Annotated in this window: 53 protein-coding genes; 22 read left to right on the top strand and 31 right to left on the bottom strand. The window is 33.1% G+C overall.

Annotation, left to right across the window (positions count from 1 at the left end):
• Positions 1 to 320: 320 nt before the first annotated feature.
• The gene (locus tag K5781_RS09160; protein WP_297443245.1) at positions 321 to 1,976 is read right to left on the bottom strand and encodes a collagen-like protein; all 1,656 of its coding nucleotides are present in this window, start codon (positions 1,974 to 1,976) and stop codon (positions 321 to 323) included.
• 101 nt (positions 1,977 to 2,077) lie between these two features.
• On the opposite strand from K5781_RS09160, the gene K5781_RS09155 reads away from it, so the two are divergent.
• Entirely contained in the window at positions 2,078 to 3,211 is a 1,134-nt protein-coding gene (locus tag K5781_RS09155) for a tetratricopeptide repeat protein (RefSeq protein WP_297443241.1), read from the top strand.
• Here K5781_RS09155 and K5781_RS09150 read toward each other — a convergent pair whose 3' ends face one another.
• The gene (locus K5781_RS09150) at positions 3,212 to 4,009 is read right to left on the bottom strand and encodes a rhodanese-like domain-containing protein (RefSeq protein ID WP_366848215.1); all 798 of its coding nucleotides are present in this window, start codon (positions 4,007 to 4,009) and stop codon (positions 3,212 to 3,214) included.
• The gene (locus K5781_RS09145) at positions 4,006 to 5,817 is read right to left on the bottom strand and encodes a nitrite/sulfite reductase (protein ID WP_366848220.1); all 1,812 of its coding nucleotides are present in this window, start codon (positions 5,815 to 5,817) and stop codon (positions 4,006 to 4,008) included. Before K5781_RS09145 ends, K5781_RS09150 begins: the two co-directional genes overlap by 4 nt.
• 182 nt (positions 5,818 to 5,999) lie before the next feature.
• On the opposite strand from K5781_RS09145, the gene K5781_RS09140 reads away from it, so the two are divergent.
• On the top strand, positions 6,000 to 6,818 hold the full coding sequence (locus tag K5781_RS09140) for a sulfide-dependent adenosine diphosphate thiazole synthase (protein WP_297443232.1): 819 nt from the start codon (positions 6,000 to 6,002) through the stop codon (positions 6,816 to 6,818).
• A 22-nt stretch (positions 6,819 to 6,840) separates the two neighbouring features.
• Positions 6,841 to 7,614 carry a DUF6775 family putative metallopeptidase gene (locus K5781_RS09135; RefSeq protein WP_297443229.1) on the top strand — a complete coding sequence of 258 codons (774 nt, stop codon included), beginning with the start codon at positions 6,841 to 6,843 and terminating at the stop codon, positions 7,612 to 7,614.
• Here K5781_RS09135 and K5781_RS09130 read toward each other — a convergent pair.
• The 3 genes from K5781_RS09130 to K5781_RS09120 are packed head-to-tail and all read right to left on the bottom strand — an operon-like array spanning position 7,605 to position 9,298.
• Positions 7,605 to 8,507, bottom strand: a complete 903-nt coding sequence (locus K5781_RS09130; protein ID WP_297443226.1) for a lactate dehydrogenase — start codon at positions 8,505 to 8,507, stop codon at positions 7,605 to 7,607. The genes K5781_RS09135 and K5781_RS09130 overlap by 10 nt on opposite strands.
• A gap of 15 nt (positions 8,508 to 8,522) precedes the next feature.
• Positions 8,523 to 8,954, bottom strand: coding sequence for a universal stress protein (locus K5781_RS09125; protein WP_297443223.1), 432 nt, complete (start codon positions 8,952 to 8,954; stop codon positions 8,523 to 8,525).
• Between the two features lie 2 nt (positions 8,955 to 8,956).
• Positions 8,957 to 9,298 carry a hypothetical protein gene (locus tag K5781_RS09120; protein ID WP_297443220.1) on the bottom strand — a complete coding sequence of 114 codons (342 nt, stop codon included), beginning with the start codon at positions 9,296 to 9,298 and terminating at the stop codon, positions 8,957 to 8,959.
• Positions 9,299 to 9,409: 111 nt separating this feature from the next.
• Between K5781_RS09120 and K5781_RS09115 the strand changes: the two genes are divergently transcribed.
• Positions 9,410 to 10,264: a CBS domain-containing protein gene (locus K5781_RS09115; RefSeq protein ID WP_297443217.1), complete on the top strand. Its 855-nt coding sequence runs from the start codon at positions 9,410 to 9,412 to the stop codon at positions 10,262 to 10,264.
• A gap of 2 nt (positions 10,265 to 10,266) precedes the next feature.
• Here the strand turns inward: K5781_RS09115 and K5781_RS09110 are convergent, their stop codons facing one another.
• Both K5781_RS09110 and K5781_RS09105 read right to left on the bottom strand, forming a co-directional pair.
• Positions 10,267 to 10,692 (bottom strand): universal stress protein, encoded by a 426-nt coding sequence (locus K5781_RS09110; RefSeq protein WP_297443214.1) that lies wholly within the window; start codon positions 10,690 to 10,692, stop codon positions 10,267 to 10,269.
• A complete protein-coding gene (locus tag K5781_RS09105; RefSeq protein ID WP_297443211.1) occupies positions 10,689 to 11,120 on the bottom strand; it encodes a universal stress protein in 432 nt (143 codons plus the stop codon). The genes K5781_RS09110 and K5781_RS09105 overlap by 4 nt, the downstream gene beginning before the upstream one ends.
• Before the next feature lie 111 nt (positions 11,121 to 11,231).
• On the opposite strand from K5781_RS09105, the gene K5781_RS09100 reads away from it, so the two are divergent.
• From K5781_RS09100 to K5781_RS09085, 4 genes are read left to right on the top strand one after another with little or no spacing between them, the layout of a single operon-like run.
• Complete coding sequence (locus K5781_RS09100) at positions 11,232 to 11,669, top strand: CBS domain-containing protein (protein WP_297443208.1); 438 nt, start codon at positions 11,232 to 11,234, stop codon at positions 11,667 to 11,669.
• Between the two features lie 47 nt (positions 11,670 to 11,716).
• Positions 11,717 to 12,715, top strand: a complete 999-nt coding sequence (trxB, locus tag K5781_RS09095; RefSeq protein WP_297443205.1) for a thioredoxin-disulfide reductase — start codon at positions 11,717 to 11,719, stop codon at positions 12,713 to 12,715.
• The gene (locus K5781_RS09090) at positions 12,712 to 12,927 is read left to right on the top strand and encodes a hypothetical protein (RefSeq protein WP_297443203.1); all 216 of its coding nucleotides are present in this window, start codon (positions 12,712 to 12,714) and stop codon (positions 12,925 to 12,927) included. The genes trxB and K5781_RS09090 overlap by 4 nt, the downstream gene beginning before the upstream one ends.
• A 33-nt stretch (positions 12,928 to 12,960) precedes the next feature.
• A complete protein-coding gene (locus K5781_RS09085; protein WP_297443248.1) occupies positions 12,961 to 13,434 on the top strand; it encodes a hypothetical protein in 474 nt (157 codons plus the stop codon).
• Between the two features lie 3 nt (positions 13,435 to 13,437).
• On the opposite strand, the gene K5781_RS09080 is transcribed toward K5781_RS09085, so the two are convergent.
• From K5781_RS09080 to K5781_RS09070, 3 genes are all read right to left on the bottom strand, one after another.
• Positions 13,438 to 14,430 carry a cysteine synthase family protein gene (locus K5781_RS09080; protein ID WP_297443200.1) on the bottom strand — a complete coding sequence of 331 codons (993 nt, stop codon included), beginning with the start codon at positions 14,428 to 14,430 and terminating at the stop codon, positions 13,438 to 13,440.
• 8 nt (positions 14,431 to 14,438) lie between these two features.
• The gene (locus tag K5781_RS09075; RefSeq protein WP_297443197.1) at positions 14,439 to 14,675 is read right to left on the bottom strand and encodes a sulfurtransferase TusA family protein; all 237 of its coding nucleotides are present in this window, start codon (positions 14,673 to 14,675) and stop codon (positions 14,439 to 14,441) included.
• 119 nt (positions 14,676 to 14,794) lie between these two features.
• On the bottom strand, positions 14,795 to 15,262 hold the full coding sequence (locus tag K5781_RS09070; protein ID WP_297443194.1) for a pyridoxamine 5'-phosphate oxidase family protein: 468 nt from the start codon (positions 15,260 to 15,262) through the stop codon (positions 14,795 to 14,797).
• A 148-nt stretch (positions 15,263 to 15,410) separates the two neighbouring features.
• On the opposite strand from K5781_RS09070, the gene K5781_RS09065 reads away from it, so the two are divergent.
• Entirely contained in the window at positions 15,411 to 15,746 is a 336-nt protein-coding gene (locus tag K5781_RS09065) for a hypothetical protein (RefSeq protein WP_297443190.1), read from the top strand.
• A gap of 15 nt (positions 15,747 to 15,761) precedes the next feature.
• Here K5781_RS09065 and K5781_RS09060 read toward each other — a convergent pair whose 3' ends face one another.
• Positions 15,762 to 16,154, bottom strand: a complete 393-nt coding sequence (locus K5781_RS09060) for a hypothetical protein (RefSeq protein ID WP_297443188.1) — start codon at positions 16,152 to 16,154, stop codon at positions 15,762 to 15,764.
• Complete coding sequence (locus K5781_RS09055; protein WP_297443186.1) at positions 16,151 to 16,339, bottom strand: hypothetical protein; 189 nt, start codon at positions 16,337 to 16,339, stop codon at positions 16,151 to 16,153. Before K5781_RS09055 ends, K5781_RS09060 begins: the two co-directional genes overlap by 4 nt.
• Positions 16,340 to 16,412: 73 nt before the next feature.
• On the opposite strand from K5781_RS09055, the gene K5781_RS09050 reads away from it, so the two are divergent.
• Positions 16,413 to 16,559: a hypothetical protein gene (locus tag K5781_RS09050; protein ID WP_297443183.1), complete on the top strand. Its 147-nt coding sequence runs from the start codon at positions 16,413 to 16,415 to the stop codon at positions 16,557 to 16,559.
• A gap of 21 nt (positions 16,560 to 16,580) precedes the next feature.
• On the opposite strand, the gene K5781_RS09045 is transcribed toward K5781_RS09050, so the two are convergent.
• From K5781_RS09045 to K5781_RS09025, 5 genes are all read right to left on the bottom strand, one after another.
• On the bottom strand, positions 16,581 to 17,381 hold the full coding sequence (locus K5781_RS09045) for a transcriptional regulator (RefSeq protein ID WP_297443181.1): 801 nt from the start codon (positions 17,379 to 17,381) through the stop codon (positions 16,581 to 16,583).
• Between the two features lie 68 nt (positions 17,382 to 17,449).
• Positions 17,450 to 17,992 (bottom strand): hemerythrin domain-containing protein, encoded by a 543-nt coding sequence (locus K5781_RS09040; protein WP_297443179.1) that lies wholly within the window; start codon positions 17,990 to 17,992, stop codon positions 17,450 to 17,452.
• Between the two features lie 14 nt (positions 17,993 to 18,006).
• Positions 18,007 to 18,231 carry a hypothetical protein gene (locus tag K5781_RS09035; RefSeq protein WP_297443176.1) on the bottom strand — a complete coding sequence of 75 codons (225 nt, stop codon included), beginning with the start codon at positions 18,229 to 18,231 and terminating at the stop codon, positions 18,007 to 18,009.
• 66 nt (positions 18,232 to 18,297) lie between these two features.
• The gene (locus tag K5781_RS09030) at positions 18,298 to 19,632 is read right to left on the bottom strand and encodes a multicopper oxidase domain-containing protein (protein WP_297443173.1); all 1,335 of its coding nucleotides are present in this window, start codon (positions 19,630 to 19,632) and stop codon (positions 18,298 to 18,300) included.
• Between the two features lie 660 nt (positions 19,633 to 20,292).
• A complete protein-coding gene (locus K5781_RS09025; protein WP_297443170.1) occupies positions 20,293 to 20,430 on the bottom strand; it encodes a hypothetical protein in 138 nt (45 codons plus the stop codon).
• 134 nt (positions 20,431 to 20,564) lie between these two features.
• On the opposite strand from K5781_RS09025, the gene K5781_RS09020 reads away from it, so the two are divergent.
• A complete protein-coding gene (locus K5781_RS09020) occupies positions 20,565 to 21,098 on the top strand; it encodes a hypothetical protein (RefSeq protein WP_297443167.1) in 534 nt (177 codons plus the stop codon).
• Here the strand turns inward: K5781_RS09020 and K5781_RS09015 are convergent, their stop codons facing one another.
• Positions 21,099 to 22,448, bottom strand: a complete 1,350-nt coding sequence (locus K5781_RS09015) for a multicopper oxidase domain-containing protein (RefSeq protein ID WP_297443163.1) — start codon at positions 22,446 to 22,448, stop codon at positions 21,099 to 21,101. It lies immediately after the preceding gene.
• A gap of 373 nt (positions 22,449 to 22,821) precedes the next feature.
• Between K5781_RS09015 and K5781_RS09010 the strand changes: the two genes are divergently transcribed.
• Both K5781_RS09010 and K5781_RS09005 read left to right on the top strand, forming a co-directional pair.
• Positions 22,822 to 23,196, top strand: a complete 375-nt coding sequence (locus tag K5781_RS09010) for a hypothetical protein (protein ID WP_297443160.1) — start codon at positions 22,822 to 22,824, stop codon at positions 23,194 to 23,196.
• Positions 23,197 to 23,597: 401 nt separating this feature from the next.
• Positions 23,598 to 24,347, top strand: coding sequence for a hypothetical protein (locus K5781_RS09005; protein ID WP_297443157.1), 750 nt, complete (start codon positions 23,598 to 23,600; stop codon positions 24,345 to 24,347).
• Here the strand turns inward: K5781_RS09005 and K5781_RS09000 are convergent.
• The 4 genes from K5781_RS09000 to K5781_RS08985 form a co-directional block, all read right to left on the bottom strand.
• Positions 24,313 to 25,017: a hypothetical protein gene (locus K5781_RS09000; protein WP_297443154.1), complete on the bottom strand. Its 705-nt coding sequence runs from the start codon at positions 25,015 to 25,017 to the stop codon at positions 24,313 to 24,315. The genes K5781_RS09005 and K5781_RS09000 overlap by 35 nt on opposite strands.
• 119 nt (positions 25,018 to 25,136) lie before the next feature.
• On the bottom strand, positions 25,137 to 26,069 hold the full coding sequence (locus K5781_RS08995) for a hypothetical protein (protein WP_297443151.1): 933 nt from the start codon (positions 26,067 to 26,069) through the stop codon (positions 25,137 to 25,139).
• A 28-nt stretch (positions 26,070 to 26,097) separates the two neighbouring features.
• Complete coding sequence (locus K5781_RS08990; RefSeq protein WP_297443147.1) at positions 26,098 to 26,313, bottom strand: hypothetical protein; 216 nt, start codon at positions 26,311 to 26,313, stop codon at positions 26,098 to 26,100.
• Positions 26,294 to 26,479, bottom strand: a complete 186-nt coding sequence (locus K5781_RS08985) for a hypothetical protein (RefSeq protein WP_297443144.1) — start codon at positions 26,477 to 26,479, stop codon at positions 26,294 to 26,296. The genes K5781_RS08990 and K5781_RS08985 overlap by 20 nt, the downstream gene beginning before the upstream one ends.
• A gap of 44 nt (positions 26,480 to 26,523) precedes the next feature.
• On the opposite strand from K5781_RS08985, the gene K5781_RS08980 reads away from it, so the two are divergent.
• The gene (locus tag K5781_RS08980) at positions 26,524 to 27,231 is read left to right on the top strand and encodes a hypothetical protein (RefSeq protein WP_297443140.1); all 708 of its coding nucleotides are present in this window, start codon (positions 26,524 to 26,526) and stop codon (positions 27,229 to 27,231) included.
• A 5-nt stretch (positions 27,232 to 27,236) separates the two neighbouring features.
• Here the strand turns inward: K5781_RS08980 and K5781_RS08975 are convergent, their stop codons facing one another.
• The 3 genes from K5781_RS08975 to serB all read right to left on the bottom strand — a co-directional run bounded on the left by K5781_RS08975 (position 27,237) and on the right by serB (position 29,829).
• Complete coding sequence (locus tag K5781_RS08975) at positions 27,237 to 28,313, bottom strand: site-specific integrase (RefSeq protein ID WP_297443137.1); 1,077 nt, start codon at positions 28,311 to 28,313, stop codon at positions 27,237 to 27,239.
• A gap of 105 nt (positions 28,314 to 28,418) precedes the next feature.
• The gene (cofE, locus tag K5781_RS08970) at positions 28,419 to 29,144 is read right to left on the bottom strand and encodes a coenzyme F420-0:L-glutamate ligase (protein ID WP_297443134.1); all 726 of its coding nucleotides are present in this window, start codon (positions 29,142 to 29,144) and stop codon (positions 28,419 to 28,421) included.
• A 34-nt stretch (positions 29,145 to 29,178) separates the two neighbouring features.
• Positions 29,179 to 29,829: a phosphoserine phosphatase SerB gene (gene serB, locus K5781_RS08965; RefSeq protein ID WP_297443131.1), complete on the bottom strand. Its 651-nt coding sequence runs from the start codon at positions 29,827 to 29,829 to the stop codon at positions 29,179 to 29,181.
• Positions 29,830 to 29,932: 103 nt separating this feature from the next.
• Between serB and K5781_RS08960 the strand changes: the two genes are divergently transcribed.
• From K5781_RS08960 to egtB, 3 genes are read left to right on the top strand one after another with little or no spacing between them, the layout of a single operon-like run.
• The gene (locus K5781_RS08960) at positions 29,933 to 30,220 is read left to right on the top strand and encodes a hypothetical protein (protein WP_297443129.1); all 288 of its coding nucleotides are present in this window, start codon (positions 29,933 to 29,935) and stop codon (positions 30,218 to 30,220) included.
• 54 nt (positions 30,221 to 30,274) lie between these two features.
• On the top strand, positions 30,275 to 31,717 hold the full coding sequence (gene proS / locus K5781_RS08955; protein WP_297443126.1) for a proline--tRNA ligase: 1,443 nt from the start codon (positions 30,275 to 30,277) through the stop codon (positions 31,715 to 31,717).
• A gap of 48 nt (positions 31,718 to 31,765) precedes the next feature.
• Positions 31,766 to 33,076 carry an ergothioneine biosynthesis protein EgtB gene (egtB, locus tag K5781_RS08950; RefSeq protein ID WP_297443123.1) on the top strand — a complete coding sequence of 437 codons (1,311 nt, stop codon included), beginning with the start codon at positions 31,766 to 31,768 and terminating at the stop codon, positions 33,074 to 33,076.
• On the opposite strand, the gene egtD is transcribed toward egtB, so the two are convergent.
• A complete protein-coding gene (gene egtD, locus K5781_RS08945) occupies positions 33,073 to 34,095 on the bottom strand; it encodes an L-histidine N(alpha)-methyltransferase (protein WP_297443120.1) in 1,023 nt (340 codons plus the stop codon). The genes egtB and egtD overlap by 4 nt on opposite strands.
• A gap of 94 nt (positions 34,096 to 34,189) precedes the next feature.
• On the opposite strand from egtD, the gene K5781_RS08940 reads away from it, so the two are divergent.
• Positions 34,190 to 35,155, top strand: coding sequence for an ABC transporter ATP-binding protein (locus tag K5781_RS08940; RefSeq protein WP_297443118.1), 966 nt, complete (start codon positions 34,190 to 34,192; stop codon positions 35,153 to 35,155).
• On the opposite strand, the gene K5781_RS08935 is transcribed toward K5781_RS08940, so the two are convergent.
• Positions 35,152 to 38,676, bottom strand: coding sequence for a chromosome segregation SMC family protein (locus K5781_RS08935; RefSeq protein ID WP_297443115.1), 3,525 nt, complete (start codon positions 38,674 to 38,676; stop codon positions 35,152 to 35,154). The genes K5781_RS08940 and K5781_RS08935 overlap by 4 nt on opposite strands.
• Positions 38,677 to 38,857: 181 nt before the next feature.
• On the opposite strand from K5781_RS08935, the gene K5781_RS08930 reads away from it, so the two are divergent.
• Positions 38,858 to 39,595 carry a carbon-nitrogen hydrolase family protein gene (locus K5781_RS08930; protein ID WP_297443112.1) on the top strand — a complete coding sequence of 246 codons (738 nt, stop codon included), beginning with the start codon at positions 38,858 to 38,860 and terminating at the stop codon, positions 39,593 to 39,595.
• Here K5781_RS08930 and K5781_RS08925 read toward each other — a convergent pair whose 3' ends face one another.
• A complete protein-coding gene (locus K5781_RS08925) occupies positions 39,596 to 40,690 on the bottom strand; it encodes an inositol-3-phosphate synthase (protein WP_297443109.1) in 1,095 nt (364 codons plus the stop codon). It lies immediately after the preceding gene.
• 103 nt (positions 40,691 to 40,793) lie between these two features.
• On the opposite strand from K5781_RS08925, the gene K5781_RS08920 reads away from it, so the two are divergent.
• The 3 genes from K5781_RS08920 to K5781_RS08910 are packed head-to-tail and all read left to right on the top strand — an operon-like array spanning position 40,794 to position 43,158.
• Positions 40,794 to 41,741 carry a deoxyhypusine synthase gene (locus tag K5781_RS08920; RefSeq protein ID WP_297443106.1) on the top strand — a complete coding sequence of 316 codons (948 nt, stop codon included), beginning with the start codon at positions 40,794 to 40,796 and terminating at the stop codon, positions 41,739 to 41,741.
• A 37-nt stretch (positions 41,742 to 41,778) separates the two neighbouring features.
• Positions 41,779 to 42,492, top strand: a complete 714-nt coding sequence (locus K5781_RS08915; protein WP_297443103.1) for a PAC2 family protein — start codon at positions 41,779 to 41,781, stop codon at positions 42,490 to 42,492.
• 45 nt (positions 42,493 to 42,537) lie between these two features.
• Positions 42,538 to 43,158, top strand: a complete 621-nt coding sequence (locus K5781_RS08910) for a LysE family transporter (protein ID WP_297443100.1) — start codon at positions 42,538 to 42,540, stop codon at positions 43,156 to 43,158.
• Here K5781_RS08910 and K5781_RS08905 read toward each other — a convergent pair.
• Both K5781_RS08905 and K5781_RS08900 read right to left on the bottom strand, forming a co-directional pair.
• Entirely contained in the window at positions 43,155 to 43,283 is a 129-nt protein-coding gene (locus tag K5781_RS08905) for a hypothetical protein (protein ID WP_297443097.1), read from the bottom strand. The genes K5781_RS08910 and K5781_RS08905 overlap by 4 nt on opposite strands.
• Positions 43,284 to 43,374: 91 nt before the next feature.
• Positions 43,375 to 43,653 (bottom strand): DNA-binding protein, encoded by a 279-nt coding sequence (locus K5781_RS08900; RefSeq protein WP_366848217.1) that lies wholly within the window; start codon positions 43,651 to 43,653, stop codon positions 43,375 to 43,377.
• Between the last annotated feature and the right edge of the window lie 93 nt (positions 43,654 to 43,746).

Genomic DNA, 43,746 nt, shown 5'->3' with positions numbered 1-43,746 from the left:
GCTCCAAAGAGAAAAACTGCAACTAAAAAAGCAGCTCCAAAGAGAAAGGCAGCAAGAAGACGATAATCTCTTCAACATACTAACAATCGTCAAGCAGGCGAATTGTTTTCATTTTTCTAAATTCTTTAGTGGAAACTAGATATTTTAAAAAACATTTTAGTCACCATGTGAAAAATATTGAAACAGTTTAGCTTCAAATAAAAATAGAAAAAATCTTTGTGTTGAAGTTGATAAAAAGATTAAAAAATGAAAAACATCACAAGATCTAAAATCAGAAATAATTTACGATGAAAAAATTTTAAAAATAAATGTATTATTTATCAATAAAGATAACTCATCAATTTGATTTGTTCTTCAGTGGTGATAATGTCTTTGCTTGTAAGTATTTCCAACAAATCTTTTAGAAGTGCTTTTTGTTCGGATGAGACTCCACCTGCAGGGCCTTTTTCACCTGGTGGACCAGGAGGACCTCTAGGACCAGGAGGACCTACAGGGCCTTGACCGCCTACAGGGCCTTGCTCGCCAATAGAACCAATTGGACCAGTTGGACCTCGTTCTCCTTGTGGGCCTTGGATTCCTTGTGGGCCTTGTGGGCCTTTTTCACCAGAAGGACCAGTTGTTCCTCGTTCTCCTTGTGAGCCTTGTGGGCCTTGTGGGCCTTTGTCGCCGGGAGCGCCAAGTGGACCAGTTTGTCCTTTTTCACCAATTGGACCATTAGGGCCTTTTTCACCTTTTTCACCTTGTGGGCCAGGTACTCCAGTTAATCCTTTAGAGCCAGCTGGACCTTGTGGGCCTTGTGGGCCTTTTTCACCAATTGGACCTTCTGTTCCTTTGTTTCCTTTTTCACCAATTGGACCGGGAGGGCCAATAGGGCCTTTGTCGCCAATTGGACCATTAGAACCAGTTAATCCTTTATCACCATGGGGACCGGGAGGGCCAATAGGGCCTTTGTCGCCGGGTGGACCATTAGGGCCTTTGTCGCCAATTGGACCGGGACCTCCTTGAATGCCTTTTTCACCTTGAACACCAGATAATCCAGTAGGTCCTTTTTCACCGGGGGGACCAGTCGGACCAGTTAATCCTTTATCACCAGGAACACCTTGCGGACCTTTGTCGCCTTTTTCACCAGGGACACCTCTTAATCCACCTGCACCTTTTTCACCAACAGGTCCTGTCGGACCTTTTTCACCTTTGTCGCCAATTGGACCTTTTAATCCACTAGGGCCTTTGTCGCCAATTGGACCAGTTGCACCTTTTTCACCTTTGTCGCCGGGTGGACCTGAAATTCCTTTGTCACCTTTATCACCTTTATCGCCAGTAATCCCTTTATCGCCAGTTAATCCTCTATCTCCAGAAATTCCTTTGTCACCTTGTGGACCTTTGTCACCAGTAGAACCTTTGTCGCCGGGTGGACCTTGTGGACCTTCAGGGCCTTTAGTTCCAGGTGGACCTTGTGGACCAGGAGGACCAGAGGGGCCTTTGTCGCCGGGTGGACCTTGTGGACCAGTAGAACCTTTGTCGCCGGGTGGACCGCTAGGACCAGATGTAGAAATCTTGGGGTTAGAACGTTTAGGTGAAGGGCCATCAGAAATTGTTTTTGGATTAGAAACAGATTCAGTTTTTGGTTCAGATATTGTTTCAGATGTGGAAGATTTTGTCAATGGAATATCAAATACAGTATGTAAGGAAGAAAACAAGTCAGTGACAACAATCCAAACTTTGTCAAGATTAGTAATAGATGTAGGAAGAGGGTTTGTAGTAGAACCTAGAGTTTCAGAAAATATTCCATCTTTTACTCTAAGATGAAAATTTCCTCGCCACAAAGATGAAAATTGTTTTGTCCGAATTTGCTCATCAGTCGGTTTATTATCAACAATAGCAATTTGAGCCTCATATACACCAGATTGCTTGAATGGTGCCTGTCCTTGAATCTCTAATCGTGGCTGAGATGACACAATCGTTTGTGTATATTTCAAGTATTTCTGTATTTAGATCGCATGAATCTATTAGAAATTTAGGATTAGTAGTAGGCTCAATTAAGGTTGGTATTTATCTAGATAAAACAGATAATTGAGCTGTGAAGAAACCATTTGGTAGAAAATCAAAGGAAAATAAGAAGACGGCAGAAGAATCAAAATCCACCGAAACCATCCCACAAGAACGTAGTCTAGTAGATATTGATTATAATCGTAAAAAATTATTCAAAAAAGGAGTCAACCTCATGGCAGATGAGAAATTAGAAGATGCCATAGAAATTTTTGAGCAAGCATTACGAATTGATCCAGATAATGTTGAAACATTAATGAAATTAGGATATGCGAGATTCCACTTAGATGAATATCCAGAAGCCCTAAAAGTGTATGATAAAATTTTAGATATAGATGTAACAAACCCAGAAGCTTGGAATCTTAAGGGATTGGTGCATTATGAACAAAAAAATTATGCAAAAGCACTTGATGCATCACAGAAAGCAATAGAATCAGATCCAACATATGGAATGGCATGGTACAATCAAGCTTGTTTCTTATCATTGTTAAATCAAGTTCCCGAAGCACTAGAATCACTAAAACGTTCAATCGAAATTGATGTCAAAAATGCAAGAAAGTCAATTAGAGATAAAGATTTCATGAATGTAAGAATTGAAGAAGGGTTCAAAAGAATTGAAGAAGTAGTAGTGTTGGAATCAATTAGGCAAGGATACCATACATTAGGTGCTATTGTTTGGACAACATTTCTAGACAAAGTTGATGCAGAAACAGCATTAAAGAAATTGTTAGAGAAAGGACTAATTGTTCAAAATGAAAAACGAGATGGCTTAAGTAAAATCCCAGTTTATGATCTTGCAGACAACATTGCAGAAAAGATTGGTAAAGAAAAGAAAGGATTGTTTGGAATTACCAAAAAAACATTGCCAAAACCAGTGAAGAATTTAAAACAGTTAAGTCAAGCAATACAATCAGTTAAAGAAGCAATTGATGAGGAAGATGTTGATAAAACGATTGAAATTTTTGAAGAATTCATTGACCCAAAAAAATCAGGTGAACAAATGATAGAAAATTTCTTTGATGAACATAGAGAAATCAGATTATGGAAAATCAGATTAAAAGATAGAGGAGTAGATTATCTAATAGACAACAAAGAAAAAATGATCATTTTGTTTGACAACATAGAAGGAACAGTCACAAAAAAGCTCAGAAGTGAAATTTCCTAATTATTCGGCAGATAAATCCCAATAACTAGCATCTTCTTGTTTTTCAGTAGGTTTCTGAAGGTTTTTCCATTCTTTAAAAGAACGAACGTATAGCTTTGCGTTGGGCAACCCAGCAGATTTCAATGCATAGTATGCCAGACCAGAAAGAGTACCCACACTACCACAGTAAGTAATAATTTCAGAATTACCAGTAATGCCTCGATTTTCCAATAATCTTTTCATATCTTCTTTTGAGCGTAAAATTTTATCATTTGATGCCAGAGTACGGTAAGGAAGGCTGATAGCTCCTGGAATATGCTGTTCAAGAAAATTAAGTCGTTCCCTATTGTCAATCAAAATTACATCATCTCTAGATTTTGCAGATTCTAAGTAATCAGATGTTGCTAATATATCAGATTGCAAATTCACAGAATGTTCCTTGGCCTGAATTTCAGGAACATTTGAATCATTTTCCAGTCCAAGAGATTTCCAATTACTATAAGTTGTTTCAAGTAAAGTAACATTTGAATGACCAAGATATTCCAACGTCCATGCAACTCGAGATGCTAATGCACCAAAAGTATCATCATATACAACCACAGGAGTTTCATCGTCAATACCCATTGAATTTACAAGTTTGACTACTCTTTCAGGACTATCATCAGATAGTAAATTTGCAAGGGGTAAATTTACAGCAGAAGGAATATGATCTTGTTTGTAATCTCCCTCCCTTCTAACATCAATGACTCTAATGCTTTTGTCTCTAATTTCTGAACGTAAAGAATCTACATCAGTTGTTATTTTATCGGTGCCGGTCAAGCAGCACATTCACCCTTTCCAGTTTTTGTATGATAGCTTGTATCACTTCCATAATCCAAGTAAAAGTCAGGATCTTCTTCAATAGTAGGAGGAATTGTCAAAGGCTCAATAATTTTTTTAATATCTCCAATGGATTTGATATTAGAGTCCTCATTACCATTAACAACTCTATGAATCCATGTTTTCAAAGTATCATCAGGTTTTTTATTTTCCTTGAAAATATCAATTATCTTTAAGATAACAGGAATAACTCTTTTTGCAGGAACTCGAAGTAAGGTTTGTCCCAACATGGTATCACCATCAGAACGACCACCAATAGACATTTGATAATTAGCATACATGTCTTTTCCAACACGACCTCCACCACCAAAGAAACCTAATGTTGCAATACCATGTTGTCCACATGAATTAGGACATCCACTAATTTTGATTGAAGCATCACTAAGATCATCATCTTCATCAAGTTTTAGTTCAAGGAATTTTCTTTGGATTTCTTTTGCAAGTCTGTGAGAATTAGTCAATGCAAGATTACATGAAGTTGTTCCAGAACAACCAATTGGAGCAGTCATAGTTAAAGCACCAGATTTTGCTAATCCCACTTCTAACAGTTTTGAATATAGGCGTGGAAGATCATCTTCATGAACGTAACGTAAAGCAACATTTTGATTAAAACCAGATCTGGCTTTGCCTTCTGAAGAAAAATTGCGAATCACATCAGCTAATGAATTTAGTTGACTGGACGTAATATCACCAGCTTCCAACGTAATGAATACAGAGCGATAATCAGGTTGTGTTTGTTTAACAGTATTTGTTTTTAGCCATCTAGCATAGCCATCAGGAATTGTATCAGAACCACTTTCATCAGAAATTCGTATTGGTCGTTTAACTTCGTTTGTAGTATGATCAACATCCAATTGAGTAATTACGGATTGAGTAGCTCTAACAATAGCTCGTTCTTTGAAAACAAGGTTTTGAAATTTTTCCCAGCCCATATCATTAACAAGATAACGCATTCTATTTCTTGCAAGATTTTTTCTGTCACCTAATCTATCAAAAATTCGCATTACCGCAATAGAGGTATAAAGTAAATCTTCTTCAGGAGTAAAGTCTTCAAGTTGATGTCCTACATATGATTTGTTACCTAATCCACCACCTAAGAAAATTTTGAAACCTTTTTGTGTAGTGCCATCAATATTTCTAATCTGAGGAATTAGTCCTACATCGACAATTCTAACCATTCCATGTTTTTCACAACATGTAAAATTAAATTTGAATTTTCTAGGCAAATTTTGGGCCATAGGGTTTCGTAAAAAGAATCTTGCAGTTGCAAGTGCGTAAGGAGTGGAATCAAATTTTTCATCAGGACATACACCAGATAAAGGACTACACATCACATTTCTAACAGAATTACCACATGCTTCTCTAGATGTTAATCCAACTTCAGCTAAACCACGGAATATTTCAGATACATCTTCAAGAATTACCCAATGAAGTTGGAGATTTTCACGAGTAGAAAAATGAGCACTACCTATAGAATATTGTTCACTTAGTTGGGAAATTTTTTCAATTTGGTTGGGATAAATTTCTCCTGCAGGGAGTTTTATTCTAACCATTGCATAATCCCCAGTCATTCGTGTACCATATGCACCATGTTGAAGTCTAAATCTTCTAAAACTATCTTCATCATATTTTCCTTGACGGAATAACTTTACAGTTTTAGCAAAATTATCAGCTTCTTCAATTCTAGCCCAATTAATTTTGGATTTTACAGGATCAGAAATAGATTGTTTTAGATTAGACAAATACAAAGAAATTCCTTTTAGTTTGGATATAAATTTTTGATATATGGAGTTTTTAGGAGAAATAATTTCTTCAGAGTACAAAATTTTCCTATATCCATTAAGAGAATAAAATAAGGAAAATTAGTATCACCTAATTTTTTAAAAAAGATTAGGCAAAGTATTAATTATTCACAAAATTCATGTTTTTCATGCAAGAAGCAGCTGTTGCAGAGAAATCAGAGAAAATTTTTACCGATGTACGTGAAGTTGAGATTACTCGTGCAATTGCAAATGAATTTCATGATGTATTAATTGACAGAGCAGAGTCAGACGTGATCATAATTGGTGCAGGACCTGCAGGATTAACAGCAAGTAGAGAGTTGTCAAATATGGGATACAAAGTCCTAGTCATTGAACAAAATAACTATCTTGGAGGAGGTTATTGGTTAGGAGGATACATGATGAATCCAGTTACAGTTAGAGAACCAGCCCAAAAAATTTGGGATGAATTAGGAGTTCCATATAAAAAAGTACAAGACGGATTATACATGACACCAGGACCACATGCAGTTTCAAAATTGATTGCAGGAGCATGTGATGCAGGAGTAAAATTTCTTCAATTAACAAAATTTGATGATTTGGTACTAAAGAATGGAAGAGTTGCAGGAATTGTGGTCAATTGGATGCCAGTTTCAGCATTGCCACGAAATATCACATGTGTTGATCCAGTTGCTTTTGAAGCTAAAGTGATTATAGATGCATCTGGTCATGATTCTGTAGCAGTAAAAAGATTGGTAGATAGAGGACTTGCAGAATGGAAAGGAATGGAACCAATGTTTGTAAATGACGGAGAAGAACATGTAGTTCACAAAACAGGTGAAATTTATCCAGGTTTGATTGCAGCCGGAATGTCAGTAACTGAAACCCACGGGTTAGCTAGAATGGGACCAACATTTGGTTCAATGCTATTTTCAGGTAAAAGAGCAGCTGAGATTGCAGCATCTAAAATCAAAGAGTTAGAAAGATAAACAATACCAATAATGTTATTTTGTGAAAATTTCTAAAATTATTCTATATGATGAACCTACAGTACCTCAAATTCAATTAAAAAAATTAGAGAGAATCATCACAGATACATTTCCAGTAAAAACAGAGATAAGAAAAAATTTCTTTGCACAACACGATCAAACAATATATGAAAAAATTGCAAGTTGCAGGATTTTTGATTTAAAAAAACCGTTTAAAACACACCTACCTTCAACATATGAAACCCAAATGGAAATTCAAAACAAAGACATGTCAAACAAAAAAGAAATGATTCTGTACGACGGATTTGAACTTCAGAAAGTCATCAAAGAGTTTATTCCTGTAGACGAAAATCAAGATGATATTTTTCAAATAATTTTTACAAACAAGTTAACATGTACATTTGATGAAGGAGATTATAGATACCATGCAAGAACATGGATTGGTCCAAATCCGGTAATCATATCCACTACAGGGATGATTGAAGCTCCTGCAAAACCAAAAAAATACTATCTTGATTTGATGACTAATTTTAATGAAGAAAAAACTGAAGAAATTAAAGAAAAATACAAAGGAGTATTTTTAGATTATAATGATTCAAGGATATCGGAAATTAGTGAAGGATATGTTTTACAATCCATTATGTATTATGAAACAGGAGATACATTTTGTGAAGATAAAGAATGCAGACTATACAATGCACACTGGCAAAAGGAACTGATTCATTCACAGGTAGAAAACAAAAAATTTTGTTCCAAACATCAAATCAAATTCAAGGAATTAACATCTCAAGTATGAATTGATTGGATAAGAGTTCTAATCTTTGCAGACGATTTTTTTAGAGAAGAGGATTCAGTGTCATCAAGTTTGATTTTCTGTATTTCAGATATTCCATTTTGATCAATTTTTACTGGAACACCCATGGCAACATCGCTTTCACCATATTCACCATTAAGAACAACAGAAACGGGGATTTCAAGATTGTTTTTCTGCAAAATAGAATTAATGACGTCAAAGGTATTTTTGGCAATTCCAAATTGAGATCTGCTTTTATAATTTCGTAACTTTTTCCAATAATTTCGAACATTTTCTGTAATTACATCACGTGTATCAATCATAGAGAAAAGAGGATTACCGCCAACTTTTACTCCAGAAAAAACAGGTACCATCGAATCACCATGCTCACCTAAGACAATTGCATTTGAGATTGAAGATTGGGGAACAGATAATGTTTCAGATATGTAATAGCGGAATCTACTAGAATCTAAGCTAGATGCAATGCCAATCACCTTGAATCTATCAAAATTAGTTTCTTTTTGGAAGAAATATGTTAAAACATCAAGAGGGTTTGAAACAATTAGAACTATTGCAGAAGGGCAATACTTCTTAATTTGTTGTGCAATTTCTTTAATCATTTTTACTTGTGCATCTATATTTTCAGTTCGGGCTTTTTTGTACATACTAACACTTGCAGCAATCACTACAACATTAGAACCAGATAATCGGGAATAATCATCAGTTCCACTGATAGAGAATTTAGAGTTTGCAGGGATAGCACTTGCAATATCTAATGCTTCACCAATTGCCTTTTTCCTATCTCTATTTACAAGCAAAACATCATCTAGTCCATGAGATACACAAAGAAATGCAATTGAAGAGCCAACTCTTCCGCTACCAACAATGGAGATCAAAATGCAATATTTCCTCTATTTGACTATCAGTACAGGGCATTTAGTTTTTTGGGAAACACCATTAGCAACACTTCCTAAAAGTAATTTATCAAAACCAGTTCGGCCATGAGAACCAATTACAATCAAATCATGTTTACGAGATTTTGCAAAATTTACAATATCATTTACAACAGATTTGGATGCAATTATTTGTGATTTGATAGAAACGTTGTTTTTCTTTGCAGACATTTCTAATTTTTCAAGATATTTTTTAGAAACTTTTTTCTGTTTTTTAATTAGTTCTGCATCTGCACGGGCATCATAGTATTTGTGATGCCAGGCATCACCTTCAATACAAGTTAGTAAAGTAACTTTAGAATTATAATTTTTAGCAATATCCAATGCGACTTTAAATGCCCTAGTAGATTGATTTGAAAGATCAAATGGAACAAGAATATTTTGAAACAAGGTTAAATCTCCCTCTTACGAATACTTTCTCGTTGACGCTTATCATCATGTTTGGATAATTCACCTTCTAGTTTTCTACATAAATTATCGGCAATTTTTAAAATGTCCCAATCAGAATCAGTATAGATTAACTGGTTTTTAGATGTTAGAACAGTAGCAGTAACATCATAATGTGTTCTAGTACCCTCAGTATTTTGAGATTTTACAGAAATTTTTGCTTCAATAATATCAGGCAATACTTGTTTAACTTTTTCCAAAGAACCAGAAAATTTTGATGAGAGAACTTCATTTGCAGGTTCATCAGTAGATAGTCCAATAACATACACGGGAACCAAATTAGTCATAATTCAATAAAATACCACAGAATTAAAAAGTCAGCATAACAATTACCAACTATGATTTTCAAAATTGATATTGTTAATGATATATTTATCAAATAGTTAGAAATGTTTGTAATGAATATCCAAAATCTAGGATTATCAGAATTAATTTCTAATCCAATTACAGTTAGTCCTAACACATCGTTATTGAAAACAAGAGAGATCATACTAGAGAAAAAAGTAAAAAGAGTAATTGTAATTGATAAAAAAAATCCAATAGGAGTAATTACAGAAAAGGATATTGCAAAAAAAATCTATGAACTAGGAACAAAACCAATCAATTCAGTCAAAGCAAAAGATTTCAAACCTAAAAATCTGTATACATTAACTAAAGAAGACTCTGTCAAAGATTGTGCAAAATTAATGAAAAAACACAGAATTAGTTTAGTGATCATACTTGGCAGAAACAAAACACTTCAAGGAATTGTAACAAAGACAGATCTAGTAAAGGCATTTCTAACAAAAAGCTCAGATTCAATCAAAGTTTCAAAGATTATGAAAACAGAGGTTATAACAAGTGCCCCAAGTGATCCAATCTTACACATTGAAAGTTTGCTTATCAAATATGGTATTTCAAGAGTAATTATCAAAAGAAATCAAATTCCAGTAGGCATAGTAACCTTCAGAGATTTTGTTCCTGCTAAAATTCCCCAATGGATTGCAGAATCTGCAGATCCTAAAGAAGTTCAAGAGTATAAATTCAAAAAAGGATTAAAAGAAATGCATTCAAATCAGATGAGTTATCTCTTTCCATTTCATGCCACAGACATCATGTCCACCAAACCAATTACAATCAATGAAAATGATGAAGTTAAGCAGGCAATAACTAAAATGATCAAATATGATATTAGTGGCCTTCCAGTAGTAAAAAATTCAAAATTAGTAGGGATTATTACAAAAACAGATATTGTAAATGCGTTAGCTAGTTGATTTTATTTTACGATCAATACAGAACAAGAAGAAGACTGAGAAATTTTATTTGAAATGCTGCCAAGTAGTAATCTAGAAACAGAACCTAACCCTTTATTTCCAACAATAATTAAATTACATTTTTCTTTTTTTGCAGTTTTTTGAATTTCACTAACGATGTTTCCTTCTTTAAGAAAAGTTTTTGCAGTAATTCCTCTTTTTGCTAATTTTACATTTGCTTTTTTTAATACTTTAGTACCAAATTTTCTTAGAATATCTAAATACTCTTTACGATCAAGCAGATTAATCGGAAGGGATTTTTCTACAACATAAATCAAAATTAAACTAGAATCAAATGTGTTAACCAATTCACAAGCCCGTTCTAATGCCTTTTCAGAATAAACAGAACCATCAAGAGGAACAAGAATTTTCTGAAAATTGTTACTCATTTTACGACAAGTACAGGTTTTTTGGATTTATGTAAAACATAATTAGAAACACTACCTAGGAAAATTTCTTTTGCAGAACTCCTTCCACGAGCTCCAATAACAACCATATCAATTTTATTTTTAGAGTTATTTGCAAACCTTGCAATATCATAACCAGGGTCTCCTGCAATTGCCTTACCTGTAAGTTGAATTCCTTTTTTTGCAGCTCTGATTTTTGCATCACTTAGTAATTTTTTAACTTCAGTCATAGAAGTGAAATCTAAAAACCCTAAAGGATGAATTGCATATATTCCAGGCACAGATTTAACGGCCAATGCAGTAATAGTTCCATGAGACTGTCTTGCAATATGAATAGCCATATCTAACCCACGAATTGAATTTTTAGAGCCATCAAGAGGAACAAGAATTTTCTTTGTTTTAATTGCCATGTAGAACCTGTGTAGTTTTTTAATTTTAAAGAATATAACGATTACCTAGGTTGATTTTCAAAGATGATAATTTAGAAATTATCTCATATAATTGATTTAAGATTCTGTTGTGTGAATAACACATTTGTAAATGATGTAATGAGCAAAAATGTACTTACTTTAGAGAAATCATCTACAATACAAGAAGCTGCAGAACATATGAAGCGATTGAGTGTAGGATGTGTTATAGTGACAGATAATGACAGTCCTATAGGAATTATTACAGAAAGAGATTTTGTAATAAAAGTTGCAGCAGAAGGCAGACCATTATTTACTGAGATTAAAGAAGTGATGTCATCTCCTTTGATCACAATAGATCCAGAAGAAACGATCTGGGAAGCGTCAGAAGCCATGAAAGAAAAATCAATCCACAAACTACCTGTGAAAGAAAATGAAAAAATTGTAGGAATCATCACAACATCAGACATTGTAAGAATTTCAAGTGTTGGTTCAGATTCAGAAATGCGAAGAATTTGTGATCAAATTCTTTTAAGAATGGAAAAAGAGTAATCAAAAGGATATTCACTTAAATTATTGGAATTAAGACTAGTAGCATCATGATGGCAGCAGATGCAGATGCATCAGTTTTAGAGATTAAAGATGATGAACCAAAAATTCCAGACAAAAATAAAACAAAATATGATGTAATTATCATAGGTGCAGGACCATCAGGATACACTGCAGGAATTTATTGTTCAAGAGCAGGTTATGATACATTGATTTTATCAGGCATTTTACCAGGAGGACAGCTGGTAAACACAACAGAAGTTGAAAATTATCCAGGATTTGAAAATGGGATCATGGGTCCAGATTTGATGATTGATATGAGAAAACAATCTCAAAGAATGGGGACTACAATAGTAGATGATGTTGCAGTAGATGTGGATTTTAGACGAAAACCATTCAAAGTTTTAACTGCATCTGAAGAATATGAAGGACGGGCAGTGATTATTGCAACAGGAGCCAATCCTAGAAAATTAGGATTAGAAGGTGAAGAAACGTTTGGAGGTAAAGGAGTATCTTATTGTGCAACATGCGATGGACCATTCTTTAGAAATCAAGAGATTGTTGTTGTTGGTGGAGGAGACTCTGCAATTGAAGAAGCAACATTTCTTACTAAATTTGCAACAAATGTTCATCTTGTTCACAGACGAGGGGAACTACGTGCAAGTAAAATTATGCAAGAAAGAGCATTAAACAATGAGAAAATTAAATTCCATTGGGATTCAGCAGTTATTGAAATTAAAGGAGATCAAAAAATGCAACAAGCAGTTTTAAAAAATCTAAAAACCAATGAAGAAACAACTCTTGATGCAGGAGGATTGTTTGTAGCTATTGGGCATGAGCCAAATACTCAATTGTTTAAAGGTCAAATAGATTTAGACGAAGAAGGATACGTAGTACTAAAAAATAAAACGTATACCAATATAGAAGGAGTTTTTGCAGCAGGTGATGTACATGATCGAAGTTACAGACAAGCAATAACAGCTGCAGCTTTTGGATGTATGGCAGCAATTGATGTTGATAAATATCTCACTGAAAGTGCAGATAAATGAAAAATGCACAATGCAAAAAATGTCTGAATAAATTTCATGAAAAAGAGATTTACACTATTCAACAATTTCAATATAGAAAGGAACCACCATACAAATGGTCAGTGAATTATTTTAAAAAATTAGGAATTACAGAGTGGGATTCTTTTTGTGAAGAATGCATGTCAAAATATTCAGAAGAATCACAAAATACATGGGCAAAGTCAAAAATCTAAACTCTTTATTGTCAGATGAATAAAACAAAAACAATGAGAAATAAACCAGAAAATCTAAAAAAAGAGGCTAAAGAGCACAGTGACAACCTAGCAAAATTAGGCATGGCATTAGGAGAAATTCAATTCAGTTATAGAATTGAAGAAAAAGTAACTAAAGAATATTGGAAACAAAGAATAGAAGATTTTGAAAAATACAACAAGAAAGGTTTAGAGTATTACAATCAAGTTCATGCAATAATGGATTTAGTAAATAAAGAAGAGTCTCAGTTGTTTCTTTTACGAATTAGTAAATGGAGACAATTAAGTACTATATTATTAGAGACAATGGAGAAAATTAAAGACAATCCTTCAATTATAAATTCTAAAGATAAACAACAAAGTCATTGGAGTAGAGAAATTAAAAATCAAATTACAGATCAAAGTAATCAATGCTTACGACATGAGATGGATATGAATACATTGTTCAGAGAATTTTACGATAAACACTTGAAAAAAATTCTTGAATAATTATCAATAAGCCAATTCAGACATGTATTTTGCATCTTTTAAAGAAGTATCAAATTCTTCTTCAGTCATTACATTTTGAGTTGCATATACACTTTTGAATTTCCTACCATCATCAGCAAAAATTCCAACTACGCATGCATCTCCTTCAATAGGATATTTTTTCATGCATGCATATACAGCAGCAGATGAAGGACTTATCAAGAGTTTGTCTTTAGTATAGACTTCTTTTACAACAGAGAATGCTTCGTCATTATCAACAGAAACCCAGTCATCGACAACATTTTCTCGTTTTAAAAACAAATCAGGTTTTGCTGATTCTTCAAAATTCCTCCAACCTTGAATCAAATGGTTTTGTTGAGGTTGACAACCAATTATTTTTACATCAGGATTTTTTTCTTTCAAAAAAGCACCAATACCGGTGATTGTTCCACCAGTACCCACACCAGTAAAGAAATGAGTTACTTTACCTTCAGTTTGTTTCCAAATTTCAGGTCCTGTTCCAACATAATGACCTTTAAAATTTGCTTCATTGGCATATTGATTGGGAGAATAATAGGTATCAGGTCTAGATGAAGCAATGGATGTAGCAAGTGCAATGCTTTGATCAGTTCCAGCACCAACTTTTGGACACAAATCATCACTTGTTTCAAATACTTTAGCACCCAATTTTCGAATAATCTCTTTTGTTTCATTACTTGCTTTTTCAGGAATTACAATTTCGACTTTATAGCCTAAAACATTTGCAATTCCAGTTAACGCAATACCAGTATTGCCAGAAGTAGGTTCAATGATTATGCTTTTTCCTTTTGTCAGAATCCCTTTTTCTTCACCATCTTTAATCATCCAATATGCAGCTCGGTCTTTGACAGAGCCAAATGGATTATGACCTTCTAATTTTGCAAAATATTCTACATTATCATGTGAAAGCGAATCTAATTTCACAAGAGGTGTATTGCCTACACGATTCAAGACATCAGTATCAGTGACAGCAGTCATGATTAGAATTATTTCACCTTTTTAATTTTAAAAGTAATTGTTTCGCCATCTTTAGACAGATCTAGTAATTCGTGGCCATTTCTTGTAACCCATCTCGAAATATCGTCTTCTGCAGCTGGATCATCAGCAGATACAATTATGATTTCACCTACTTGCATTCTTTCAATTTCAATTTTTGTTCGAAATACAGGTTCAGGGCAAAACAATCCTGTTGCATCCAATTTTTTTTCAGTAGATTCAGACATCAGTAACTAAATGCTAAAGAGCGATTTGTCATATTAAAATCTATTTTAACAAGTGAAATTGTAGCTATAACAAATTAGCCTTACCATGCATTATACGCATAAGAGTTGTGAGAAAGGAGTTATTTCTGAAAAAAGTATTCAGAATCCACATCTGAGCCAATTGATAAGTTGGAGTATTCTTCAGGATTTAATGAATAGCAAACACGGGGTTCAAACTGAATTACGTTTACCTCTTTTTCTGAAAGAGATTTGAGCTTAGGAGACGAGTTTGATTTTAAGACTTTGTCTATAATTAAATTTTTTATTTCAGATTTTACAGGTTCATCAGTAATAAAACTAACAATTCCTCTAAACTGATATCCTTTCAGTTCATCTTTGTTAAAAACAGAAACAGTAACCAAAGGATTTACTTGCATGTTTTTGTATGATTTATGTTTGAAAAAATCCAACCAATAAATTACATCTTCATCAACATGAAAGAAAATTCTAGGAGAAACATTAACAAATTTATTGCCACTAATCGTTCCCACTACAAAAATTCCCTGAGTTTCAATAAACTGAATAATAGGGTCAGGGATTTTTACCATAGATTAGGTATTAATTTTAACCGTATTAAATTAGACATCTAAATTTCAAAAATGGTGATAAGACATTATGAAAATTTAGAGATAAATCATTTTTGATGTTACAAATTACCATCAGATATTAATAGAAAACAGACGTAAAATAAAAAAAATGGAATATGAAAATACGTGTAAAAATATATTGAATTTTGATTCAAGTATTCGCTTTTGTGGAATTATAAACGATATCTCAAAAAATCCAGAAGATAAATTTCTAAGCAAGGACGAAATGATGATGTCAATTCATTACACTTTAGACAGATCGGGTAAGAATACAAATCTAGCACATAAGATAGGTAATGAAAAATCAGCTGTAACAGAATATGACAAAGTTACAATGATCACCATCCCGATAAATAAAAATGAACTAATGTTAATCAGCACCGAACCAGAAGCAGATTATTACAAAATAATATCTAAAGCAAAAGAAATTCTCAAGTCGAGTTAAGATTTATTCCAATAACTAAATCTTCTTTATTTTTTGAAATATCTTAAATGCAGTTTTTCCTACTTTGATTTGTTTTAAAACTTTCAAAGTAATTTTCAACATCTTAAATCCAGCAAAAACAGGCATAAAAATAAGTAAAATCATCTCAAGCCAATATTTTTTTAGAAAAGTTTTGGTATTTCGTATTTTGATATAGGCAATCACCAACTCCAATGCCAAAAGACAAACAATTATCCAAAAAATAACATCAAATACGAGTTTGGATTCATATGTAATTTCAAAAAGAGGGGAAGGTAATCCCAAATACGAATGCTCAATATTTATCAGTCCAAAAATATACAATAACATCAATGAAAATGTAACAAAGCTTAATCGTCTTTTAAACGATGGTGAAGACAATAAGATCATGGCAACTTTGGTGTCAAAGCCTTTCTAAGCATGTAAACAATTAGTTTTGAAAAAGGAACAGGTTTTTGTAATTTTATTATCATATCAGATTGAATCACCCTTAATTTTTTTACAAGGTCATCGTCCAATACAATGGTCACTTTTTTTGCCATTTCATTCATAAAAATAATTGGATGATTAGTCATTGTCAGCTACTCAGCTTACACGTAATGTGTTGTTTTTACCACATACTATGTATTATTAGCATTAACAATAACCATGAAAACAAATATCTCAACATGGGACATGATGGTTCATGCTCCTTTCAAAAAGGTCGTCAAATTCGATCTTCTATGCATGGGAATGGGCATAGTGATGGGAATAGGAGCTGGAGCATATCTTGTTGATAGCGGAATTTTAGGCTAACAACACTATTTTTTTATTCTTTTATTCTTTTAGCTTGCTTTCTTTGAATATGTCAGATCCATACCAACAATATCTGAAATAATCAAGACACCATTCATGAAACAGTGGATCATCAGAATAAAACATTTCAGTTATGTCTGGTTCACCTTCATTTCCAGGGAACATTACACATGCTTCTTTTTCATTAAGAACAAGCGTAGTTTGAATTTTTGCAACCATTCTACGTTCAACCAATCCTTTTTCAATTAATTTATCAAATCCCAATTTTTTCAAAAGAGCCTTTCTTCCCTTTGGAACAACTGTAGATTCTGAAAAAATATAATGGAATTTAACACCATTTTTTACTTGCTTTACAAGAGGTTCAATAATGTCAAGAGGCACCTCAGGTATTACCTCATAAATATAATCTTCAGAATTTTTATAGATATTTTTCCATTGTTCTAAGACTTTGGATACTCCTTTGACACGATTACTAATTGCAAGTTGACCACATCTCATATTGAATTTGTTAGGAATATCGCCAAAATCATGATTCTCAAAGTATTTCCTGTTTTGCATAAGAAACACTAAAGACGGAACTTGGGTGCAAATACTTTTTCCAAATGTTGTTAATGCATATGTGCCATCCATTGTTTTTTTTATCAATCCATTTTTTTCAAGACGGGTGAAATTCCTATGAACCTCCTGTCTTGTTGCATCAACTTCCTTAGCACAGGTTGAAGGAGTCAAATTTTTACCCAATAATTTAAACAGAATATTCAGTCTTTGAGGACTGGAAAGCTCCAGTACATAATCTGCAGTCTCATCAATCAGATCAACCATACACTATCAATTTACACATGTACTAAAAAGCTAGTTGAAATTTAGATTTGGCTCAGGCATACAGCAGTTTATTTTTGATACCAAGAACAAGACTCTAAAGAATCAATCTCCAATATCATATCTTCAGCTTTTTTTACGATAGCAAATACAGACTTGTATTCCTCATACATCTCAGATTCTTCTTGTTTTGTCAATACCTGAGCCTCAGCATCATCAAAAAACTTGTTTTCTTTGTGTAGATGATCTTTGAGAAACACACCATATGCTTTGAGATATCTTGAAACAGGTTCTCGTTCATCAGATCCAGTTTTCCATAGTTTAAGATGACGTGAAATCAGTCGTGCCACATTTCTACCAAATTCATGTTCTACTAGAAACCTATGAATTTCATCTTTTAGAGATTCGTGACTTGCAACACAAGGAAAATAGAAATCCTCTTCCCTAGAATGGTGAATGGTATCTACAAATTCTGAAATTACAATAGTAATCTTTGTCAAATCAGAAAAAGGGATGTCAGTCCCTTGTTTTAATTCATCAGAGCATTTGAAGACTATTTTTTCTAGTCGTTTTACCTGATCATGATCTGCACGTAATTGATTTGTAGCACTCATGTAACATCAACCAATTATTTTTCGGATAAGAAATTCATGAGAATTTCAGCAGCACCTGAAGTATCGCATGCTTCCAACCTATCTAGAAGATAAGAATCAGTTTCTATTTCATTAATTTTTTCTCTAAGTTGTCGATATTTTTTAGCATCATCATAGTATTGTAAAATCTGTTCAACAGTATCTAAATCTGTTTTATTGTCCTCAAGTTTCAATTCTAAATCTTCTCTAGATAATAACATCACAAAATATTCTCCAACATATTATTTAAAATCACAATACATCTTTCAACGATGACATCAAGCCAATTATTTCACAGAAACTGTACCAGTCATCCACGGATGTAAGGTACACAAATAATCAATTTCTCCAGGATGTTTGAATGTATAACTCCAAGTATTTCCTGCTTGAATAAATCCTGAATCAAAAGAATCTTCATTATCTGTTACAGTATGCACTACAGAATCAACATTAGTCCAAGTAACTGTAGTGCCAGAGGATATTTCAATTGACGTAGGGGCATAAGATTCTACAATGTCAGGATTCCAAGAATCTTTAGCAATTGTTATTTTGTCAGTGTTGATTTTTTCAGCAGTACTGACTTTGACTTCTCCAAGATTTTCATAGATGATTAATTCAGGAGCCTCCAGTGTTTTAATCAAGTCTTCTTGCCACTTGATCATTGAATAACTTCCTTTGTTATTGCTTGGTGTTTGAATATCCTTTAATGATGAATCATCTTCTAACACCTCAATTATCGCCATAGAGCCACGTTCTTCCTGAATGCCATGAACATGAAAGAGGTATTTTCCAGGAGTATCCCAAGTTGCTTCAATTATTGCAGTATCACCATTTCCAATCAAATGAGTTTGTGCAAAATAAGGTTCATTCCATAGAATCCCTGACGGATATACTTGCATGATAGTACTGTGTATGTGAAATGGGGATTGTAATACTCCGCCAATTCCTACTACGTAAAACCTATTCAATTCCCCAGATACAACCTTGATTGGATGATCCATGTATTGTCCTGCATATCCGTTAATTGGATAGTATTCTGTAAAATATTCCAAAGCATTGGTAGGATCAAACTCACTTAATGTGAAAAAATATTCTCTTGCAGGTTCCATTGGACGTATTGCAGGATCAATAATCATTGCACCAAACATACCCATCCTAACATGCTCAGATGTAGGAAATGCATGACAGTGATACATGAACAGTCCTGCCTCTTCTGCAACAAAATGATACGTGTATTCTTCGCCAGGCATTATCATTGGAAACACGCCATCATTTACGGAATCATGAGTTCCATGAAAATGAATAGTATGTGCATACGGAGTTTCGTTTACAAACTTGACTGTGACATCATCACCTTCTGAAAACCTCAGAGTAGGGGCTGGAACTGTTCCATTATACGTCCAAACTTTTGCCCGTACGCCAGGATTTACTTCAATTTCTGCATCTTGAGCAATCAGAGTATAATGCAGTGTTTGAGGATTTGGGTTTTCAAATTTGGGATAAATATCAGTCGATTCTGCAACACTTGTTTGAATTTCAGGAGATTGTATGAATGCAACAAATGCCAAGCTAATCCCAATCACAACTCCTACAATCACGTAGAGGGTAGTATTTTGTTTCATGTTCAGATATTACCTATAGTACCAAAGATAAAACAATAATCAGACTAGCTGTAAAAACATAGAAGCCATAGAAAGCCTTTTTGTGACGGGGTACAATCTGTTTTGTTTTTTGTTTAAGTAAAAAATTCATCATATCACACTCACTAGAAAAAAGCGAGAACATTGTGAAAAAAACTCACAATTTCTTTTGTGTCTAGGGAAATATTGTTCTCGCATGATTGTAATAGATAGTTAGAGATGATTAACCTTGGTAAGCTCTCAAGCTTACGTGTAAGCACAAAAACATACGACATACTATGACATACAAACACGATATACGAGTAGATGTCACGTAATTCAGGTCCACATCCAGCATGTATTGGAAAATGCAAAGAGTTTGAAGTTCAAAGGTCAAATTTGGGAAGAAGGTATCAATTAGGGCACAAGCGATGTCAGAAATGCGAGCAATGGCTGTTGTACGAAGGAGTGTTTTGTCCTTGCTGCAACAACCGTTTACGAACAAAGCCTAGATTCAAAAGATATGAAGGGGATGTTTCAAGAATTTGAACTGTTATTCAAAGTCAAGAAATCTCTTTTCTACATTTGTTTGAGCAAATTTTTTCAAATAAACTTACAAACTCTCGTCCACAATGGATGCATTTTTTTATAATTTTCATAATATTAGTTATGAAATAATTCTACAAAATCACAACCAATGCAGAATTTTGCTTGAATTTTTCTCCAAGGTTGTTTTGCATGAAGAGAGATGTTTGTATCACTTGTTTGAATCAAACTTGAACATTTCGGACATGTTTCCATGTTATACATTATCTTTCTAAATTATATTAGATTGTAAACTACATGAGTGATTTGTCATATGACAAGCTTACATTACAGAGTATAGACTTCAAATCACAATACATAATTAACTAATAATTATTGTAAAAACGCAATTGGTTGCGGAACAAAAAAAGAAAACAGAGACAATGTCATTTAGACTTGACAGTGAAAACCTAGAAAAACTTAGAGCCGAATCAGAATCTCAGGGAATTAGCTTAAACGTATTAGCAAATAAGATTTTTTCACGATATGTAGAATGGGACATGTTTGTGCCCAAAGTAGGTATGGTTCCAATAGCCAAGCCGATTGTAAGTGCATTGTTTCAAAAACTTTCAAAACAAGAAACAGTAGACATGGCAAAAAAAATTGGACAAAGCATTGTGTCAGATATTGCCACATTCATGAAAGGATCAATGGATCTGGATTCATTTGTGGCATGGTTTGTTACAAGAATGAAAATATCAGATTTTGAAATGAATCACACCATCAAAGATACAACGCACAATTATATCATTAAACATGATTTGGGATATAACTGGTCGTTGTATCACAAAACAGTTCTAGAATTGATTTTCAATGAAGGATTTGAGAAAAAAATCGATTTCGTCATCAAGGATAGAATGATGGAAATATCTTTTGAGAAATAATCACACAGCTTTCACGGTTCCAGTCATCCAAGGATGAAGCATGCAATAGTATTCATACAAACCAATCTCATCAAAAGTTTGTTCAAACGAATCACCAGACATCATCATTCCAGAATCAAAGATATCATCATTGCTTGTAACAGTATGAACAGAGATGTCCTTGTTTGTCCATGTAACAGTGTCTCCAGCTTTTATCTGAGTAATTTTTGGATAATATGATTTGTTTGATGACTTTACTGCAGAGCCTTCTTCCACTTCACAAAGAGTTGTTTCAACTATCTGTGAAGTATCAACATCATCTGACGTAGGGACATTATGTTGTCCATGATCAGATGAAACTACAGACGTTTGGGTAATCTCTGCATCAGGATCAGGTTGTTGCAAACTATTTGCAATCTCTTGCTGCCATTCCCACATATCAATAGATTTAGTTTTTGCAACATCAACGCCATCAACTGCATCAGAAGAGGCATCTCTTACATCAAAGTAAGCCATAGTTCCCTTTTCTTCTGGTACTCCATGCAAATGGAATAGGTATCTTCCAGGCTCTTTCCATTTTGCCTCAAAGATTGCGGCATTTCCAGGACTTACTTCCCATGTCTGTGTCTTGATTGGTTCATTTTCCCAGATTCCCGAAGTAATTGTATCAAATATCGTTCCATGGATATGGAAGCCAAAGGCTGCAATTGCCCCCATGTCAATATAGTATAATCGGACTAGCTCGTTGGTTTTTGCAGGCAATGGATTTGTCCAGTATTGGTCAGCATAACCATTGAAAAATACGTAATCAGGAGTCCATGTTTCTTGATTTTCCAAATCATATTCTCCTTTAACTAAGACATATTCTCGTGCGGGTTCTAATCCTTCTTTAGGATCTACAATGAATGCCCCATACAATCCATTTCGTATGTGTTCAGATACAGGCATTACATGACAGTGATACATGAATGCCCCAGCAGGTTCGGCGATGAAATCATAGGTGTAAGAATCGCCTGGAAGTACTTCTTGGAATACACCATCATTTTTCTCATTATGATCTCCATGAAAATGCATAGTATGTGGAAGTTTGCCATTGTTGATGAAATTGATTATTACTCTGTCACCTTCAGTTGCTCGCAAAGTAGGACCAGGAATGGTTCCATTGTAAGTCCAAGCTTCAATTCGTTTGCCAGGTGCAATCTCGATAGTAGTATCTTCAGCAAACACAGTAAAGGTTCGTGTGACTGGGGGATTTTGGATAGAAATATTTTCTGCATATGATACTGAGGGGGTCTCAGAAACAATGAACCACAAACCAAACGCCACTCCAAAGGAGACTAGTGCTGCAATCATGATCATATTTCTATCCATGAATCATAATTCTGCATATTACATTTAACAAGGAAGTTTATTCTGCAAACATTTGCAAACATTGTAATACAGTGTTCTTATGTATAGTGATTTTCTTTAATTTGTCTTGGCACCAAGATGCAAAGGACATTGTATAGATTTTAAGATAAAACGATTTGATGGAGGAATCAAATATCAAAATGGATTAAAATGGTGCAGTGTATGCTCCAGATTCATTAAGACAGATCTTGTTCGATGTACTTGTTGCAATACAAAACTTCGAGTAAGGGCAAAAAACAGAATCTATCAAAAAAAGATCCAGAGGATTTGACATGACGTTTTCAAAAAATGAAATCTCAGATTGGTTTAATTACAAACTCTTCAAATTAAGATCATGGAAATTAAGGGAATGTACATGCTAAAGACACCAGAATATACTGAAGAAAAAATTCAGGAATCACTCAAAATGCTGTATGCAGATAGGCAAAACGAATTTCGCACAATAGCAGAAGCATTTCTAGGAAAAGATAAGCTGAATCAAACCCCAGAATGGAAAGAATTTGTATTGAATTTCTGTCTGGATGTAGAGGACTCCTTTAAGACATGGTCTAATCAGAAACAGCCATCTGCAACATCGCCTCAGAAAGCCCTGACCATCCTAAGACAGGTGGGCAATGGTATGGTATCGATGAACCGACTCACACACATACTAAACATTTCATACGATCTTTCAAAAGAATTTAAGGAAATTTACAGACGTTTGAAATAGATCAAATATTTTACATTTCAATTAACAATGGGTTTTGTTTACAAATGAGTAGGATGCTTTCTCTAGGAGAAGTCATTTCTTCGCATAGACCATAAGTTCCGTCAGTATCAGTGTTACTAAGAATAATTCGAGTAGCATCACAGACCAATAGTCATTTTATGAGTATTGGTTTAATGAGAACTGTTCATTGTTAAATGAACATTAGTATTACAGTTGGTCAAAGATCAAACAATATCTTACTCGTGATGATTAACTAGAAACGTCACAAGTTGTATTTTGAAGCAATTTCTAGTCAAGATGGACACTTGAAAGTATGATTATGGCTAAAATATGCAGATATAAAATTTAAGAAATTACTATAATATGAACAAGATTAAATCAGACTATCTCAAAAATACAGTATGACTAATGGTGTTTTTAGTGCATTTGAAGAAGAAATGAAATTAAAAGGAAAATTCTCAAAAATTTTTACATTCAATCATGAGGTGGAAGGAGAATCTGTAGAAGGAGTAATTCAATTACGAGAAACACAATCAGAATACAAAATAGAAGAGGATAGAATTCTGAATTGTGAATTAATTGATTATATTCAAGTTGGAAGACATACTAGAGATAAAGATGAAGACACAGGAAGATATTCAATTAAAATAAAATATTCTTTAGTACCTAGATTATTTACTTTTCAAATAATTAATGATAAATTTGTAAGAACAAACAACATTAAAGAACGTCCAATAGTCATTAAAGCTCTATCAATTGCATTAGGAGGAAACAAGAACACTGCAAGGCCCGTACACTTCAACATGCAAAAATTAGAAACAGATTTTCCGAAACATAAGAAAAGTAATGTGAAAAGATCAGGATTCTGGCAAGGAGGAACTATTCATGGAATAGACATAGCTAAAGATCCCCTACTTGCAAAAGAATATGCTCAAATGTTAAAAAGTTCCATTACATTTGAATCAGGATATTTTGAGAAAATGAATCTAAGTGTATCAGTTTCAAAATATGGAGGAGTTTCACTAAATCTAGATGAAGGTGATGATATTTCAGATAGTCAATTTATTGAGTATTTCATTAATGAGTTAATGGATTACGTTGTATTAGGTAAAGTGATTAGGCGTAGACGTACTTCTTCAGAATTTGAGTAAGGTTACGAGGAGTATGAGAGAGAATGGTTGTAGTGTTTCCACTCATAGTGATTTGATTATCTTCAAATTCAAATTTCTTTTCATTATCTATAGATACATCATTTAGAATATTGTTGACAGTACATACAACATAAGATTGCCCAACTTCTGCATTTGGAAATAATTTTGTTCTAATAATTTCTTGAATTTTTTCAGATATTGTGACAAAATCATCCAAATTGTGTATGTTAGAGGTACCTTTGATATCCGCATCCATCTCAATTGTTACATTATATGGAATACTTTGTAATTCCTCATCTTCAATTTCCAAATATTCTTTCTCAATTGAAATTATAAGTTTCATTCCAAGTTTATTTGAACGGATTTTTAGGAACCTTGGGTGCATGCTGACTTTATCTATTTTATCATAGGAGATTTCATTTTTTATTTGATCAAAAATATCATTATTCATTTTTCCTTGTGGAGGTTCAAGATAATTTTTTAAATAAACTGCATTTATTCCAACATCATTTCCTTGAATTTTTAATATCATTCTAAAAAATAGTGTTTTGAATTTCCTTCTAATCTTAGGAATTACAGCTGATATGACAGAAGGGATTAAAATTCCCAGAATCCATAAAAACCAAGCATAATTTGTATAAAACTCACTAAGGGATTCAATCAGACTCATACATTATTTACACGAATCTTGAATTTATAGGAATGGTATAACGAAATATTAAATTCATAAAATAAAAAAATCTTAAAAATAAGACAGGATCCCACACAACCAAAATTTAGAATGAATGCTTAATTTGCTAATCCTTTCAACAATTCATCCAAATCCCTAGTTGGAGCATATTCATATGTTGGCTCTGCATACTCTACAGTAAACACCTTGTGCCATCCTTCACCTTCAACTGCCCCTTCAAAGTGCTTATCAGGCGGTATTATCGGATGGATTGGTTCTTCATAGTAAATTTCCTCAAATTCTCCGTTACAGAGAGGACATTTGGTGATTCTGGGCTCTTTATCAACAGGCAATTCGCTATAAGAGAGACTGCCAAACCAGGTAACAGCATGGTATCCTTTCTGAATACCACAATGAGATAACAAATAGCAAAAAGTTTGAAATATAGAATTTCGTTCTTCTGTTTCTTTGATATACCATTTGTATCGCCCAAAGGCATTTTGAATGTCGGATGATTTACCAAATCCCACTAGATGAAAATGAGGTGATGCATACCATCTTCGTGTTTTCTTATCAAACTTGAATGGATGGAATATTACTGATGCACCATGAATGTTTCCAAGTTTTAGTATATGACTTAGTCTTTGACGTAATATTTTGATTGGAGTATGTCTTTGTTCTACAGGTACTGCAAATATCAAATGGATTGGTTTTTGGTTTGATTTTTTCTCAAAAGTTTCTATCCTTCTTGTTGAGGCATTAGCTTGTCGTACAATCCAGTTGGTATAACATGACTTACATTTTGCACGATAACATGAACGACGAAACTGTTTAACATATGTTAATCTCCCTTTGCCTAGTTTTTCATGGACATCTACTTTGTTACAACCAACAGTTTTCCACAATCCACACCAATCATGTGGCTCTTCTATTGCAGGAAGCTTCCAACCTTGATGTTCTACTTCTAACCAGTTAGTAAGAAACTTTGATTCTGAAACAAACTCTTGTGTATTTTTTAAAGTAGAATTACTTTGCTCAAAGGCAGGACTCATAAACTTGAACAAAGAATGATTGGTCATTTTAGTTCTGTAAATAATTTCTTAAAATGTCTTCAACTGTATTTTTTTGAGTAAATTTGAATTTAGCTAAAATGAATTTTTGGAATGAGGGTTTGTTTAAGCAACCCTCACAAACTAAAAGAGGTAAATCTCCAGTACCTGCACCGTCATAAATTACAATGTAAGATTTTGTGTTATTACAACATTCTCTAAGACTTTCAAGAATTTTTGATTTCATGTCCAACCTCCAATTTTTTGATTATCAGACCTTCAGTGGTTTTCTCAATTACCAGATAGGATTCAGAATCAAGTTTTAGATCTAAAGCAAATTTTTTTGGGATAACCATGGTATAGGAACTCTTGCCAGTAACCCAGATTTTTGAAATCTCAGTATCTCTTTTCATTATAGATAATAATAGACTTATGTAACAATATGAGTAGATGTTACATGAAAAAAGGGATAATTAAAGGGGTTCAGAAGATCAAAGATGAAAAAAGTTACATACCTGATGAGACACTTGTGACCTTTATTCAGGATTGGTTACATATTCACAAAAAAAGAGAGCGATTAACCAAAGAAGGAAAAGAACTATCATCAGAAGACAAGAAGAAATTACGAGCCCTAGACAAAAAGAAAGTAGATTATATCGACAATACGATTTTTCCAGCTTTTGCAAATTTAACTTACTTCTTTGAAGCCATGGCAGCTAGCCCAAGATTAGCTAAGGGATTTGAAGAGGAGCTTGAAGAGATACTAGATCCTAGAAAATCAAAAGATGCTGCAACATTTAGTGGAAACAGAATGAGAATGAGCAGCATTCAATTTAGAAATAACAATCTTGCAAGATTGGTTGATGCTGCATTATCAATTCATATGAAAAATTATGAGAGAGGCAAACCCATTACAGATTTCAGAGTGGGGCTAATGTATCAGATTCTAGGAATTATAGGAGATTATATGGATACCGTGATAAGCAACGAATACTCATCTAGTCAAATTTGGTATTCTTTTCATGATGACTTTAAGAGAATGTTAGGATGGATGGCTTTACTTACAAGAACCATAAAAGATACACCAAAAGAATATGATAGAAAATTACAATTCCAACCAATATGGTTTTCAAACAAGACTCCAACAGGAGGATGGGATTTCTAAGAAAATTATTTAGATTCTTGAGTTTTTGAAATCAGTTCCATTTTGTGTGTAAGTATGTCAATCTTTGATTCCAGTTCATTAATTTTGGTTGATTGATTTTCTGAATTTTTCTTTTCAACTTCCAGTTTCTTGTTTCTAGACTTTAATCTTTCAGAGTCAGATATGGTAAGATCAGAAATTCCTTTTTTAAATTCTTCAAACAAATCATTTCGTGTTGGTGTAAGATAGACACCGTCTAGGTTAATCTTGTGTCCCATTAGTTTTTCAATTATTGCAGGATTGATTGTCTTGTTTAGCTTGAGAACAGTGTTGAATCTTTTTCTAAACCCATGAATGGTCATTACATCAAACCGTCCATCAGTTTTTTCTCTTTGTAGTGCTGTGGATGTGACCAGTCTATGGATAATTGTTCTCAGATTGGGCTGACTGATACTCCTAGGTTTGGCTATACCTATACTATATCGTTCTCGGAATAGAGGGTGATTTTTGTCGAGTTTTTCTCCATCAGAAGATCTTCTTTCAAGATATGAACGCATGTATGATGCAGCCTCTGGATGAAGAAATCCAACATACTCATCATTAGTGCCTTCATAAAACATTACTGCCAAACAATCATCGGGCATCTCAGTTAGATTACCAATTTTTAGATCAGGTATCGCACCGATTCGACACCCAGTAGAAGCAAGAAAGTGAATGAGTGTTTTTGTACGTAGTTCCTTGGTAGATTCCAATATCTTTTGAATATCAGTTGTTGACCAGGCATTGCGACCCTGTATCTTTTCAGATGCAGGATACATTTTTCGAATCTTTCTAAAATTGACTCCATCAAGATCATTTACTATACAAAATAGCTCAATGGCTGCAAAATGAGTTCTGATAGTTGCAACTTTGACTGATTTTTTCAAATGAAACAGATAATCTTCAAGCATTGTTTGTAATGGTTTAGGTTCCACTGAAAGTAATGCATCAATTCCTTTTAGCTTGTAATAATCTACAAATCTTCTAAGACAATAATTGTAAGTTTTTCTAGTAGAATCGGATTTTATGCTATTTTCAAATAACAAAACAGCCCTGGAACTCATATTATGTATTAGGGGCTAATTTATTTAAGCTACACTTCACGTAGCTATAAAATCTATTTGAGTTTATCTTGCCCGATTTTTGGTCTTAACAAAATTTCAAAACCATCATCTAAAAAGATCTTCATTTTCAGGACGAATTAATTTGTCAATAGAACATTCTTCGAATTCAAAAGAATAGTCACGAATAATTGCAAAAGGACATTTCAAAGATTTTCCCATCACCAATTCAGAAGACGATGCAAGTTCATCAGCAACTGCAATTGCAGTAACTCGCAAAATTTTGTTAAAAGAATCCAAAGTTCCTTCATAATCTAAAATTGGGTTTAGTCCAGATACTCCTATTGCATGATTGGTTTGTCCAAGTCTAAATGAACGACCAAATGTATCAGAAATAATTATAGCAATATTTTTTCCAGAACGTTCAAAAATTTTTTTCCGAATTAATTGTGCAGATTTATCAGAATCGACGGGTAGCAGAGTTACAAATCCCTCTTCAACATTGCTTTCATCTATTCCAGCATTTGCACAAATAAATCCATGATGAGTTTCAACAATTAAAATTCCACGAGACATCCTAACAATTTTCTTTGATTCAGATAAAATCAATTCAACAATTCGAGGATCTTTTTTGTATTGAGACGCGATCCCTTGAGCCAACAAGGAAGGAACAACGCTGGACAAGCTTACTAATCTTTTTTCTTGTTTGGAGATTACTTTTTGGGCAATTACTATAATATCCCCGTCATTTAGGTTGTCAAATTTTAGTAAAATATCAGAAAGATCATCAGAAGGACTGATTTCTTTTTCAAAATGAACAGGAATAATTTGCAAGTAAAATATCTAAAGCAGAGGACTAAAAAATTGTTTATGCAGGAGTGACAGCTTCTAATTCAAGCTTGTAGTGTTTGTTGATTATATCAATAATTTTAGAAAGATCTTTTTCTTCCAGAGTTGTAGTTGCCAAATCTTTTACAAGATCTTGTGCTCGATAGGCAATTCCCAATCCACAAATATCAAATAATTTTACATCGTTTGCGCCATCTACCACACATACAATATCTTCTTTTTTCTCTCCCCATTCTTCAATTTTTATTCTTGCAGATTTGGATTTATCAGAATCGACGTTAATGGTGACGCCATCAAGTTTTCCATCTTTGAATAACAATTCATTTGAATAAACATAATCCAAGCCTAATTCTTTTTGTAATCGTTCCATCATCAAAGTGAATCCGCCAGATACAGCCATCAACTTCCATCCAGCAGCCTTTAATGCTCTACAAGCTTCTTTTGCACCTGTCATTATAGGTAAAGCATCAGAAACTTCTTGACAAGTTTTTTCATCTAGTCCTTTTAGTGCAGCTACTCTAGTTCGCAATCCTTCTTCCCAGTTAATTTTTCCTTGAATTCCTTGTTTTGTAATTTCCCAAATTTCATCTTGTTTGTTGAGTTTTTCTGCAAGAATTGGGAGATATTCTTCATCATACAAAACTCCCTCAACATCAAAAATTACTAACAATAGATTTCTGATTTGGAAAAAAATCGCTAATTATATTAAAGTTTAAACTGCTTTTGGATCTAAAAAACGCTAATAATAAATCACCGAATGTTTTCTAAAGGACATGGCTGATGAATTAGACCGTAAATACGAAGTAGAAATACAAGAAAGAGAAGGAAGACAAAAATTACCAGATCCAGTTAAAGAAGAACTAAAAGCATCAGGCATGATGGATGAAAAAGGAAAATTGAAATTAAAAGGAGTCAGTCCAAAAATGCTCAAAAGGATGAAGCAGGAATTTGTAGAATGTCCTGTTCTAAAAGAAGATATTCATTTCATCCAGTGTTTTGTATGTCCAAATTTCCAAAGCAGAGTAATGGGAAAAGTACTTTGTAAAGGCGACAAATTATAGGATTCAAATTATCACGAAAGGCTCATTAGTTAAATTAATTCATCAAATTCTAGTTTGGGTAAAGAAGACGTAGGAATTACAGTTTCAAAAAAAGAAGATTTCAGTGAATGGTATACCCAAGTGGTTCTCAAAGCAAAACTTGCAGATTATGCACCTGTAAAAGGATTAATCGTACTAAGACCAGATGGATATTCAATTTGGGAATCGTTAAGAGACACATTTGATAAGAAATTTTCTAAAAATGGGATTAGAAATGGGTTTTTGCCAATTTTGATTCCTGAATCACTGTTAGGAAAAGAACAGAAACATTTTGCAGGGTTCAATCCAGAAGTGTTTTGGGTAACACATTCTGGAACAAACGAAGTCGGAGACAGATTAGCATTAAGGCCAACATCAGAAACTTTAGCATATACATTATATTCAAAATGGATTCAGAGTTGGAGAGATTTACCTCTAAAAATCAACTTTTGGAATACCGCATTAAGAGCAGAAATTAAAGCAACGAAACCATTTCTTAGAACGTCAGAATTTTTGTGGCAAGAAGGCCACACAGTTCACACCACAAAAGAAGAGGCAGAAAAAGAAGTAATGAAAATACTAGACATCTACAAAAATACAGTTGAAGAAGAATTGGCAATTCCTGTAACAACAGGTAAAAAAAGTGAAAAAGAGAAATTCGTGGGCGCAGTATACACAACAACCATGGAATCAATCATGCCAGATGGAAAGGCATTGCAAATGGGCACATCACATTTCTTAGGACAAAATTTTTCAAAACCATTTGAAGTAAAATTTGCTGATAAAGATAATGTCGAACATTTTGCTTGGCAAACATCATGGGGAGTGTCTTGGAGATTAATTGGCGCAATGATCATGGCTCATGGTGATGACAAAGGGTTGGTGTTGCCACCAAAAGTAGCACCAATTCAAGTAGTAATTGTTCCAATTTATCGAAACGAAGAAGGGGAAAACAAAGTAATGCCAAAAGTGGAAGAAATTAGAAATCAACTTGAAGCTAAAGAAATCAGAGTAAGCATAGATGATAGAGAAGGATTGTCTCCAGGTTACAAATTTAATGATTGGGAAATGAAAGGAGTCCCATTAAGAATTGAAATAGGCCCCAAAGACTTAGAAAAAGATAGCATGATTGTTGCTAAACGATACAATTCAGAAAAATTAACAATAAATTTTGCAGAAATAGAAAAAATATTTGCAATTCTAGATGAAATTCAAATAGAGATGCTGAAAAAAGCCAGAAAAGATGCAGACAGCAACACAATAAACATTTCAAATTATACAGATTTTAAATCTAAAATCGAAAAAGGAGGATTCTTCAATTCACCATGGTGTGGAAAATTAGAATGCGAAGACAAAATCAAAGAAGAAACGGGAGCAGAAATCAGAGTAATTCCATTTGAGAGTGAAGATACCAGTCAAAAATGCATCTATTGTCAAGAGCAAAGTGCATCAATACCAATTTTTGCAAGAGGGTACTAGTATCAAAACACCCACAAATATAATAATAGAAAAAAAGATTTTTCAATTATGGCTTCAAATCTAGAGCTAGATTCAAGAAATTCACTACTTCAACAATTTAAAGAAACTCGTAATAGAACTTTAGAATTAGTAAAAACTTTAGAAAAAGATGACTTTGTTGTACAAACAGCATTTTTTATGAGTCCACCAAAATGGCACATAGGTCATGTTAGTTGGATTTATGAAGCAATAATGAGTAAAATTGACACAAATTATGAATTTTATTCTAAAGAATTTTCAGAATATCTTAATTCCTATTATCAACAATTTGGGGTTCCACATGACAAAGGCTTACGAGGAGTTGTGTCAAGGCCAACAACAGACCAAATTTTCCAATACTTTAACACAATAAATCAAAGAGTTGAGAAATTTATTGAAACACAAAAACTGAGTGAAGAATCAGCTAAAATGATCGTTATGGGATTCCATCATGAATGTCAACATCAAGAGCTGTTAGTATATGATTTGCAACATTTACTTGCAGAGCAATATAGACCAGTTAAAAAAAATGAAATCCCAAAAACAAGTGAAATGGAGAAAAAGTCAGTTACGATAGAGGGGGGAATTTACACCATGGGAAATAATGGAAAAGGATTTTGTTATGATATTGAATTACCAGAACACAAGGTGTTCCTAGAAAATTACAAAATCGACATATTTCCTGTTACAAATGAGCAATATCTTGAATTTATTGAAGATGGAGGATATAGTACATACAAGTATTGGTTATCAGATGGATGGGAGAAAGTCAAAGACAACAAATGGACATCTCCAATGTATTGGGAAAAAATTGACAATATTTGGTATGTAAGAGATTTTCTAGGAATTAGAAAAATTAATCCAAAAGAACCAGTTTGTCATGTTAGCTTTTACGAAGCAGATGCATACTGTAAATGGGCAGGAAAAAGACTACCATCAGAGGCTGAATGGGAAAAAGCAGCATGTTGGAATAAAGAAAAACAAGAAAAAACAGTCTTTCCATGGGGAAATGAAAACCCAACGTCAGAAAAATGTAATTTACTTGAATCATACAATTGGGGCTGTTCAGAAATAGGGGCATATCCAGATGGAATTAGTCATTATGGATGCCATCAGATGATAGGAGATATTTGGGAATGGACATCATCAGAATTTACAGGTTATCCAGGATTCAAGTCAGGTTTTGATGAATATAATGACAAATGGTTTACAAATCAAAAAGTTTTGAGAGGAGGATCTTTTGGAACACCAAAAATGTCAATTAGAGGAAGTTACAGAAACTTCTTTAGACTAGATGAACGTTGGTTATTTTCAGGATTCAGATGTGCTGAAGACATCTAATTCTTAGATACTAAAGTTAATGAAAAATATGTATCATCATCCAACCACGTATGTATAATATTAAATCCAGTTTTTTTGAGAAGAGTTTTGATCTGGTCTAATGTGTATTTATGAGAATGCTCGGTGTGAATCAGTTCGTTCTTCTTCAAATTTAGTGATAGATTAGATTTTGAAATAATTACTGATTGATTTACAAGAGATTTCAAATACATTTCAATACGTTGTTCATCTTTGTTGTAAATAGAATAATGTGAGAAATTATTCAAATCAAAATCTGCATCAAGTTCATCATTAATTCTAGATAAGACATTAAGATTGAATTCAGAGGTGATTCCTTGTGAATCATCATATGCAGATTCTAAAATTTTTGTATCTTTAACCAGATCTAATCCGATTAGAAATAGATCACCTGATTTCATGGTAGAATTAATTTTTTCTAAAAAGTTCTCACCATCAATATGAGAAAAGTTTCCAAAGCTAGAACCCAAGAAAATAATTAAATTGTTTTTCTTGTCGTAATTTTTTAGAAATTCTAAACCACCATCATAGGTGTCAATTATTCCTGTTATGTGTAAATTATCATAATCTTGAAGGAGCTGTTCTGAGCTTTCAGCTAAAATTTCAGATATATCAATTGGGAAATACTCAGTTTTTTCCTGAGATTTTGTAAAAATGTCAAGTAATAATCTAGTTTTGACGGATGCACCGCTACCCAGTTCAACTAATCTATAGGAATTGTCAATAAAAGAAGGTAATTCATCCTGTAAATTCTGAAGAATACGGATTTCCGTTCTTGTAGGATAATATTCGGGAAGAGTGCAGATTTTTTCAAATAAATCAGATCCTTTTTTGTCATAAAAGAACTTGGGCGAAATGAATTTTGTATTTCGGTTTAAGCTGAAAGATATTTCCTCAGCAAAAGTTTTTTCAATTTTACTAGCATGTGGTTTAAAGTATTGAAGTTTAGAATCAATTACATATTTTTTATATTCTAAATTTTTCTGGATTGTTTCGTTCAAGTATAAAATAATCTTTATTTAACATAAATGCTTTATCCCAATTTTTACGCATAAAAGATATTTCTTGATATACTTCTTATTTTAACAATATCTTGTGAACGAAATACTAAAAGTGGAACATTTGAAAAAATATTTTACAAAAAAAGGAATGTTTGGAAAAAAATCAACAACAGTAAGAGCAGCAGACGATGTGTCATTTTCGATAAAAAAGGGAGAAGTTTTTGTTTTAGCAGGAGAATCAGGTTCAGGTAAATCAACAATTGCAAAATTAATTCTTAAATCAATAGAATCAGACTCAGGAAAAATATTCTTTGAAGGTAGTGAAATTGATAATCATAAAGAAAACTTATCTAAAATTAGAATGAATTGTCAAATGATTCATCAAGATCCTTATGATTCAATAAATCCAAGAATGAAAATAGCAGATATTATTTCAGAACCATTGGAAATACACAATGTAGGAAGTAAAGAAGAACGATTCAGAAGAGCCATCGAAGTGTTACAAGAAGTGAAATTAGAACCAGCAGAAGATATTGGAAAAAGATATCCGCACATGTTGTCAGGAGGACAACGACAGAGAGTTGTGTTAGCTAGGGCATTGGCACTAAAGCCAAAAATAATTCTTGCAGACGAACCAGTCTCCATGTTAGATGTTTCAATAAGAGCAGAGATGTTGGAATTGATGCAAGAACTGCAAAAAAAATACAATATTTCTTTTATCTATATCACTCATGATTTAGCAACTGCACGATATTTTGGTCAAAGAATAGGAATTTTGTATATGGGAAAAATTGTTGAAATTGGACCAATTGACCAAGTGTTAGATAAGCCCAAACATCCATACACGCAGGCACTGATTGATGCAATTTCAGAACCAGATCCAGAAAATTTACACAGAGAAAGAAAAATCAGGATTAACGAACCAGCAAACATTGACGTCTATGAAGGATGTAGATTCAGAGCAAGGTGCCCATATGCTATTGAAAAATGTGTTAATGAACCTCATCTAGAGAAAATAAACGATGAACATTATTCGGCGTGTTATGTTAAACTAGATTAAGAAGTTTTCACAGAAGGCAAACGCTTGTCTTTGTATGTAACAACGTTTGAAACACCATTCTTTGGGAAGACACCATAGATCAGTTTTGCTTTTTGGATTACAGAATCTTTTAAAGAAACCATGATAAATTGACTTTCTTTAGATCTTTCTTCTAAGATTTTTGCAAGTCTTTCAGAGTTTGGTGCGTCAAGGTGAGCATCAACTTCATCAAACAAGTAAAATGGAGAAGGTTTTAGCTTTTGTAAAGCAAGAACAAACACAATAGCTGCTAAAGTTTTTTCACCACCACTAATTGAAGTAGATTCTCTTTTTGGTTTATTTGGGAATTGAATCAAATAAGAAATTCCAGAATTAAATATGTCATCTTCATTTTGTAATTCTAACCAAGCATTTCCATTAGTCATTTTATTAAAGATTAAACGTATTTCCTTATCGACTTTGTCAAATGCATCTAAGAAAGTTTGACGTTTATCTTTCTCTATATCTTCAATGAATTTAACAATAGAGTTTCTTTCAGCTTCAAGAGAATTCTTTCTAGTAGACATTGAACGATAACCATAAGATACTTCAAGATACGTTTCAGGAGCTTTAGCATTCAATGCATTAAGGGAGGCTAATTCTGATGTTAATCCTTGAACAATAGATTCAACATCAAACGTTTCCATGTCCCTATCAAAGCCAAACGCAGATAGAATTTGTTGTAATTTAGCCTCATTTTCAATCAAATCATGCAAATCACGATTTAGTGAATCTGTTTGTCGTTCCAAAGTGTTGATTTGTTTTGTTAGTTCTCTATCTTTTTCAGTCATAACTTTTAGTTTATCATCAAATTCTTTAAGATGGCCAATGGAAGAACCAGAAGTAGAAATTAATTCTTGTTCTTTTTCACGTAACGATACAAGAATCTCATTCTTGGATTCTTTTTGTTTTTCTAGTTCTTGGATTTTTGTTTCTATTTCCTGATGTTCAAGGTTTAAAGAATTAGTTTCATCATTCAAACGATTTGATTGAGATTGTTCTCTAGTATACTGAGTTTGCAAAGTTGTCAATTGAGAAGATTTATCACGATATTCATTCATGATTGTCGTGTATAATTTTTCAATATCAGATTTTTTTATATTGATTCTAGATAATTCATTGGCAATACGATCTTGTTCTCCACTGGCATAGTTTTCTTCAACAATAGTAATACGATCTTGTAAGGATTCAACATGAGATTCGTTTGTACTTATTTCAGATTCTATTATATCATTTCTAGCAGTTAATTCAGAAATTCTTTTTGACAGTTGTTCCTTCATGGTAAAGGCAGATGTGATTCGAGATTTCAGATTAGAATAATTTTCAGTAGTAGATGTTAGAGATTTTTCAGAAATCAAAAGTCTTTCATCATAAGATTGAATAGATTCTTCTAATTTTTTCAAAGAATGTTTTTTCTTTAGCAGGTATTTTTTAATGATGCTGATAGATTGGAACAATCCATCAATGTCACTACTCATAGAAATAAGCTTAGTTAGTTTTGAAATTTTTGAATTAATATCAATTACAACAGTACCACCTTTTGCCTCAAAGAATTCACCATCCAATGTAACAGATTTGTAGCCTTTTTGAGAAATATTATAGGCAGATTCTCTTGTTTCAGTTAGTACAATATTCCCAAACAAGAATGTTTTAAGAGAAGAATAAGCAGAATCACATGCAACATAGTCAGATAATACCCCTAAGATTCCAGAACCTTTAGGCAATGAAAGTTTGAATTTTGGAATTGCGTCCAATGGAATTATCTTAAGTTTAGGGAGATTTTTACTTCTAGCAACTTCAGCAATTCCAAGTAGTGTTGCAAAATCTTTTACAACAATTGCTTTAATCCAATCAGAGCTCACTGCCAAGACAGAACGTTCGTATTTTTTATCCCATGAAATCATTTCATAAACTAATCCTTCAATACCGAGTTTGTCTGCATCTTCTTTTAATTTTGCAACAGTGTAATCTTCATGCATGAATCCTTTTACAGTTTTAATTTTTGATTCATATTGGTTTGCAGCCTTGCTAGACTTTTCTAAAATTAATCCCAGTTCATCCATATCATTATAAATTTTTGATTTTTTTGTTTGTAGTTTTTTAATTCTAGATTTTAATTCAGTGATAGAAGCACTATGATTATTTAGCATTGATTCTAGTTGTTTTTGATAACCAGTAAGTTTTTCAATGTCACTTTCTAATTCAGAAAACTTTGTAGAGTTGGTATCAATTTTTATTTTTGATTCATCTTTTTCATGTAAAACTTTAGAGAGTTTTAATTTTGTATCATTTAGTTGGGTTGTGAGAGATTTAATTTTATTATCAATTTCAGATTTTTTTGTGGCTGCTTCTGACTGTTCAGTTAAAATTTTGTTTCTTTGTGAATCAATTATTTGTAGATCATCATTAATTTTATTTTTCTTTACATTTGTTTCTTCAATTGATTCTTTAATTTTTTGAATTTGTGTATCAATATCAGTTCTTGCATTATCAATATCATCGATTTCAGATTGAATCTCAGGCAATCTAGAGTTGATTTGTTCTAATCGTTTTTTTGATGCAGAGATAGCACTATTATCAATTTCATATTGTTCCATTGCAGAACTTATTTCTGCATCAAGTGAAGCTTTGGCTTGACTGTAATCATTAGCTTCTGCCATTAGTTTATTTTTTTCAGATTCTAATGCACCAATTTCTTCTCTTAATGCAGTTCTCTCAGTGTCAAAAGTGGTAATTTCAGCAGTTAATTCTCTCAAAGTGGACTCTTTTGAGGTTTTTTGGGCAGAAATTACCTTCATTTTATTGGCAGCGGCAATTGCCTTGTAGCGATTTAGTTCACGCTCAAGTATATCATGGCGTAATTTCTGGTTTCTTTCTTCTTCAAGCTCATCAATTCTTTTTTTGATTTCACCCATTTTTGCAAGAGCAATTTCTAATCTCCTATCAGCCTCATCAAGTTGTTTGACAGACTCTGTTTTTTTATCATCAAAATAAGAAAGTCCAATCAAATCTTCAATGGTTTTTCTTTTCTCTTCAGATGTAAATTCTGAAATTCTGGTTACAGTTCCTTGCTGTACTGCGTTTAATTGTCCTAAACCAGCATTAGCCATATCAAGTAAATCAAGTACATGACTTCGATTAGTTTTCTTTTTGTTCAGATAGTATGTATTTTCACCACTTGCATCCATTTCTCGAGTAATTTCGACATTATCTGAATCAACAGGAATTTTTCTATCAGAATTATCAAAATGTACACTGGAGCGTGCCATTTTTGGTCCACGTCTATTTCCTTCAATATCATGAATTAATGATCGAAGCTTATCGACTCTCATAACTTTGGGTTTATTTTCTCCCATTGCAAAAATTATAGCATCTAAAATGTTACTTTTACCAGATCCATTTGGTCCGGAAATTGAAACTAGACCTGGTTCAAACTGTACTGTAGTATTTTTAAATCCAAATGACTTGAAACCAAAGATCTCAACTTTTTTGACATGAACCAATGATAGTAAATTCTCAATACGAAGGATAATCGATGGTTAACAAGTTTAGTTGACATAATTGCATAATTTTTCTTGTTATGTTATGACATTTTTCGTAGTGGTAAAATTATTTTTTAGCATTTTTTGTCACATGATCGCAAGATTACGCCTACTATAATTACTAAGAAGGAATTGTAAAATCATGGTAAAGCTAGGATTGATCCAAACTACACCACAAAGTACAAATGAAAAAGGAATAGAGTGTGCATCAAAAATTCTAAAAAAATTAGGCAAGAGAGACACAGACATCGTATGTTTGCCAGAACAATGGCTGAAAAATAATGAGATAAATGACTTTGATTCTGAGTTTTCAGAATTTAAGAAAATAGCAAAAGAGTTCTCTATGACCATCATTCCAGGCGCATTTTATGAAACCACAAAAACTGGAACGTCAATTGTATCTCCAATAATAGGCTCAAACGGGGATTTTGTAGGAAAACAGGAAAAAATACATCCTTTTGACTATGAAAAAAACAATGTCAAACCTGGGAAAGAGGCCAAAATCTTCCAAACAGCATGCAAATTTGGGATAGTGATTTGTTATGATATGGTGTTTCCCAATGTAGCCAACACATTAGTAAAAAAAGGGGCTCAAGTGTTATTCTCACCAAGTAGAATAGTCAAAAGAGGCATTGAGCCTTGGAAGATGTATGTTCAGGTAAGATCTTTAGAAAACAGAATTCCAATTTTAGCTGCTAATGTAGAGAGCCAAAAATATGGAGGAAATAGTCTCATGATAGATCTAGTTGAAAATAATAAAGTTGTAACAACTAAAGTGACTAAATTAAAAGGAGAATATGGATTGAATAAAGAATTTGATTTAACAAAATATGAAAAGAACAGAAAAATAAGATTCTCAGATTCAAATAATTTTCAGTGACTAGTCACCAGCAACGAATTTTTCACATTCAGCTTTTGCTTTAACATCAGATGTTTGTTCAATAGGATGTTTCATCAAATATGCGCTTGCAGGTTTGATAGGACCACCAACGCCCCGATCAAGAGCAATTTTTGCTAATCGAATTGCATCAATTACAATTCCTGCAGAATTTGCTTTGTCATCAACTTCTAGGCGAACTTCCATATTGTAAGGAATATTTGCCCATTGACGTCCTTCAATTCTCATAAACATGAGTTTTGTATTACCTAAGAAAGGAATGAAGTCTGAAGGACCAACGTAAATTTGATCATCATCTAATCTTTCATTTAGTTGACTTTGTACACTTTCGGTTTTAGAAATTTTCTTTGAAACAAGTCTATCTTGTTCTTTCATATTTAAGAAATCAGTGTTGCCGCCTACATTGATTTGATATGTTTTTTCAATTTTAGTACCCCTGTCATTACATAATTTGGCCAGAGTTCTATGAACAATAGTTGCACCAACTTGTCCTTTGATATCATCACCGATACATGGAATATTTTTTTCTGCAAACTTCTTTGCCCAAGTTTCATCAGATGCAATAAATGATGGAATACAATTAACAAATGCAGTATTGGTATCAAGACAAATTTGTGCCCAATATTCAGTCACCTTATCAGAACCTACAGGTAAATAAGAAACAATAATTTCAACACCAGTATCTTTGATGACTCGTTTAACTTCTTCAGTAATTTGTTCGACAGATTTTGGATTTTCGATTGGTTTAATTCTATTTTCTACCCATAAACCAACTCCATCTAAAATTGGGCTTTCGTAAATTTTGGCATCAGTTTTTGGTAATTCATCTTTTGGAATCCAGTCAACCATGTTTGGGAATGCATAGATTGCTTCATGAAGGGGTTTGCCAACTTTATTTTCGCCAACATCAAACCCACAAACAAAATCAATATCATGAATACCATAACCAGCTAATTTATCATGAATAATTCCAGTAACTTCTTGATCAGGATTTTTTCTATAGTATTCAATTCCTTGAATTAATCCTGAAAAACAATTACCAATCCCTACTAAACCTACCTTAATTCTACCTGCCATTCGAAAATGAGTGTTATTGGGCGGGTTTAAAGTTTTCTTAATGAAATAAAAAAAGCAAGCAGATTAAGGCAGAATTTTATACTTGACTTCGACGATTAAGATCATGATAGAACCAGGTCGTCCAGTAAAGGATATTGAAATTGACTCAAATACATCAATAGAAAAAATTTTTGATGAATTAGCACAGTCGGGAGGGTTTGAATCAGTCAATCTATCAGACGGATTACAAATTTTGACGGAAATGATATCAGATGAACAATGTTTACGATTTGTTTCATTTGTAGGAGCTGTAGTGTCAACAGGATTACGAGGTATTATCAAAAATATGATTAAAAACAAATGGTTTGATGTAACAATTACAACATGTGGTGCATTGGATCATGATATTGCAAGACATTTTTCACATTACAAAGAAGGTTCATTTACAATGGATGATAATGAGCTTGCAAATCAGAACATCCACAGACTAGGCAATGTGTTAGTTCCAATGGACAGTTATGGTCCATTAATTGAAGAAAAAATGCAAGCATTTCTTGAAGAAGAATATCAAAAAGGGAATAAAGAAATGAGTACATCTGAAATTTGCAAAATGATTGGAAAACATTTAGGAGAAGATTCATTTCTTTATTGGGCATACAAAAATGAGATAGATGTAGTAGTTCCAGGAATTATGGACGGAGCGGTAGGAAGTCAGATTTGGTTATTCACACAAAAACATAGTGATTTCAAATTAAACATGGCTGGAGATGCAAATTTACTTTCAGGATTAATTTTCAAAGCTGAAAAATCAGGAGCATTTATGATTGGCGGAGGAATTTCAAAGCACCATACTTTATGGTGGAATCAATACAGAGAAGGATTAGATTATGCATTTTACATTACTACAGCTCAAGAATTTGATGGAAGTTTAAGTGGAGCACTAGTTAGGGAAGCAATTTCATGGGGCAAAGTCACACAAATAGCAAAACAATCAACACTTCATGCAGAAGTTACAACAATTTTGCCATTCATTTATGCGGCATTAGTTTCAAAATTACAAAAAAAGAATTAGATAAAAGCTATTATTTGATAATAGTTCAAGTAGTTTATTGAGTCATAAAATTAGAATCAGAGAATTAAAGAAAATAAATTTAGAAGATGGTTATCTCATAGATGGTTTTCCATCCATAGGATTTAGTAGTGCGATTGCTACAGAATCAATGATCCATACATCGAAGTTTGAAATTGGGGGAGTAATATCTTCAGAAAGTTTCCCACCAATTAGTGTGATTAAAGATGGAAAACCAAATTTTGCAACAAGAATATTTGTTAATGAAGATTTGAAGGTAGGGGTTTTTCTTTCGTATCTAACTTTAGAACAATCACTTCACAGAGATGCAGCAAAAACAATGCTGTCATGGGCAAAAAAACACAAAATAAAACTAATTGTCAGTAGTGTTGCAGTAAAATCTGACAAAGGAGAAGAAGAGATGATAGGAGTCGGAAGTACAGAGTCTGCCAGAAGCAAGATCAAAGAAGCAGGTTTGAAAGTATTAGAACATGGAACAATACCGGGAATTCCAGGAATACTTCTTAACGAAGGGAATATTTCAGGACAAGACGTGATTGTCATAGTATTTCATTCAAATGGTCAAGGTCCAGATTTTAAATCAAGTGCGCAGTTATGTATGACAATGTCAAAATTGATTCCAGGGGTATCATGTAATATTCCATCATTAGAGAAAGAAGCAGAAAAAGCTGAAATCATCATCAAAGAAACTCAAGAAGAATCACAACATCTCAAAGATTCTATGTACATGTAGAGAGTCAATCAAATTTATTTTATAATAAATAAGTAAAATTGCAGATTGGTACAGATTTTTGAATTTGTCGTAATGGTTATTGTAATTTCAGCGTCAGGAGTCATGGCGCCAGGACCACTTTTTGTAGCTAACGTATCATATGGATTACAAAAAGATAGTAAATCAGGATTGAAGATGGCAATAGGACATTCAATTGTGGAATTTCCATTAGTAATTGTGTTAGGAATAGGAATTTTTTCGTTAGAAGCATTTCCAGAATTTAAAACAATAGTTTCAATTGTTGGTTCCATTACACTTTTTGGATTTGCAAGTTTACAAATTAGAACAGTATTTCAAAAAAGAAAAAACAAAGAATCAGTTCCAAAACAAGGCCCATTAATTACAGGAATAGTGTTAAGTGCATTTAATCCATTTTTCATCATTTGGTGGCTTACAATAGGACTCAAATTGATTTCAGATGCAATGCTAATTTGGGCATTCTCAGGAATTCTCATAGTATTCTTTCTTCATATTTGGATGGATTTTGTTTGGTTGGGAGGAACTTCTTTTTTAATATCTAAAAGTTCACAAATTCTATCTAATAGAAATTACAAAATGTTGATGTTCGGATTAAGTTTAGTGTTAATATATTTTGGAATAAGTTTTTTGATAGATGTAATTTCTTAACCACAATCCAATATTTCAATTTGGGAAGGACACATATCATTATACAAGTCAATCCGTTCAAGAATATTTTCACAAAATTCAGGATCAAGGGATTGTTCATAAGAAGAAATATCTGTAGAAATCATAAAATAATTAACATCACATGAATTATTTGAGAATAAAAAAAACATCACCAGAAAAAAACATCCAACTAAAATTAATACATAATATTTTGGATTAGTTTTTTGAAATATCAATTTCCATGGTAGAAACATTACGTTGTTTTCCATCTTGAGAAGTTAAAGAATCAGATGAAATTCTAACATCACTTATTACATACCCTACAGAATCCATTCGTTTTACAATCATTTGTGAAACATCAACTGCTTGTGTAATACGTTTACCACGAGCCTTAATTGTTACAGTAGGTCTTGTTGAAAGTTGGGTCAAAGTTGCTGAAACATATGTCATGATAGGTTTAGTTCCAACAAAAATTACATCTCGCTCTTCAGGAATTTTTTTTGAATCATGAGGTTGTTCTGGTGTTGGTTCAGGTTCTGGTGTTGGTTCAGGTTCTGGTGTTGGTTCAGGTTCTGGTGTTGGTTCAGG

Origin of the sequence: Nitrosopumilus sp. (assembly GCF_025699255.1) — an archaeon.
GTDB lineage: Archaea > Thermoproteota > Nitrososphaeria > Nitrososphaerales > Nitrosopumilaceae > Nitrosopumilus.
The sequence above is the reverse complement of the archived record's forward strand: the minus strand, read 5'-3'. Positions and strand labels throughout refer to the sequence as shown.

Coding starts and splice junctions, on each gene's coding strand:
- K5781_RS08960 (WP_297443129.1), top strand. CDS start 29,933: ATGGCTGATGAATTAGACCGTAAATACGAAGTAGAAATACAAGAAAGA.
- K5781_RS09120 (WP_297443220.1), bottom strand. CDS start 9,298: ATGACTAATTTGGTTCCCGTGTATGTTATTGGACTATCTACTGATGAA.
- K5781_RS09140 (WP_297443232.1), top strand. CDS start 6,000: ATGCAAGAAGCAGCTGTTGCAGAGAAATCAGAGAAAATTTTTACCGAT.
- K5781_RS09010 (WP_297443160.1), top strand. CDS start 22,822: ATGGAAATTAAGGGAATGTACATGCTAAAGACACCAGAATATACTGAA.
- trxB (WP_297443205.1), top strand. CDS start 11,717: ATGATGGCAGCAGATGCAGATGCATCAGTTTTAGAGATTAAAGATGAT.
- K5781_RS09085 (WP_297443248.1), top strand. CDS start 12,961: ATGAGAAATAAACCAGAAAATCTAAAAAAAGAGGCTAAAGAGCACAGT.
- K5781_RS09005 (WP_297443157.1), top strand. CDS start 23,598: ATGACTAATGGTGTTTTTAGTGCATTTGAAGAAGAAATGAAATTAAAA.
- K5781_RS09110 (WP_297443214.1), bottom strand. CDS start 10,692: ATGAGTAACAATTTTCAGAAAATTCTTGTTCCTCTTGATGGTTCTGTT.
- K5781_RS09105 (WP_297443211.1), bottom strand. CDS start 11,120: ATGGCAATTAAAACAAAGAAAATTCTTGTTCCTCTTGATGGCTCTAAA.
- K5781_RS08995 (WP_297443151.1), bottom strand. CDS start 26,069: ATGAGTCCTGCCTTTGAGCAAAGTAATTCTACTTTAAAAAATACACAA.
- K5781_RS09090 (WP_297443203.1), top strand. CDS start 12,712: ATGAAAAATGCACAATGCAAAAAATGTCTGAATAAATTTCATGAAAAA.
- K5781_RS09075 (WP_297443197.1), bottom strand. CDS start 14,675: ATGTCTGAATCTACTGAAAAAAAATTGGATGCAACAGGATTGTTTTGC.
- K5781_RS08905 (WP_297443097.1), bottom strand. CDS start 43,283: ATGATTTCTACAGATATTTCTTCTTATGAACAATCCCTTGATCCTGAA.
- K5781_RS08985 (WP_297443144.1), bottom strand. CDS start 26,479: ATGAAAAGAGATACTGAGATTTCAAAAATCTGGGTTACTGGCAAGAGT.
- K5781_RS09060 (WP_297443188.1), bottom strand. CDS start 16,154: ATGATCTTATTGTCTTCACCATCGTTTAAAAGACGATTAAGCTTTGTT.
- egtB (WP_297443123.1), top strand. CDS start 31,766: ATGGCTTCAAATCTAGAGCTAGATTCAAGAAATTCACTACTTCAACAA.
- K5781_RS08990 (WP_297443147.1), bottom strand. CDS start 26,313: ATGAAATCAAAAATTCTTGAAAGTCTTAGAGAATGTTGTAATAACACA.
- K5781_RS09030 (WP_297443173.1), bottom strand. CDS start 19,632: ATGAAACAAAATACTACCCTCTACGTGATTGTAGGAGTTGTGATTGGG.
- K5781_RS08975 (WP_297443137.1), bottom strand. CDS start 28,313: ATGAGTTCCAGGGCTGTTTTGTTATTTGAAAATAGCATAAAATCCGAT.
- K5781_RS09055 (WP_297443186.1), bottom strand. CDS start 16,339: ATGACTAATCATCCAATTATTTTTATGAATGAAATGGCAAAAAAAGTG.
- K5781_RS09000 (WP_297443154.1), bottom strand. CDS start 25,017: ATGAGTCTGATTGAATCCCTTAGTGAGTTTTATACAAATTATGCTTGG.
- K5781_RS09065 (WP_297443190.1), top strand. CDS start 15,411: ATGGAATATGAAAATACGTGTAAAAATATATTGAATTTTGATTCAAGT.
- K5781_RS09070 (WP_297443194.1), bottom strand. CDS start 15,262: ATGGTAAAAATCCCTGACCCTATTATTCAGTTTATTGAAACTCAGGGA.
- K5781_RS09015 (WP_297443163.1), bottom strand. CDS start 22,448: ATGGATAGAAATATGATCATGATTGCAGCACTAGTCTCCTTTGGAGTG.
- K5781_RS08920 (WP_297443106.1), top strand. CDS start 40,794: ATGATAGAACCAGGTCGTCCAGTAAAGGATATTGAAATTGACTCAAAT.
- K5781_RS09080 (WP_297443200.1), bottom strand. CDS start 14,430: ATGACTGCTGTCACTGATACTGATGTCTTGAATCGTGTAGGCAATACA.
- K5781_RS09045 (WP_297443181.1), bottom strand. CDS start 17,381: ATGGTTGATCTGATTGATGAGACTGCAGATTATGTACTGGAGCTTTCC.
- K5781_RS08925 (WP_297443109.1), bottom strand. CDS start 40,690: ATGGCAGGTAGAATTAAGGTAGGTTTAGTAGGGATTGGTAATTGTTTT.
- K5781_RS08930 (WP_297443112.1), top strand. CDS start 38,858: ATGGTAAAGCTAGGATTGATCCAAACTACACCACAAAGTACAAATGAA.
- K5781_RS09115 (WP_297443217.1), top strand. CDS start 9,410: ATGAATATCCAAAATCTAGGATTATCAGAATTAATTTCTAATCCAATT.
- K5781_RS09035 (WP_297443176.1), bottom strand. CDS start 18,231: ATGTTATTATCTAGAGAAGATTTAGAATTGAAACTTGAGGACAATAAA.
- K5781_RS08980 (WP_297443140.1), top strand. CDS start 26,524: ATGAAAAAAGGGATAATTAAAGGGGTTCAGAAGATCAAAGATGAAAAA.
- K5781_RS09025 (WP_297443170.1), bottom strand. CDS start 20,430: ATGGAAACATGTCCGAAATGTTCAAGTTTGATTCAAACAAGTGATACA.
- K5781_RS09050 (WP_297443183.1), top strand. CDS start 16,413: ATGAAAACAAATATCTCAACATGGGACATGATGGTTCATGCTCCTTTC.
- K5781_RS09040 (WP_297443179.1), bottom strand. CDS start 17,992: ATGAGTGCTACAAATCAATTACGTGCAGATCATGATCAGGTAAAACGA.